This is a genomic window from Pantoea sp. X-Soil-YNGN-775 (assembly GCF_059730575.1).
The window spans coordinates 2287516-2345186 of the sequence record NZ_AP035945.1 but is presented as its reverse complement, the minus strand read 5'-3'; the positions used below and the strand labels follow the sequence as shown (position 1 = coordinate 2345186).

Sequence of the window (57671 nt, the reverse complement as noted above, 5' to 3'; positions counted from 1 at the left end):
TATCAGAATTTCCCTCTTGCTGACCCTACTGCGTCAGGACATCCTTGATTTGAACTCAAATTTCGAAATTCAGGAGAAGTGACGTGACCCAAGCGGTAAACAGCTCTGACACGTTCCCGACGCTGGAAGGCGGACGTTACGCCTTCTTTTTTGATGTCGATGGCACGCTGGCAGCGATACAGTCCCGTCCCGAAGCGGTGTTTATTCCTGAACAGGTTGTCGCGCAGTTGCTGCAACTCTCTGATGTTAGTCACGGTGCGCTGGCGCTGGTTTCTGGTCGGCCGATTGCGCAACTCGACGCCCTGGCTGCGCCGTGGCGCGGTCCTGCCGCTGGTGTCCACGGTGCAGAACGCCGTGATGCAGATGGGGAGATGCACCGCATTAGCCTGCCGGTCGAGGTTGAACAGGAACTCAGGACGGAACTGCAAAACGCGATGGCGTTATGGCCTGGCACCCAGCTGGAGATCAAAGGCATGGCCTTTGCGCTTCACTATCGTCAGGCAATACAGCATGAGCAGGATGTGATGCGACTGGCTGAACAGTCAGTGAAACGATTTCCGGGGCTGGCGCTTCAGCCGGGCAAATGTGTGGTGGAGATAAAACCCTTAGGTATTGATAAGGGCGCCGCCATTCGTGATTTTATGCAACAAGCGCCTTTTGCCGGATGCATTCCGGTATTTATTGGAGACGACCTGACAGACGAGAAAGGCTTTGCGGTGGTAAACGCCATGCAGGGCATTTCGATTAAGGTCGGCGAAGGTTCCAGTCAGGCACGCTTTCGGCTGAATAACGTCGAGGCGGTATATCACTGGCTGGAACGAACATTATTACGATTAAAGCAAGACAACGTCGGTAAGGAGTTTAGGTTATGAGTCGTTTAGTGGTTGTATCTAACCGTATCGCCATTCCAAATGGGGCTAAAACCAGCGCAGGCGGTCTCGCCGTCGGCATTCTGGACGCGTTGAAAAGCACAGGCGGATTGTGGTTTGGCTGGAACGGTGAAATCAGCGAGTTCTCCGGTGAAGAAGAAGATGATGTTTCGGTCCAGCAGCACGAGGGTATCGAATACGCCTCCTTCCCGTTAAGCCAGAACGAATACGATCTCTACTACTGCCAGTTCTCAAATACGGTTATCTGGCCCGCCTTCCATTATCGTCTTGATCTGGTTAAGTTCCAGCGTGAAGCCTGGGAAGGCTACTGCGAAGTTAACGACGCGGTAGCTCAGCGGTTAAAACCGCTGATTAAGACGGATGATATTCTGTGGATCCACGATTATCATTTCCTGCCTTTTGCGGCGGCACTGCGTCGCGCCGGCATTAATAACCGTATCGGTTTCTTCCTGCATATTCCGTTCCCGACGCCAGAAATCTTCAACGCCCTGCCGCCGCATCAGGAACTGCTGGAAATGCTGTGCGAGTATGACCTGCTTGGCTTCCAGACCGAGTCGGATCGGGTCGCCTTCCTCGACAGCGTTAGCCAGCTTACGCAGTTGCAGAATAAAGGTGACAAAAAGCATCGCGCTTTCGGCAATACCTTTATGACTGAGGTTTACCCTATCGGGATTGAACCTGACAGCATTAAAGAGATGGCGGAAGGGCCGTTGCCACCGAAGATGGCGGCGATGAAAAAAGAGTTGGGTGACGCGCGCAATATTATTGCCTGTGAGCGTCTCGACTATTCTAAAGGACTGCCGGAACGCTTCCTGGCCTACGAAGCGCTGCTGGAGAACTTCCCGCAGCACCGCGGTAAAATTCGCTATTCGCAGATTGCGCCGACTTCGCGCAGCGATGTGCAGGCCTATCAGGATATTCGTCACCAGCTGGAAACCGAAGCAGGGCGCATTAACGGTAAATACGGCACGCTGGGCTGGACGCCGCTCTACTACCTTAACCAGCATTTCGACCGCCGACTGCTGATGAAAATCTTTCGCCTGACCGATGTGGGTCTGGTGACGCCGCTGCGTGACGGCATGAACCTGGTGGCGAAAGAGTATGTGGCGGCGCAGGACCCGGACGATCCAGGTGTGCTGGTGCTGTCGCGCTTTGCCGGTGCGGCCAATGAGCTGACCTCAGCGCTGATCGTCAACCCGTATGACCGCGACGAAGTGGCGGCAGCGCTCGACAAAGCGATTACCATGCCGCGTACCGAAAGAATTTCACGCTACAACGACATGATGGCGGTACTGCGTAAAAACGATATTACCGCCTGGCGCGAGAACTTCCTGAAAGACCTGGAACGCATTGCGCCACGCAGTGCTGACCACGGCACGGTAAATAAAGTCGCGACCTTTCCAAAACTCGCCTGATTAGCCGCTGCCAGGCCACGACATCGTCGGATGTCGTGGCCTTTTTTACAGCCAGCGCGCGCTGTATCCTTCCGTTACATTCAGACACCTTCGCTGCCGTTACCTTTGCCTCGCGCGGTGTTCGCCTGATGCCTGAACCGCTGGCAGATCGGCCAAAAAAAATCAAATGCGCGAAAAAACGACTGATAAGAGGCTTAGCCTGCTTTCTTTACCTTCTTAACTCAAGTTTAGCTGCCGCCTGCCGATACTTGTCAGGCTGATTAAAACTCTCGCCGATTCATTCAACTTGCTTATGTAACCCATTGTTACATCTGATGTCGTATACTAAACAGACGACTGCAACTGTTAACGTCAGGCTGCCAGTGAGTGCCAATACTGCCGTAAAAACCTTAACGCTTTCATTACTCACCCTCTGCGATACTTACCTTAAGTAACTAATTTAAAAGCGATTGGTCACGGCATTCAGTAGCATAATATTCTGATATGACTGTTTTAAATGGTTCTAAATAGTGTGTTAAATCGATTAACACCGACATTAGATCGGTCGGCTATCAAACCGTGGAATAGAGCCTGTTTTACCCCCTATTAAACCTTTCTCAGGACCAATTCGACTTAAAATCGTCAATTTTTGCTTAAAAAATGAGCAACAGACAAATGATCGTAAAGGGTTGCTGAAGAAATTTGCCTTAAAAGTGTGATCTGCATCACACTTTATCTAAAATTTCACATTACTGTCGTTGTATGTGGAAATCAGACGATATAGATTTGCCTTGTTTTCGGATTAGTCTTAAAAAATGTAAGAAGACGTCACGGAAGATGGTTACAACTCGAAAATAAAATGGCCTGGATTTTTGACTTTCAGCGGGCCTGTAACCCGCACATAAGATGAAGGCAAAAAGCAGTGACATTTGCACGACACACTATTTTTTTTGCCATCTTTAGATTTACCAATCAGCAGCTCGATACGCAGATAATAATCTGTGGTGAAGTTACGTCGCGTCTCTCAGGATGGAAAAATGGGTACATCTGAATTACTAAAACATATTTACGATCTCAACTTGTCATATTTACTGCTTGCGCAGCGATTAATTAACCAGGAAAAAGCATCTGCAATGTTTCGCCTCGGTATTGATGAGAAGATGGCGGATGCATTATCTGAATTAACTCTGCCTGAAATGGTAAAAATGGCGGAAACCAATCAATTGGTTTGCCAGTTTCGTTTTACCGACAGCAGCACAATTAATCGCCTGACGCAGGAATCACGCGTGGATGATTTACAGCAAATCCACACCGGCATTTTATTATCCAGCCGTTTACTGCGTAACGCGTCTAAAGATGACGCGCCTGCTAAAAAGAGGGCGATGTGATGACTGAGAAAAGTATTGTTCAGGAAGCGCGTGATATTCAGCTCGCGATGGAGCTGATTACCCTGGGCGCGCGCTTACAGATGTTAGAAAGCGAAACCCAGCTGAGCCGTGGCCGTCTGATTAAGCTGTATAAAGAGTTGCGTGGCAGCCCGCCACCGAAAGGCATGCTGCCTTTTTCGACCGACTGGTTTATGACCTGGGAGCAGAACATTCATGCTTCCATGTTCTGTAACGCCTGGAAATTTTTACTGAAAACCGGACTGTGCAGCGGCGTTGATGCCGTGATTAAAGCCTACCGGTTATATCTCGAACAGTGTCCGCAATCGGACGAGGGCCCGCTGTTGGCGCTAACGCGTGCATGGACCCTGGTGCGATTCGTTGAAAGTGGCATGCTGGAACTGGCCGATTGCAAAAGCTGTAATGGCAGCTTTATTAATCATGCCCATCAGCCAGTCGGCAGCTTTGTCTGCAGCCTGTGCCAGCCGCCATCACGTGCCGTAAAAAGACGTAAACTTTCTGCAGATTCTGCCGATATGTTTCCACAACTGCTGGATGAACAGGTTAAACGCGCCGTTTAAGTTTGTTCGCACTGTGGAAGCCATCCAGCAGCGGTTAATACCGCTGCTTTTTTTTTGCTTCCGTTTTACGAATAACACCTGCGGCTCTCTGGCTTAACTTCCACCAACACGTTACGGACGTAAGGATTTCTTGTGCTAATAATTGTAGGTTATTTGATTGTTTTAGGCTCCGTGTTGGGCGGATATGCGCTGGTGGGCGGCCATCTCGGCGCGCTGTATCAGCCAGCCGAATTATTAATGATCGGCGGGGCCGGCGCTGGTGCATTTTTAGTGGGTAACAACGGCAAGTCGATTAAAAAAACGCTGAAAGCGTTGCCGCTGTTATTTCGCGGGTCAAAATATAACAAAGCCGTTTACATGGACCTGATGGCGCTGCTTTATCGCCTGATGGCTAAGTCGCGTCAGCAGGGGATGTTATCGCTGGAACGCGATATTGAAGATCCCAGCCAGAGCGAAATTTTTGCTAATTATCCGCGTATTCTTGCCGATAAGCAGTTAGTCGATTTTATTACCGATTATTTGCGCCTGATGGTCAGCGGCAACATGAACGCCTTCGAGATTGAAGCGTTGATGGATGAAGAGATTGAGACCTACGAACACGAGTGTGACGTACCGGCGCAAAGTATAGCAGCGGTGGGTGATGGCCTGCCGGCTTTCGGTATCGTGGCGGCGGTAATGGGGGTGGTGCACGCACTGGCCTCGGCCGATCGCCCGGCGGCGGAATTAGGTGCGCTGGTGGCCCATGCGATGGTCGGTACCTTCCTCGGTATTCTGCTGGCGTATGGCTTTATCTCACCGCTGGCGTCAGTCCTGCGGCAGAAGTGTGCTGAAACCACCAAGATGATGCAGTGCATCAAGGTAACGCTGCTCTCCAGCCTGAATGGCTATGCGCCGCAGATTGCCGTGGAATTTGGCCGTAAAACGCTCTACTCGGCAGAGCGTCCCTCTTTCAGCGAACTGGAAGAGCACGTACGTAACGCGAAAAACCCGGCTAAACAGACTTCGGACGAGACCTCATGAAGCACGGCAATCGCCCAATTGTGCTGATCAAAAAGCGCAAACATAAAGGACATGAAGGCAGCCACGGCTCGTGGAAAATCGCCTATGCCGACTTTATGACGGCGATGATGGCGTTTTTTATGGTGATGTGGCTGCTCTCTATCGCTAACCCGCAGCAGCTGGTGCAGATCGCTGACTACTTTAAAACGCCGCTTAAAGTGGCGATAACCGGTGGACAGCGCAGCAGCGACAGTGAAAGCCCGATCCCTGGCGGCGGTGACGATCCGACGCAAAAGATCGGCGAAGTGAAGAAAGTGGTCGATATGGATGAGCAGAAACGCAAGCTGGACGAGATCCGTCTCAACCGGCTGCGGGAAAAACTCGATCAGCTGATTGAAGCCGATCCGCGTCTGAAAGCGCTGCGCCCGCATCTGATCATCAACATGGTGGAAGAGGGGCTGCGTATCCAGATTATCGACAGCCAGAATCGCCCGATGTTTAAGACCGGCAGAGCCGAAGTCGAGCCTTATATGCGCGACATTCTGCGCGCCATTGCGCCGATCCTGAACGGCATTCCTAACCGCATCAGCCTGGCGGGTCATACCGATGATTTTCAGTATGCCAGCGGTGACAAAGGCTACAGCAACTGGGAGTTATCGGCCGATCGCGCCAACGCCTCGCGGCGTGAACTGGTGATTGGCGGCTTAGACAGCGGCAAAATTTTGCGGGTGTTAGGCATGGCCGACACCATGCGCCTGAAAAATCGCGGCGGGAATGATGCGGTTAACCGCCGTATCAGCCTGCTGGTGTTGAACCACGACACCGAAGCGGCAATAGAAAAAGAGAACGCAGAAAGTGATGCCGTCCAGATCAGCGATCCGGCGGCGATTGAACAGATTACCGCACCTGCACCACCAGGCAGCGCGGTGAATACAGCAGCCCCCTCACAGCCGAGGTGATCCCCGTGAGTATGGACATCAGCGATTTTTACCAGACGTTTTTTGATGAAGCCGATGAACTGTTAGCGGATATGGAACAACACCTGCTGGGTCTCGACCCGCAGGAACCAGACTCTGAACAGCTTAACGCCATCTTCCGCGCCGCCCACTCGATTAAGGGTGGCGCCGGAACCTTTGGTTTTACGGTATTACAGGAAACCACTCACATCCTGGAAAACATTCTGGATGGTGCTCGTCGCGGCGAGATGCAGCTCAGCACCGACATCATCAACCTGTTTTTGGAAACCAAAGATATTATGCAGGAACAGCTCGATGCTTATAAAACCGCGCAAGAGCCAAACGCGGAGAGCTTTAAATATATCTGTGAAGCGCTGCGTCAGCTGGCGTTAGAGGCTAAAGGCCTGCCGGTTGAAGCGTCCACCAGTGCCGCGCCCGCTGCCAGCGCGCCCGCTGCCAGCGCGCCCGCCGCCAGCAGCAGTGCGCTGCGGGTGCAGCTGATCGACCTGAAAGAGAAAGAAGTCGATCTGATGCTGGAAGAGATGGGCAATCTCGGCACGCTGACCAACGTGCAGAAGGGCAGCAACACGCTCGACGTCTGCATTGATGGCGTCGGTAAAGATGACATCGTTGCGGTGCTCTGCTTCGTGATTGATGAAGCCCAGATTCGCTTCCCGCAGGCTGAAGAAAACGCAGCGGCAGCGGCGGTTGTGCTGCCAGAAGCGCCAGTGGCAGCCGAAGTGCAGAGCGCCAGCGTCACTGAACTGCCGGTCGCCGCGGTGAAACGCGAAAGCAAGCGCGTGGCGGCCCCGGCCAAATCAAGCGAATCGACCAGCATTCGCGTGGCGGTGGAAAAGGTCGATCAGCTGATCAACCTGGTTGGCGAGCTGGTGATTACCCAGTCGATGCTGGCTCAGCGTTCCGGCGAACTCGATCCGGTGGCCCACGGCGACCTGCTGAACAGCATGGGACAGCTGGAGCGTAACGCCCGCGATCTGCAGGAGTCGGTGATGTCGATTCGAATGATGCCAATGGAATATGTCTTCAGCCGCTTCCCGCGTCTGGTGCGTGACCTGGCGAGCAAGCTCGGCAAAGAGGTGGAACTGACGCTGCTGGGCAGCTCAACCGAACTCGATAAGAGCCTGATTGAACGCATCATCGATCCGTTAACTCACCTGGTGCGTAACAGCCTCGACCACGGCATCGAATCACCCGACAAACGTCTGGCGGCCGGTAAAGTGGCGACCGGTAACCTGACGCTGTCAGCAGAACATCAGGGCGGCAACATCTGCATCGAAGTGTCCGATGACGGTGCCGGCCTGAACCGTGAGCGTATTCTGGCGAAAGCGCTCTCATCCGGCCTGCCGGTCAGCGAAAACATGAGCGACGAAGATGTCGGCATGCTGATTTTCGCGCCTGGCTTCTCAACCGCCGAGCAGGTGACCGATGTCTCCGGCCGTGGCGTTGGCATGGACGTGGTGAAACGAAATATCCAGGAGATGGGCGGTCACGTCGAAATCTCGTCGAAGCAGGGCAAAGGCACCACCATTCGCATCCTGCTGCCGCTGACGCTGGCGATCCTCGACGGCATGTCGGTTCGCGTGGCGGATGAAGTGTTTATCCTGCCGCTGAATGCGGTGATGGAGTCACTGCAACCGCGCGCCGAAGAGCTGAAACCGCTGGCCGGTGGCGAGTGCGTTCTCGAAGTGCGTGGAGAATATCTGCCGCTGGTCGAGCTGTGGAACGTCTTTGATGTGCAGGGGGCGAAAACCGAAGCCACGCAAGGCATCGTCGTCATTCTGCAAAGCGCGGGCAAGCGTTACGCGCTGCTGGTCGATCAGCTGATTGGTCAACATCAGGTGGTGGTGAAGAACCTGGAAAGTAACTATCGCAAAGTGCCGGGCATCTCCGCTGCCACCATTCTTGGCGATGGTAGCGTAGCGCTGATTGTTGATGTATCAGCACTGCAATCACTTAACCGTGAAAAACGTGTGGCCGGCGCTGCCGCCTGATTGATAACGAAAGGGTAAATAACATGAATGGAATGGCAACCGTGACAAAAATCGCTGGCGAAACTGTGGGTCAGGAGTTTCTGGTCTTCACGCTGGGCGACGAAGAGTACGGCATCGATATTCTCAAAGTTCAGGAAATTCGCGGTTACGATCAGGTAACGCGCATCGCCAATACGCCTGAATTTATTCGCGGCGTCACCAACCTGCGTGGCGTGATCGTGCCGATTATCGACCTGCGGGTGAAGTTTTCGCAGCCCGATGTTGAATACAACGACAACACCGTGGTGATCGTGCTGAATCTTGAAAACCGCGTGGTCGGTATCGTGGTGGATGGCGTCTCTGATGTGCTGTCGCTGACTCAGGATCAGATCCGTCCTTCACCGGAGTTCGCGGTCACTATGTCGACCGAGTATCTGACCGGGCTGGGCGCACTCGGCGAGCGGATGCTGATTCTGGTGGACATTGAGAAGCTGCTGAGCAGCGACGAAATGGCGCTGGTGGATAATCTGCGTAGCGCGTAATCCCAACGTCACAGGCCGGATATGCCCGGCCTGTGACCGTTTCATTGCTGAATAATTTCTTTATTTTTCAATCAATAAAAATTCTGTCTGGCCTAATTTCCCGCTATCGCCTGCCGATAATCACCTTGCTGCTTTACCACTTACATTTTTCAGGGTTAATCATGTTAACGAAAATCCGCGTTGTCACCAGTTTGCTGCTGGTGTTGCTGATGTTTGGGCTGTTACAGGCCTTTTCCGGCTCCGTTTTTTATTCCGCCCTTAGCCACGACAAGCAAAGTTTTGCCGTTTCGCAGCTGGCGATGCAGAACACCCAGGCGCTCAATGATGCCTATATGAGTCTTAACCAGAGTCGGGTGTTACTGACCCGCATTCAGCTGCGTTTCGCCACCAGTAAACTGGAAGGCAAACCGGCGGACGTAGCCGGACTGTTTGACGACAGCAAAGGCTTCCAGCAGGCGGCGGCCGGTTTTTACAAGGTGTTCAAAGAGACGCCCGATACGCCGGGACAAAATCTGCAGCTTAACCAGCAGCTGGATCAGCGCTACAGCGCCTATGCCGATGCGCTGACTGCGCTGCAGGTCGCGTTGCAGTCTGACGATCTGGTGGCGGCCGGTAACGCCCCGGTGGCACCCAGCCAGACTGCGTTTCTGAAGTTATATAACGACTGGCGTACCGATCAGAACCGCCTGACCACCATCGGCGTCGATGAGAACAGTTCTGCCTACAGCCGGATGCTGTGGATACTCGGTACCATCATGGCGGTGGTGGCAGCAGTAATCGTGCTGTGCTGGTTCGGTCTGCGTAAGGTATTAATTACCCCACTCAACACCAACATTACTCATATTCAGCACATCGCTCAGGGCGACCTGACCCAGCCGATCGCGGTTGAAGGCCGTAATGAGATGACCCAGCTGGCGGCCAGCCTGCACGATATGCAGCAGTCGCTGGTGCGCACCGTGAGCAACGTACGCGAAGGTTCGGACGCCATTTTCACCGGCGCCAGCGAAATTTCTGCCGGTAACAATGACCTCTCGGCCCGCACTGAACAGCAGGCGGCTTCGCTGGAGCAGACCGCTGCCAGCATGGAACAGCTGACCGCCACGGTGAAACAGAATGCCGAAAACGCGCGTCAGGCGTCGCAGCTGGCGTTAAGCGCGTCGGAAACGGCGCAGAAAGGCGGCAATGTGGTCGATGGAGTGGTGAAAACCATGCGTGACATCGCCGGCAGCTCGAAGAAAATTGCCGATATCACCAGCGTGATTGACGGCATCGCCTTCCAGACCAACATCCTGGCGCTCAACGCCGCGGTAGAAGCCGCACGCGCCGGTGAACAGGGTCGCGGTTTTGCCGTGGTGGCCGGTGAAGTGCGTAATCTGGCCCAGCGCAGCGCCCAGGCCGCCAAAGAGATTAAAGGGCTGATTGAAGATTCGGTTAATCGGGTGAACACCGGCTCCCAGCTGGTCGGCACCGCCGGTGAAACCATGAACGATATCGTCAATGCGGTGACCCGCGTGACCGATATCATGGGCGAGATTGCCTCGGCGTCGGATGAGCAGAGTCGCGGTATCGACCAGGTCGGCCAGGCGGTCACCGAAATGGATCGCGTGACTCAGCAGAACGCCTCGCTGGTGGAAGAGTCCGCTGCCGCGGCGGCCTCGCTGGAAGATCAGGCCAGTCGCCTCAGCCAGTCGGTGGCGGTGTTTAAGATCCAGCGCGCCGCTGCGGGCCAGGCGTTGACTAAACATCTGCCGATTGCCGCACCGGTGACGGCGCTGGCGCCGCGTAAAGCACTGACCGCACCGGTCAGCGATACCCACTGGGAAACGTTCTGATCACGCGCGCGCCCCGTCTGCATAGCCGGGGCGCGCACCCGCGCTTTTTCTCCCGCCAGCCTGACTAAAGCCAAACCCACCGTCCTGTCGCAATATCATTAATTACAAAAGCCGATTGTAGCTGAAAAGCGGCGAAAAGCGTTAACACATCGCCACTGACCGCCGATATAGCCGCTGCACCTTAATCAACCTGCAGGGGAACAAGATGTTAAAAAGAATAAAAGTGGTGACCAGTCTGATCGCGGTACTGGTGATCTTTGGCGCGCTCCAGCTGCTGTCCGGCAGCCTGTTCTGGTCGGCGCTGAACACCGACAAAGCGGCGTTTGCCCTGTCGCAAGTCGCCAATCGTAACGTCACGGCGATGACCGACGCCTATATTTCACTCAACAACAGCCGGACCACGCTGAACCGCGCCATGCTGCGACTGCAAACCAGCATGGCTTCGCAGATGAATGGCGGCCAGCTCGACGATCTGATGAACAAAGCCAACGCGCAGTTAGCCGAAGCCGATCGTCACTTCCAGGTTTATTACAATCTGCCGGGCACCGCAGGCATGGAGGTATCGCTGCGCGACCGGCTGGAAGCCGATTACGCCCGCTACGACAGCGGCCTGAAAGAGATGGTCAAAAGTCTGCAGGCGCGCGATCTGGAAGGGATGTTTAAACAGAATATTGAACAGAAACAGGTGGCGATGCAGGGCAGCTACGGTGAGTGGCGCGCCCGTCAGACCGCGCTGGCTGAGCAGGGCATTGCCCAGAACCAGCAGGCCTTTACTCAAATGATGTGGCTGCTGGGCGTGATTGCCGTGTCGGTACTGGTGGTGATCGTCGCCTGCTGGTTCGGTCTGCGTCAGGTATTGATTCAGCCGCTGCAACAGCTGCTGGCTCATATCCGGGCGATCGCTTCCGGTGATTTGACGCAGCCTATCCTGGTGGAAGGACGCAATGAAATGAGTCAGCTGGCGGCCGGCATTCAGGAAATGCAGCAGTCGCTGGTGATGACCGTCAGCAACGTGCGTGACGGATCTGACGCCATCTTTACCGGTGCCAGTGAGATCGCCGCCGGCAATAACGATCTCTCCGCCCGTACCGAAGAGCAGGCCGCTTCACTGGAGCAGACCGCCGCCAGCATGGAGCAGCTGACCGCGACGGTGAAACAGAACGCCGACAATGCGCGTCAGGCATCACAGCTGGCGCTGACCGCGTCAGAAACCGCCCAGCAGGGCGGCAAAGTGGTTGATGGCGTGGTCAGCACCATGAAAGAGATCGCCGGCAGCTCGAAGAAGATTGCCGACATCATCAGCGTGATTGATGGCATCGCCTTCCAGACCAACATCCTGGCCCTCAACGCTGCGGTGGAAGCCGCCCGGGCCGGTGAGCAGGGTCGCGGATTTGCGGTGGTGGCCGGTGAAGTGCGTAACCTGGCGCAGCGCAGTGCTCAGGCAGCCAAAGAGATCAAAGGGTTGATCGAAGATTCGGTGGCGCGCGTTAACAGCGGCTCACTGCAGGTCGAAAGCGCCGGCAGCACCATGAACGATATCGTCGGGGCGGTGACCCGCGTGACCGACATCATGGGCGAGATCGCCTCTGCGTCTGATGAGCAGAGCCGTGGCATCGAGCAGGTCGGCCAGGCGGTCACCGAGATGGATCGCGTCACCCAGCAGAACGCCTCGCTGGTTGAGCAATCCGCCGCTGCTGCTGCCGCACTGGAGCAGCAGGCCAGCGTGCTGACCCAGGCCGTCTCGGTTTTTAAAGTCTCCCGCGCGTAATTTCTCTCCTCTCCTCACGGCGGCCGCGGTAAAGCCGCCGCCGTGCATAAAGTTCCCCCCGGATGCGCCGATAAACAGTAGCGAATCGCCAACCAATGAGGTGTGTATGTTTAGTCGTGTACGTGTTGTGACCGGTCTGCTGTGCGTGCTGGCGCTGTTTGCGCTGCTGCAGCTGTTTTCCGGCGGAATGTTTTTCAAAACCGTTAGTTCAGATAAAGAAAATTTTGCTTATAACCAGCGTTTAAACACGCTGCAGCAGGCGATGGGCACCTCATGGGTTTCGCTGGTTCAGGCGCGTAACACCCTTAACCGCGCCGGTATTCGCTTTCTGCAGGATGCGCAGATGTCGGGATCGGGCGCCACGGTGAAAGAGCTGGTGGCGCTGGCAGGCGAGGAGCTGAAACAGGCCGAGATCGGCTATCAGCAGTTCAACGCCAACCTGTCAGAGAAAGGTAAAAATGCCGATAACGTCAAAGCGCTGCAGGCCAATTATCAGGCCTATCACGACGCCCTGGCGGAGCTGATGGTGTTTTTTAACAGCGGCAACTTCAAAGGCTTTGTCGATCAGCCGACCCAGAGTTATCAGGACAAGTTCCAGAAAGATTACAACGCCTGGCTGGAATACAACCTGGTGCTGGCGAAGCGGGGCGTTCAGGCTAATGAACAGGCCTACACCCGCTCCATCACCATCGTGATCGCCACGCTGGCCGTCACCCTGCTGATGATTATCCTGGTGTGGAACGTGATGCGCAGCGTACTGATTCGCCCGTTGCGTCAGAGCATTGAGCATATCCAGCATATTGCGCGCGGCGATTTAACCCAGCCGATTGACCTTTCAGTGCGTAACGAAATCGGCGAGTTGCTGACCTCATTACAGCACATGCAGCAGGAGCTGGTGCGCACCGTGCGTACCGTGCGCGACGGGTCTGACGCCATTTATACCGGTGCCAGCGAAATCGCCATCGGCAATAACGATCTCTCTTCGCGAACCGAACAGCAGGCCGCCTCGCTGGAGCAGACCGCCGCCAGCATGGAGCAGCTGACCGCCACGGTGAAGCAGAATGCCGAAAACGCCCGTCAGGCATCGCAGCTGGCGCTCAACGCCTCAGAAACCGCGCAGCAGGGCGGCAAAGTGGTGGATGGCGTGGTCACCACCATGAAAGAGATTGCCGGCAGCTCGAAGAAAATTGCTGATATCACCAGCGTGATCGACGGCATCGCTTTCCAGACCAATATCCTGGCGCTGAACGCCGCGGTGGAAGCGGCCCGTGCCGGTGAACAAGGCCGTGGTTTTGCGGTAGTGGCGGGTGAAGTGCGCAGCCTGGCACAGCGCAGCGCGCAGGCCGCGAAAGAGATCAAGGGCCTGATTGAGGACTCGGTCAGCCGCGTCAATACCGGCTCGGTGCTGGTAGAGAGCGCCGGCGACACCATGAGCAACATCGTCAGCGCGGTGACGCGCGTGACCGACATCATGGGCGAAATCGCCTCGGCGTCGGATGAGCAGAGCCGCGGTATCGATCAGGTCGGTCTGGCCGTGACCGAGATGGATCGGGTTACGCAACAGAACGCCTCGCTGGTTGAAGAGTCGGCGGCGGCGGCGGCGGCACTGGAAGATCAGGCCAGCCACTTAAAACAAGCGGTCTCAGTGTTCAATATTGGTAAAGAATTTGTCGCCCAGGCCGTTAACAAGACAACGGCGACAAAAAGCCTTCAGCTGGATGCGCCGTTAACCGTTGCCCGTCAGTCTGCCTCGCGCGGTGACGACAACTGGGAAACCTTTTAATCGCCTGGAAAGCCCGACCACCCTGTGGCAGTCGGGCATCGCAGCAGAAAATTAATGTGTTTTAGTTCAGGCCAGGTGCAGAAATGAAAAAATCGACATTCGAGCAAAATGAGACGACAACGCTGCTGTCGCAAATGGTGCAGCGCTTACCGCTCTCGGATACGCATTTCCGTCGCATCAGTCAGCTGATCTATCAGCGTGCCGGTATCGTGCTGGCCGATCACAAGCGCGAGATGGTTTACAACCGTCTGGTTCGTCGTCTGCGTACGCTGAATATTGATGATTTCGGTCGTTACCTCGCGCTGCTGGAACACGATCCTAACAGTGCGGAGTGGCAGGCGTTTATCAATGCCCTGACCACCAACCTGACGGCGTTTTTCCGCGAGGCACACCACTTTCCAATTCTCGCGGAGCATGCCCGCAAGCGCCAGGGGAATTTCAGCGTCTGGAGTACCGCTGCGTCAACCGGTGAAGAACCTTACTCGATCGCCATGACGCTGGCCGAAACGCTGGGTACCGGACCGGGTAAGTTCCAGGTTCATGCCAGCGATATCGACACCCAGGTGCTGGAGAAAGCGGTGGCCGGTGTTTATCGCCAGGAGGAGTTGCGCACGCTGTCACCGGCGCAGCTGCAACGCTTCTTCCTGCGCGGCACCGGTCCTCACGCCGGGATGGTGCGGGTGCGTTCCGAACTGGCCAGCATGGTCAGCTTTGCCCAGCTCAATCTGCTGGCCAATGACTGGGCGCTGCCGGGCCAGTTCGACGCCATTTTCTGCCGCAATGTAATGATCTATTTCGATAAAGAGACGCAGGAGAAAATTCTGCGTCGGTTTGTTCCTCTGCTTAAGCCCGGCGGCATTCTGTTTGCCGGTCACTCCGAGAACTTCAGTCAGATCAGTAAAGAGTTCTGGCTGCGTGGACAAACCGTCTATGGACTGACGAAGGAAAGATGATGAGCAAAATCACCGTGATGTGCGTAGATGACTCTGCGCTGATGCGGCAACTGATGACGGAAATCATCAATAGCCATCCGGATATGGAGATGGTCGCTACGGCGCCCGATCCGTTAGTCGCCCGCGATCTGATTAAGCAGTTTAATCCGCAGGTGCTGACGCTGGATGTTGAAATGCCGCGCATGGATGGCCTCGATTTCCTCGAAAAACTGATGCGTTTACGGCCGATGCCGGTGGTGATGGTCTCCTCGCTGACCGGCAAAGGTTCGGAAATTACCCTGCGGGCGCTGGAGCTGGGCGCGGTGGACTTCGTCACCAAACCCCAGCTCGGCATCCGTGAAGGGATGCTGGCGTACAGCCAGATGATTGGCGACAAGATCCGTGCGGCGGCGCGCGCCCGACTGCACAACCGGGCGGCGATGCCGGTGCCGGTCACGCTGAAGGCAGGTCCGCTGCTGAGTAGTGAGAAGCTGATCGCGATTGGTTCCTCTACCGGCGGCACCGAGGCGATTCGCCATGTGCTGCAGCCGCTGCCTGCGACCAGTCCGGCGCTGCTGATTACCCAGCATATGCCGCCAGGTTTTACCCGCTCCTTTGCCGAGCGTCTGAACAAACTGTGTCAGATCACGGTGAAAGAAGCGGAAGACGGTGAACGTATTCTGCCGGGACACGCTTACATCGCGCCAGGTGCGATGCACATGGAACTGGGACGTAGCGGCGCCAACTATGTGGTGAAACTGAATGAAGGCCCGCCGGTCAACCGGCACAAGCCTTCGGTGGATGTGCTGTTCAAATCGGTGGCGATCAACGCCGGACGAAATGCGGTCGGCGTGATCCTCACCGGCATGGGCAACGACGGCGCGGCCGGGATGCTGGAAATGCATCGGGCCGGCGCCTGGACGATTGCCCAGAACGAAGCCAGCTGTGTGGTATTTGGCATGCCGCGTGAGGCGATTGCCACCGGCGGCGTGAGCGAAGTGGTGGATTTAAGCAACATCAGCCAGCACATGCTGGCGAAAATTAGCGCCGGACAGGCATTGCGTATTTAACAGGCCCGTCCTGCCGGGCGAGACAACACAGGAGTAGATATGGCTGATAAAAACATGCGCTTTTTGGTAGTAGACGACTTCAATACGATGCGTCGTATTGTACGTAACTTACTGAAAGAGCTGGGCTTCAATAACGTAGAAGAAGCAGAAGATGGTGTGGATGCGCTGTCAAAGCTGAAAGCAGGGGGTTTTGACTTCGTCATTTCCGACTGGAATATGCCGAACATGGATGGCCTGCAGCTGCTGCAAACCATTCGTGCCGATGCTGCGATGAGCAGCCTGCCGGTATTGATGGTGACCGCGGAAGCGAAGAAAGAGAACATTATTGCTGCCGCCCAGGCCGGCGCCAGTGGCTACGTAGTGAAACCATTTACTGCTGCGACGCTGGAAGAAAAGCTGGGCAAAATTTTCGAAAAACTGGGCATGTAAGGAGATGTGATGAGCGACCTTCCGAAACCAACTGAGGATGCCTCGGCACACGACATCATTACCCGCATCGGCTCTCTGACGCGTATGCTGCGCGACAGCCTGCGTGAGCTGGGGCTGGATAAAGCCATTGCCGATGCGGCTGAAGCCATTCCTGATGCCCGTGATCGTCTGGATTATGTGGTGCAGATGACGGCGCAGGCCGCCGACCGTGCGTTGAACTGCGTTGAAGCGGCACAACCGCATCAGGATAAGATGGAAGCCGGGGCAACCCAGCTGAAAGGGCGTTGGGACCAATGGTTTGAAAACCCAATTGAACTGGCCGATGCGCGTGAGTTGGTGACGGATACTCGCGAATACCTTGCTGCCGTGCCGGATCACACGTCCTTTACCAACAAGCAGCTGCTTGAAATTATGATGGCGCAGGATTTCCAGGACCTGACCGGTCAGGTGATCAAACGCATGATGGATGTTATCCAGGAAATTGAGCGCCAGCTGTTGATGGTGCTGCTGGAAAACATGCCGGAAGTCAGTGCCGAGAAGCGTCAGGAAGGTACCAGCCTGCTGAACGGTCCGCAGATCCACACCGATGCACCGGGCGTGGTGGCGAACCAGGATCAGGTTGATGACCTGCTGGACAGCTTAGGATTTTAATCGCCCCCGTCAGCCTGCGGGCTGGCGGGATGCGTTGCCGTCCCTTTCTCTCACGGGGCCACCAGACGGTGGGCCCGCTCTGCTTTATCAAACTCATCCGCCAAAGAACGCCTGTTTTTCCCGTTTTATCTGCGCTTTAACCCCAGCCAGTTTTGGCATTCTATGCTCAGAATTCCTGCCAACCGAGGTTTGTCGTGGCTGAAGAAAGCGACGAGGACAAAACAGAATCGCCCACCGCGCACCGACTTGAAAAGGCGCGAGAAGATGGGCAGATCCCGCGTTCGCGCGAACTGACCTCATTACTGATGCTGCTGGCCGGCATCATGATCCTGTGGATGGGCGGCACCATGATGGCGCACCGTCTGGCGGGCATGGTGGCGACCGGTCTGCGTTTTGATCACGGCATGGTGACCGACGACAAAATCATCATCAGCCATATCGGCAGCCTGATTGGCCAGGCGTTAATGGCGCTGCTGCCGCTGATGGGCGGACTGGTGCTGGTGGCGATTGCGGCGCCGATGCTGCTGGGCGGTATTGTGATCAGCGGCAAGTCGATCAAGGTCGATTTCACCAAGCTCAGCCCGCTGGCCGGTTTCAAGCGGATGTTTGCTGGCCAGGCCTGGACGGAGCTGTTCAAAGGCATCCTCAAAACCGTGCTGGTGGGCTGTGTTGCCTGCTGGTACATCTGGGCTCACTGGCCGGAGATGCTGCGGCTGATCAGTGAATCCCCGATCAACGCGCTGGTGCACGGCATGGATATGATTGCCATCTGCTGCACGCTGGTGATGCTGGGTCTGGTGCCGATGGTCGGATACGACGTTTTCTGGCAGCTCTACAGCTATTACAAAAAGCTGCGCATGTCGCGTCAGGAAATCCGCGACGAACACAAGCAGCAGGAGGGCGACCCGCACGTCAAAGGGCGTATCCGCCAGCAGATGCGCGCCGCCGCCCGCCGCCGGATGATGGCCGACGTGCCGAAAGCCGACGTGATCGTCACTAACCCGACGCACTATTCGGTGGCGCTGCAGTACAACGAGAAGAAGATGAGCGCGCCGAAGGTGATTGCCAAGGGCGCGGGCGAGATTGCTCTGCGAATTCGTGAACTGGGTGCCGAACACCGCATTCCGGTTCTGGAAGCACCGCCGCTGGCGCGTGCGCTATACCGACACACTGAAATTGGACAGCACATTCCGGGCGCGCTCTATGCGGCCGTGGCGGAAGTGCTGGCCTGGGTCTGGCAGTCACGCCGCTGGAAGCGCGAAGGCGGCCTGATCCCGGCCAAACCGAAAAACCTGCCGGTCCCGGCAGAGATGGACTTTGCAGGAGAGAGCAAAAACGATGGCTAATAACCTGGCCGCAAAACTACGTTTACCGGGCAACTTTAAAGATATGCAGTGGCAGGTGCTGGCGGGTCCGGTGCTGATCCTGATGATCCTGTCGATGATGGTGCTGCCGTTACCGCCGTTCATCCTTGATCTACTGTTCACCTTTAACATTGCGCTGTCGATCATGGTGCTGCTGGTGGCGATGTTCACCCAGCGAACCCTGGAGTTTGCGGCATTCCCGACCATTCTGCTGTTCTCCACCTTGCTGCGTCTGGCGCTGAACGTCGCCTCGACTCGTATCATCCTGATGGAAGGACATACCGGTGCGGCCGCAGCAGGTCAGGTGGTTGAGGCTTTTGGCCACTTCCTGGTCGGCGGCAACTTTGCTATCGGTATCGTGGTATTCATCATCCTGGTCATCATCAACTTTATGGTTATTACCAAGGGTGCTGGCCGTATCGCCGAAGTGGGCGCGCGCTTTGTGCTTGACGGGATGCCCGGTAAGCAGATGGCGATCGATGCCGACCTCAACGCCGGTTTAATCGGCGAAGATGAAGCTAAACGTCGCCGTTCAGAAGTGACTCAGGAAGCGGACTTCTACGGCTCGATGGACGGTGCCAGTAAGTTCGTCCGCGGTGACGCCATCGCCGGTATCATGATCATGGTGATCAACGTCATCGGCGGCCTGCTGGTCGGCGTGGTGCAACACGGTATGGACGTGGGGCACGCGGCGGAAACCTACACCCTGCTGACCATCGGTGATGGTCTGGTGGCGCAGATCCCGGCGCTGGTGATCTCCACCGCCGCGGGCGTTATCGTCACGCGCGTAGCAACCGATCAGGACGTTGGCGAGCAGATGGTGACCCAGCTGTTCAAAGATCCGCGCGTGCTGATGCTGAGCGCCGGCGTCATCGGCCTGCTCGGGCTGGTGCCGGGCATGCCAAACTTCGTCTTCCTGCTGTTTACCGCCGCCTTACTCGGTCTGGCCTGGTGGCTGCGCGGCCGGGAAATGCAGCCGAACAACAAGAAGTCGGAAGTGTCTCTGGGCAGCATGAGCAAAACCCCGGAAACGCCGGCTACTGCCGAAGCCTCGTGGACCGATGTGCAACTGGAAGATACGCTGGGGATGGAAGTGGGTTACCGCCTGATTCCGATGGTCGATCATCTGCAAAATGGTGAGCTGCTGGGACGTATCCGCAGTATCCGTAAAAAGGTGGCGCAGGATGTCGGCTTCCTGCCGCCGGTGGTGCATATCCGTGACAACATGGAACTGCCGCCGGCGCGCTACCGCATTCTGATGAAAGGGGTCGAAATTGGCAGCGGCGATGCCTATCCGGGCCGCTGGATGGCGATCAACCCGGGCACCGCAGCGGGCAGTTTGCCGGGTGAGGCAACCGTCGATCCGGCATTCGGTCTGGCGGCCGTCTGGATCGACAGCGCCCTCAAAGAGCAGGCGCAAATTCAGGGCTTTACCGTGGTTGAAGCCAGTACCGTGGTGGCAACTCACCTGAATCACCTGATTGGACAATACGCCAGTGAGCTGTTTGGCCGTCAGGAAGCACAGCAGTTGCTGGATCGCGTGACTCAGGAGATGCCGAAGCTGACCGAAGATCTGGTGCCGGGGGTGATCAGCCTGACCACGCTGCACAAGGTGCTGCAAAATCTGCTGGTGGAGCGGGTGTCGATTCGCGATATGCGCACCATTATCGAAACTCTGGCCGAGCATGCGCCGGTACAAAGCGATCCGCAGGAGCTGACCAGCGTGGTGCGCGTGGCGCTGGGTCGTGCCATTACCCAGCAGTGGTTCCCGGGCAATGATGAAGTGCAGGTAATAGGACTGGATGCCACGCTGGAACGCTTGCTGCTGCAGGCATTGCAGGGCGGTGGCGGACTGGAGCCAGGCCTGGCCGATCGGCTGTTAAGCCAGGCGCAGGCGGCGTTGCAGCGTCAGGAAATGCTTGGCGCACCGCCGGTGTTGCTGGTCAATCATCCGCTACGCGCCTTACTGGCTCGCTTCCTGCGCCGCAATTTGCCGCAGCTGGTGGTGCTGTCTAACCTCGAACTGAGTGACAACCGTCAGATTCGCATGACCGCCACCATCGGAGGCAAATAATGCGCTGGATGATGACGTTTGGATTAATGCTGCCGCTGCTGGTTCAGGCAGCTGGTGGCGCGTGGCAGGCCAGCGCCAGTGGTCCACTGCTGGCTAACCGCGGCAGCTGGCAGCGCAGCCAGCCGCTGACGGCACCGGCTAACCTCAGCGGCGAGATCAGCGTGGTTAACTGGCGCTATCAGCTGAGCAAACCGGCCCCGTCCGGACTGGAAGTGCGGTTGTGCGGCGCGCAACGCTGCACTACGCTGGAAGGCGCCAGCGGCACCACCCGTGGCCTGGCGCATCTCAGCGCCGATGAAACGCTGCATATGGTGTTTGGTTTTGCCGGCAGCGGGGCGCTGCCGCCGGGCCTGCGGGTGGTCAGCAGCGAAGTCATGGTGAATTACCAGTAGCGGCGGGCGTATCAGGCATTGACGCCTTTCATCCCTTCGGCTGAATACCTGCCGCCTTTAATCTCTACCTGCTGATGAATCTGGTTCAGTAACGCGACATCAGCCGCCTCCAGTACCACGTCACCGGCCTGCGCATTTTCGGTCAGATAAGCCAGCCGTTTGGTACCCGGAATCGGCACAATCCTTTGATACTGCGCCAGCAGCCACGCCAGCGCAATCTGGCCCACGCTACATTGATACTTCTGGCTTAGCGGCCGCACCACCTCCAGCAACTGCGCGTTATGATCGAGGCTGGCCTGCTGGAAGCGGTCATTATTTTTACGGAAGTCGTCTGCGGCAAAGTCGCTGTTGTTAAGGTATTTGCCGGTCAGAAAACCGCGGCCGAGCGGAGAGTAGGGCACCAGTCCGATATCGAGTTTTTTCACCATTGGCAAAATCTCCGCTTCAATATCCCGGGTCCATAAAGAATATTCTGTCTGCAGCACGGCGACCGGATGAACCGCATGCGCTCGCTGCAGAGTGGCTGCTGACACTTCACACAAACCGATATGTCGAATCTTCCCTTGCTTAACCAGCTGGCTCAGACAGTCCATGCTCTGCTCGATGGGCGTCGACTCGCTGACGCGATGCAGGTAGAACAGATCGATCTGCTCGACGCCCAGCCTTTTCAGCGAGGCGTTGCAGCACTGAATGAGGTAATCGGGCTGATTATTGATGACGCGGGCATAGGCCTGATCGGCAGCCCGCTCAATACCGCATTTGGTGGCGACCTTAATCTGCTGCCGTCTGCGCGTATCCAGCCGGGCAAGGAACTCACCGATTAGCTGCTCATTGTGGCCGCGGCCATACAGGTCTGCGGTGTCGATAAAATTGATATCCAGATCGATGAGAGAATTAAGCAGTTGCAGCGCGCTGCTGTCGTCGGTCTTGCCATAAAATTCACTCAGTCCCATTGCACCATAGCCAATTGCACTGACGTTCAAATCCTGCGTGAGGTTTCGGGTTTTCATCATGTCTCCTGTTAAGTTGACCCGATTATTCCACCGCCTTTTTAGTTAATGAATTCGCATTTTGGTTATCCAGTAAAGGTATCAGCGAGATCGCCACAGCGAGCAGAGCAGGTGAGTTTTATCGAAAAGCAGGAGAGGTTGCGCAAGGGATTCAGGCTGAAGGGGAATCGTCATCAATGCAGGCAAACGCTGCCGGCAGGGTTCACATCCGCAGGATCAGCAGTTGCCATGATGCTTTATCGCAGCCAGGGCTTATTGCGGTGGAAGCGGGTGACAGAGTAAGGCCTGAGCGTCGCGGACCGCCTGACGCTTTTCATCGGCGCGGATCACCGCATACAGATCGATATTTAACTGCTGCGCGGCAGTATCGGTCAGTTCCCGATAACAGAGTCCTTGCTGATTGAAGGTGCATTTAGACTGGGGCAGTAGTGCGAAGCCCTTGCCCCGGGCGATGTGTGACAGCATCACCAGCGAATCGTCAGGCTCTTTGATCCGTTTAAGCGTCACCGGCAACTGTGAAAAGTAGCGTTCGCACTTATCGTAGAACAGCGGGTTAGCACTGCGCGGGAACCAGAAAAGCGGTAAATCGGCGATGTCTGCCAGCGCAACCTGTGATTGCCGGCTGGCCGGATGCAGGGTCGGCAGCGCTACCCGCAGCGGTTCGCGACAGATCCATGCATAGCTTGCCGTCTGGTCTGCATCCGGCCCTTGTTCGCCGGTAATAAGCAGATCGAGGCTGTTTTTTGCCAGGCACTGCAGCAGCTGCGCCGAGCTCAGATCGGGCGTTTCGATCTCATCTTCCCCCTTCAACTGGCGGAGCCGGGCACTGACCGCCTCGATAAAGTCGAAATTCAGCGTCCGCGTCAGGCCGATGCGTAAACGGCCTGGCGTCATGGTGGCGTCAGTTTTCAGTTCGCTGAGTTGTCTGAGGATAGCTTCAGCCTTTAGCATAAGGTCACGTCCGGCGTCGGTCAGGCTGACATCGTGAGTGGTACGGTGAAATAATTGCTGTTCCAGCACCGCTTCAAGGCACTGAATCTGCCGGGTTAACGGCGGCTGGGTCATCCGCAGGCGTTCCGCCGCCCGGCGAAAGTTGAGTTCATGGGCTACCGCAAGGAAACATTGCAGTTGCTTAACGCTGGGAAGATGGGTGCTGATAAGGTGCGCGGGCATACTCATTGCGTCATCCTGCCGATCAAAGGCGGCTGTTTAAGCCTGAATAGCCGATAAAGGACGCAGCCGGATTGGAACTCGGCGCGGAGGCGGACGAGAGCCGTCGCCTCCGCGCCGCCGGGGATTTACATGCGCTCGACGGTATCAATACCGAGCGTATCCAGACCCTGTTTCAGCGTCTTCGCGGTCAGCGCCGCCAGCTGCAAGCGGCTCAGGCGCGTTGCGTCCGATTCGGCGGTCAGGATCGGGCAGTGCTCGTAGAAACCGGAGAACAGACCGGCCAGATCGTACAGATAGGCGCACATCACGTGCGGTGTGCCGTCACGCGCAACCTGGGTGATCACCTCTTCGAACTGCAACAGACGGGTTGCCAGCTGCGCTTCACGTTCTTCGCTGATCACAATCTCTGCATCCAGCGCTGCGGCATCAATGCCCGCTTTACGGAATACCGACAGGACGCGGGTATAGGCGTACTGCATGTAAGGGGCGGTATTACCTTCAAACGCCAGCATGTTATCCCAGTCAAAGATGTAGTCGGTGGTGCGGCTTTTTGACAGATCGGCATACTTCACGGCACTGATGCCCACCACTTCCGCCAGCGTTTTCACTTCCGCTTCGCTCATCTCCGGATTCTTTTCACGCACCAGGCTATAGGCGCGCTGATAGGCTTCATCAAGCAGATCGGCCAGCTTGATGGTGCCGCCGCTGCGGGTTTTGAAAGGACGACCATCTTTGCCCAGCATCATGCCGAACGCGTGGTGCTCCAGCGGGACCGACTCTGGGACATAACCCGCTTTGCGCACAATGGTCCAGGCCTGCATCAGGTGCTGATGCTGACGCGAGTCGATGTAGTAGAGCACCCGATCGGCTTTCAGGGTTTCATAGCGGTATTTAGCACAGGCGATATCAGTGGTGGTATAGAGATAGCCGCCATCCTTTTTCTGGATGATCACGCCCATCGGTTCACCTTCTTTGTTCTGGAACTCATCCAGGAACACCACGGTAGCGCCTTCACTTTCTACCGCTAACCCTTTTTGCTTCAGGTCTGCGACAATGCCTGGCAGCATGTCGTTGTAGAGGCTTTCACCCATCACATCCTTGCGCGTCAGGGTGACATTCATGCGGTCATAAATTTTCTGGTTCTGACTCATGGTAATGTCGACCAGCTTTTTCCACATCTGACGGCAATATTCGTCGCCGCCCTGCAGTTTGACCACGTAGCTGCGTGCGCGCTCGGCAAACGCCGGGTCTTCGTCGTAGGTCCGTTTGGCTTCGCGGTAGAAGGCTTCGAGATCGGCCAGCGCCATTTCGGCGTGATGCTCGTTCTGCTGTTTCTCAAGGAAAGCGATCAGCATACCGAACTGCGTACCCCAGTCGCCGACGTGGTTAGCGCGAATCACCCGATGGCCGAGAAACTCCAGCGTACGGACTGCGGCATCACCGATAATCGTGGAGCGAACATGGCCGACATGCATCTCTTTGGCGACGTTCGGGGCAGAGTAGTCAACCACGATGGTCTGCGGTTCAACCTGCTGTACGCCGAGGCGCGGCAGACTCAGCGCTTCACGGGCGTGGGCCGCCAGCCACTGGTGGTCGAGGAAAATATTGATGAAGCCCGGTCCGGCAATTTCAACTTTACTGGCGATGCCGGTCAGGTCGAGATGCTGAATCACTGCTTCCGCTAATTGTCGCGGTGCTTGCCCCAGCTTTTTCGCCACGGCCATAATACCGTTGGCCTGATAATCACCAAACTGGACCCTGGCGGACTGACGAACCTGCGGTTCGCAATCGGCGGGAGCGCCGGCTAAAACCATTGCCTGACTGACTTTTGCGGAAAGAAGAGACTGAATATTCACCGGGTTACCTTCATGTGCTGAACAACGCCCGAACCTGTTGATCCGAGCCGTCATCATCTTGTCTGGCAGCCTTGCACAACGGCGCAATAGCAATGGATCGCACAGACAAAATGGAAAAAAATGAGGGGAAAAGTATACGTGAAATGTCGGTGGGCGTCAGCAGTTGGATGAAGCGGGGAAACAGAGCCGAAGATGTTTCCCGGTGGCTTTAACGACGTCGCAGATGACGGCGAGGGTTCTTGACGCTTTTATCTTCACGCACCTTCCAATGGCGGGAGATTGCAAATCCCATCAGTGCGATCAGGACAGCGACAACGATGAGCATAGACATAGAGCCATTCCTTTTGGTTGTGTTAGGTCAAATTTATAAGAAACCCGGGATGGCTGCAATTGTTTGGCTGCCAAATAAGAGTTATCTTATTGTATTAAAGAAGGCTAATATTTTCAGTCGTTTAAGGTACTTTCATCAATTAACTCATGGACCTAAAGAGGGGATTAATCCGAATTGAAAGCTGTTCTTATAGGCTTTTGCGCCAATTTTTTGGCTAAATAGGATGAATCTTATGATTTTGTGGCGCGCAAGGCAGAGCAGCCAATAGGTTTTAAAGTTAAAAGTTATTAAACAAATTAAGAGGAATACCCGTTGTGAACAGACCTTTTCCCACAGAATTGGACGATTTAAAGACGGATTTACGACGGTTTGAAGAATCGTTGCAAAATTTTGCTGACAGGCTGGGTTTATCCCTTAACCATCTTGAAGTCGACCACATCGCGCTGCGTTGTCATCAGGACGCGACTGCCGCGCGCTGGCAGCAAGGACTACAGCAGATCGGCCATCTGTTTTCTCAGGCGATGATTAACGGTCGGCCAATATGCCTGTTTAAGCTGCATCAGTCGTTACAGGTGGCGGGTTTAGCGCTGGATGTGGTTGAACTGCCGTGGCCCGGCGAAAAGCGTTACCGTCATGAGGGATGGGAGCACATTGAGGTGGTGTTGCGCGGCGATCATCAGACGCTGGGCGTGCGTGCCATGGCGTTATTATCGGATAACGCGCTGACGCAGCCGGGCATTTCGTTCAAGACCAGCTCGCCGAAGGGCGAGAATGAGCGTCTGCCCAATCCGACCCTGGCGGTAACGGATGGGCAGACGACGATTAAATTTCATCCATGGCGACTGGAGGAGATTGTCGCCAGCGAGCAGGACTAAGGGCGGGCGGCAACGGCGCGCTGTAGTCGGGCGACCGCTTCATCGAGCAGGGCGCGGGTACAGCCAAAGTTGAGGCGAACACACTGGTCGTCGCCAAACTCGCGCCCGGCAGAGAGTCCCAGTCCGTGTTTTTCAAAGTAGAGCGCCGGACTGGCCACGCCGAGGCCGCGCGCATCGATCCAGGCGAGATAGCTCGCCTCCGGTGCCGCCACGGATAAGCCGGGCAGCTTGTTGACCTGCGACACCAGCCAGTCACGGTTGCTGCGCAGGTAAGCATTCTGCGCGCTGAGCCAGGCACTGCCGTCGCGCCAGGCGGCTTCCGCCGCCGCTAAGGCCAGAATATCGACCTCGGGTACGATGCCTCGTCTCATCTTATTAAAGCGGGCGCGCAGTTCAGCGTTGGGAATGACCGCCATCGAGGCGCCCAGACCGGCGATATTAAAGCTTTTGGACGGTGACATCAGCGTAACAGAGCGCTGGGCCGCATCCTCACTCAGGCTGGCGAACGGAATATGCTGCACGCCGGGCTCCAGCAGCAAATCACTGTGGATCTCATCGGAACAGACAATCAGGTCATGCTGCCGGGCAAATTCCAGCTGCGCCTGCAGTTCGTCATGGCGATAGACCGTTCCACCCGGATTTTGCGGATTGCACAGCATCAGCAGCCGCTCTTTACCGGTCATCTGACCGTCGGCCGCCGCCAGATCCAGCAGCCAGCGTCCCTGTTGCAGGCTCAGCGGCAGATTCAGTTGCCCGCGCTCCGCCAGTTTTGCCGCGCTACGGAAGGGCGGATAGATTGGCGTGGGGGCGATGGTCAGTTGATCCGGCGCGGTGAATGCCCGTACTGCCAGATTTAACCCGCTCACCACGCCCGGCAGTACCACGATCCACTCGGGATTAACGTGCCAGTTATAGCGCGAGGCCAGCCATTCAACGGCGCTGTTGATAAAACCAGTGGGCTTATCGCCATAACCAAAAATGCCATGTTCGGCACGGGCTTTTATCGCTTCGATTACGCAATCAGGCGATCGAAAATCGGTATCTGCCACCCACAACGGCAGAATGTCCTGGTCCGCATATTTGTTCCATTTAAGGCTATCGCTGTGACGACGGTCTATCCGTTGGTCGAAATTGAATGCCATAGTTAACTTTCCCGGTAAACTCATTCCAGCAGTCAGACTAACTGATGAATCTGCCTTGAACCAGAGTCATGTAAAGGAGAAAAGAATGACCACACTGGAAATTTGCTGCTATGGCGTGGATTGCGCAGTGACCGCGCAGCAGGCCGGCGCCGATCGGGTTGAACTCTGTGCCGCGCCACGTGAAGGGGGCTTAACCCCGTCTGCCGGCATGCTGAATGCTGCCCGGCGTGAAGTGTCAATTCCGGTTCATCCCATTGTCCGGCCGCGCGGCGGCGACTTTTGCTATACCACACGCGAGTTTGAGGCGATGAAATCTGACGTAGCCCTGATTCGCGAACTTGGCTTCCCGGGCCTGGTGATCGGCATGCTGGACGAAGATGCGCATATCCATCGTGGGCAGATGCGGCAAATCATGGCGCTGTGCGACGGCCTGGCGGTGACCTTTCACCGTGCCTTCGACCTTTGCCATAGTCCGAAACGCACGCTGGAGGAGTTGACCGATCTCGGCGTGGCCCGCATTCTGACTTCCGGTCAGCAGCAGAGTGCGGAGAATGGAATTGCACTGCTGAAGGAACTTAATGAAGTGAGCACGGGTCCTATCATTATGGCAGGTGCCGGTGTTCGTCTGAGTAACCTGCAAAAGTTCCTCGACATGGGAATACGTGAAGTCCACAGCTCGGCAAGCCGGTTAGTCGCTTCGCCGATGCGCTACCGCAAAGCGGGTGTTTCCATGTGTTCTGAAGCCGAAACCGATGAGTTCAGCCGCTATTGCGTTGATGGCGATGTGGTAGAGGCGATGAAAAGCGTGATGCAGATGAGCACCGTCCGGGTGGCCTGAATCACTTCCGATTTTGCCGCGCAGCACGCCGATCATTGACGTGATGTTTGCAAGTACCAAACCCCAGTATGCTTGCTGGGGTTCTTTTTATCTAAAACAAAGGGTTATTCCCGAAAGTGCCAGTGGCATCATCTGAATCTGAATCTGAATCTGAATCTGAATCTGAATCTGAATCTGAATCTGAACAGAGAACGATGCGCTTATCATTGATACCTTCATATAAACAGACTGATGCAAAAGCATCCTGACGAACACGCTTTGCAGGTAGACTAACTCAAAGACATCGGAAAGTGGACGCCGGGCAGAAAGCTGAAGCCATCGCAGGAGATGATCCAGATAAACTTTCAGATGGCCGAAGAGTTTATTGATGGCTGCATGGCAAGGCTGGATGTACGCTTAGAAATGGATAACCGGAACTGAGAAAGGCCCTATGCTGGGCCCTTTAATATTAAGGTAATAGCAAGCCGAAAATAACAAACATGAAAAATCTGGCCTGGTTTCAGCTATTGTGTATCCGCATTGAGGTTCATGACAAAGTGGGTGGCAGGTGAAAGAACATCCCTGAAGAGTTCTTGTGCCTGATAATCAAGCCTGGCAGGGCGTTCTACTACACAATATTGCTCACGTAATCATCATTTAAAATTTCTTCCGGCCGGTGCGCTGGTGGTTTCTATTGATGACCGTTCAGCTAAAGCGGTGGCGATTTCAGACTTTGTCGTAGTTATTCGACACCACGCCACTAGCGGAATCCTGGCGGCTAAGAAAGATTAAGACACCGATGCCAACTGGCAAATTTTAAGGCGTAGTGCTGATGGCTGCCATCATAAAAATACAGCAGCCGATATAAAGCGTTAAGCGGCTCTATTTTTCGGATAGCCAGAATTCATCAGAGCTTCAACCAGTGGCATATATGTAGATGATTTATCTTCATCATCAAATTGCTGATAACCCGCTTTCGCACCTTCAATATAATGAGCGCCGGACATAAACGGATCACTACCTGTTTTCATGGCATCCTGAGCCGCGATAAATATTGCGAAGGCTGTTTTCTGTTGCTTTGGTGAAAAATGAGTCTCAATGAACAGAGCAACGATATCAAAATCTGTATGTGGTTCATTCAGAATCTGACGACTCGCATAATCGAGTGTTCCAACCATGTAGCCAACGACCCACGGAGTAACTACTTCGCGATTTGCAATTAAGCCGCGTTCGGTAACAGATGTACAGAGCAAAAGCTGGGATAGTACGACTTCATGAGCGATCTTAATAACCTTCACCTCTCCTTCAGTAAAGCGGCGATTTTTGCTTACTGCTGAGGGTTGCCTGAAGAGTTTATTGGAAATCCATTTGAACATAATTAAGCCTATTCATTAAAACTACCTACGTTGAAAAGCTAATGTTAACAATTTAGCTAATGATAACTCAATATCGATCTGTTAATGGTTGGTGGCGAAAGGTTTGTTTTGTAGTGGAAGGAGCAAAAGATTTTGTCGTTTGAACGCAAAATCTCGCGCACTCTAACGCACAGAAAATATTTCCTTTTGCAGAAAGTAAACATGTTTACAGCCCAGAAACGAAAATTCGCGCGGTCGCTTATTTCCGGTATTTCGAAAAAGGAGCGGCGATAAAGGGTGGGCGCTCGGCCCACACCGTACCCTTCAAGGGGGCGCAACCTGCTAATCACCTGGCGCCATCGCTTTTATTAGTTTCAACAAGGAAAAATTAAGTTGACGACCATGACGACGCTCGGAAAAAAGTTAATACCTGGCGGTAAAAATGAATCCGAATCAGTCCCTAAAAATTTGCTAAAAGAAGGACGCTAAACCAGATGCAGCAAACCCGGTTGCCAGCAAATTTTCAAAATGGCGCTACGCAGCGTTGGTTGTGAGTAACGGCATATAAAATGTCTTACTGGCCTGCCGGATACACTGAAAGGCCAAAAGGCAGGTTGACGCCCCAGTTTTTGGCGTCCGACTGCCTGGCGAACGTCTTCTTTTTTTACCTGCGCTTATTTTTAACACCAACTGTGCAACGATATCTAATCTCTCCTGTGCAGGTCTTCTGTTTCTCTATGCTATAGAAAGCCATTCCTGGTTACTCGCTGTGGGTTGTCAGGGGGTCCTGCAGGGGGACCTGACCATGCAAAAGAACGCAGTTCCGAGAATGCCCGATCGCGCGAAAATTCAGCGTGGTGCAGATGCTCCAGCGCCAGCCGTCCATCTATCACCAGCAGCGGTGGCAACAGCCCGCGCTTGTCATCCAGCAACGGGACGCCCATGGTACCGGCCAGAGTAACCACCGCGGACAGTTCGAACAGCGTATATTGTGAAGCGACGCGACGACCCAGCAGGCGTAATGCGATAATAATCAGCACAAAGCAGATCACTGCACGCCCAATAACCTCCAGCAGAAACGTCGGTGGATTCTGACCAAAAACCAGACGTGCAATGTCGGATAACACGATTTCATCCTGCTTCATGACTCACCGTACCCCTATTGACGACTTTCAGAGTGAAAAAGTATATCGCGTGGAAATCATTCTGCCGCACGGTCAACCGGCCTGCAGCCCTTGTGCCGTCTGGCTTAAGTCCTGAAAGCCCGCCATTACCGGTATCAGTATCGGCAGCAGCGGCTGCTGCCAGCGCAAGAGGCGGTGCGGGCTGCCAGCTGAAATTTTTGCCGCACGCCGCCATTCGCCGCCGCAGCGTTTACACTTAACTCAATGTTGTCTGGAACTTACCTTATGAAATGCGAACCGAGTGTTGCCGTAAGCCTGTTACTGGCTGGTTTGATTACTCCGTGGGTGGCGGCCAGCCAGTGCGGCCCGCACAGTGGTGCTATTGCCAGCAGTAATAATTGGATCCTGCTGGGCGGCAGCGCTAAAGGCGCGGTTAAGCAGGTGATTGCCGGAGAGTTTGGCAAAGACGTTAATTCGCAAAAGCGGGTGCTGGGTCAGTTCGATGCCTGCGGCGATCTGCTGGTGGCCGATGTCACTTACGACAAGAATGAGCGCAACGTGATCCTCAGTATGGAGCAGCACATTGCCCGGGTGCAGGGCGGCTGGGTGGCGGAATATGCCTGGCTGGTGAAGGTGCTGAAAGAGGGAAAAGAGGTGGTGGTCGATAACCGGCAGGGGACAATCAACTGGCAGAAGGGCAAGAACGGCAACATCACCAGCGCCTCGGATAAATTTACCAGCATGGGCACCCGCGGCTTTACGGACACCACCTATCGTTACGATCCGCAGTTCCGGCTGCAAAAGAGCGTAGCGCGCGGCAGCGATCAGCTGACCAACGGCGAGTCTCACTACCGCTGGAATCCGCAGGGACTGGTGACCCGTACCACCTCAACCCGCAGCACCGATAGCTACACCTACGACAATCAGTGGCGGGAACTGCGCCTGAACGGCACCGCGACCACGCCGCTGAGTACCATACGCACCGTCGATGAATGCCAGTCGTGGGATCAGGTTGGCAACTGTACCCTGAGCTACCTGCACGAAACCGAAGTGTTTACCCGCGGCACCATTGAGCGTCATCTCAGCTCAGCCTATAAATATGAGTACTGGGACCAGCCGGTAGCAGAAGAGTAGCGGGCGATCGCGCTATCAATCGCCCGCCGGACGTTATTCGACCGTCTTACTAAACGCATCCAGCGCCAGCAGGGCGTTGGCAATATCTTCCGGCGACAGGTTCGGGTTCAGGTTCTTCAGCGTATCCCCCTCGCTGTTAGCCAGCGCGCCTATTTTGACCAGGTTTTCCCAGCTCTCATTCTCCAGATGCAGCTCCTTCAGGGTGGTCGGCATGTTGATGGCGCGATAGAAACGAATGTAGCGCGCAATTTCGTCGTCCGGACGGCGCTCCAGCACCATCTGGGTCAGCGTACCGTAAGCGACTTTTTCACCGTGCGTCAGGTGATGGATATCGCCATCAATCGCGGTAAAGCCATTGTGGATGGCATGAGCCGCCGCCAGCCCGCCATTTTCGAAGCCCAGACCGGAGAGCAGGGTGTTGGCCTCTACCACCGCCTCGACCGCTGGCGTGACCCGTTTTTTGCTTACCGCCACGAAGGCGCTGTAGCCCCAGGTCAGCAGCGTCTCTTCACAGGCGCGGGCAATCGCCAGACCGGCGAGGGTAGGATCACCGTTTACCATCGATTTAGCGTGTGAACGGGCCACCGCCTGCGCTTCGACCCAGGTTGCCAGGCCATCGGCGATACCGGACGCAAACAGCCGCGCCGGCGCGCTGGCACACACCGCGGTATCCACCAGCACCAGGTCCGGATTTTTACTGTAAAAACGGTAGCTCTCAAACACGCCGCTGTCGGTATAGATCACCGATAGCGCGCTGCAGGGCGCATCCGTTGAGGCAATAGTTGGCACGATCGCCACCGGCTGTTTCAGCTCATCCGCCACTGCCTTTACCGTATCCAGCGTTTTACCGCCGCCCAGCCCGACCACCACATTACAGCCCTGATTTTTCGCCAGCTGGCTCAGTCGGCTAATTTCATTGCTGGAGGCTTCGCCATTAAACTGCTGCCAGTTAAACTTTACGTCCGCCGTTTGCAGTGCCTGCTGCGTGCGCTCGCCAATCAGGTTCCAGACAATTTCATCCGCCACCAGAAAAGCGTTGTCGCCCAGTTCGGCGATGTAAGGCCCCAGCTCATCCAGTACGCCAGCGCCCTGCACATATTTACGGGGTGAAGAGAAGATAAATTTACTCATAATCACAACTCCTTAATATGAAGATAAACCGCTGTTAGCCTGGCACAAAGTCGGCAGATGGGCGGCGTATTGTCGAATGAGATGCCGCTGCAAGCCTGTTAAGCTAAGGCCAGCCCGCCATCTTCCAGGAGATCCTGATGAGCACCACGCTGTTTTCTTTTCTGTTTGCGATTACTGTTCTGACCCTGACGCCGGGCTTTGATACCGCGCTGGTGTTGCGCTCGGCGGTGGCCCAGGGCGCGAAGCGCGCCAGCGTAACGGCGCTGGGCGTGACGCTCGGGTGCCTGGTGTGGGGCGTCGCGGTGGGATTCGGGTTAGGCGCGCTGCTGCTGGCGTCTGAAATGGCCTACAACCTGCTGAAGTGGCTGGGCGCAGCGTGGTTACTTTATCTGGGACTGAAACTGCTGCTGAAACCGCGTCAGCAGCCGATGATTCAGAGCGGGCAACCGCTGCTGCAACAGGGCTATCTTGCCTGCTTCAGCCGCGGTTTGCTGGGCAACCTGCTGAATCCAAAAGTGGGGATCTTTTATGTCAGCTTTCTGCCGCAGTTTATTCCGGCCGGGGCGTCGGTGGCGCTGTGGTGTAGCCTGATGGCGCTGACGCACATGCTGCTGGGACTGGTGTGGAATGCGGTGCTGATTGGCGGCAGCCACTATTTCGCCCGCCATCTGCGCCAGCCACGGGTGCTGAAAGTGATGGATCGCCTGACCGGCTGTGTGTTCATTGGCTTTGCGGCGAAACTGGCTTTGTCCCGCCGCTAAGCTTGAGGGAAGGGGCTTAAGGTTTGGTGGCAACCAGCACCGCGCGCAGCGGGGCGGGATAACCTTCGACCGTTTTGCTGGCGTCGTCAGGATCGAGGAACTCGGCCAGCGATTCACTGGTCATCCAGTCGGTACGACGCTGCTCTTCGGTAGTGGTGCGGGCGAAATCGACGATGCGGACATCGACAAAACCGCTCTTCTCCAGCCAGCTTTTCAGCGCCTCGGCCGACGGAATAAAGAACACGTTGCGCATCTGCGCATAGCGTTCACCGGGCACCAGCACCTGATTCACATCACCTTCGATCACCAGCGTTTCCAGCACCAGTTCGCCGCCGCTCACCAGCTGATTTTTTAGCTGCAGCAGATGGTCGAGCGGGGAACGACGATGGTAGAGCACGCCCATTGAAAACACGGTGTCGAACGCCTGCAGCGCCGGCAGCTGCTCGATGCCGAGCGGCAACAGATGGGCGCGGCGATCGTCATTCAGCAGCTTGCGCACCGCCTCAAACTGGCAGAGAAACAGCTGCATCGGATCGATACCGACTACCAGATGCGCACCGGCGCCGATCATCCGCCACATGTGGTAACCGCTGCCGCAGCCGACATCCAGCACCGTCCGACCCGCCAGCGAGGAGATATGCGGCAACACGCGATCCCATTTCCAGTCGGAGCGCCATTCAGTATTGATTTCGGTGCCGTAGAGTGAATAAGGCCCTTTGCGCCACGGCATCAGATTGCGCAGCAGTTTCTCAATGCCCTGACGGTGGCGATCGCTGATGTCATCGCGGTCAGCACTGACGCTGTGTAACAGGTCAAGCCGCTGCGGTTCGAGCAGCGGCAGATATTCCAGCGACTTATACCAGTCGCGGAAGTGTCCATGCAGGTTTTCCCGTTGCCATTCGCTGATTTGCGCCGGCAACACTTCCAGCCACTTCGCCAGCGGACCGACGGCAATTTGCTGATAAAAACGGCCAAAGTCGATCATTTCAATGCCACCAGAGAACCAAAGTTAAAGCACTGGAACCAGAGTTCGGCGTGCGAGAAACCGGCCTGTTTCAGGCGGGCTTTGTGTGCTTCTACGCTGTCGGTCAGCATCACATTTTCCAGCATGCTGCGCTTCTGGCTGATCTCCAGTTCGCTGTAGCCATTGGCGCGCTTGAAGTCATGGTGCATGTTAAACAACAGTTCACCGACCTCGGCATCTTCAAAGCTGAATTTCTCCGACAGCACCAGCGCACCGCCAGGCTTCAGCCCGTGCCAGATCTTCTCCAGCAGCGCTAGCCGCGCCGGCGGCTCAAGAAATTGCAGCGTGAAGTTGAGCACCACCAGCGAGGCGTTTTCAATCGCAATATCGCGGATATCCGCTTCCAGCACCGTTACCGGCGTGTCAGCGCGAAAGGCATCAATGTGACGACGGCAGCGCTCAACCATGGCCGGGGAGTTATCCACCGCAATGATCTGGCAGCCGGGCACCTGAATATTGCGGCGCACCGAGAGGGTGGCCGCGCCGAGTGAGCAGCCGAGGTCATAAACCTGACTGTCGGGCGTCACAAAACGTTCTGCCAGCATGCCAATCATCGAGATGATGTTGGAATAGCCCGGCACCGAGCGCTGAATCATGTCGGGAAAGACTTCAGCTACGCGCTCGTCAAAAGTCCAGTCGCCCAGTTTTGCAATGGGCGCTGAGAAGAGTTGATCGCGGTCAGACATATCGAAAATCCGAAGAGACGACGGAAAGGGCGCTATTCTGGCAGAAAGTGGGGCGGGCTGCACCCCTTAACCCGGCAACACTCAGTGTAGCGTCACCACCAGTTCCCATGGCAGATAGATCAGGTTAAAAATCACCATGCCGCACAACGAAAACAGCGTCAGCAGCATGCCATATTTGCGGCCCGGCATGGCGCTGTGCCGCAGACCCCAGGCGTGCAGCAGGCGGCTGATAAAGAACAGCAGGGCGGTGAGGTGCACCATCCAGATATCGGCACCGTTCATCTCCATCATCACCAGCAACAGCAAGGCCAGCGGGATGGTTTCGATGGCGTTGCCGTGAATGCGTATCGCCATTTTCAGATCATGATAACCGCCATCGCCGTACGCCACCCGATAGAAACGGCGGTAACGCACCACATCCAGCGTAAACTTCATGACCAGCAACGCACCCCACACCACGTATAACGCGCTAACCATTGTGACTCCATCAGCATCAGTAAGGCGGCTATTCTAACCAGCGCGCAGGGCGCTGTCCTGTCCACTGATTAAAACAGTGATTCCTGCTGCGGCCAGTCAGGACCGCTGCCAATCCGCGCATCAATCTGTTGCAGCTGCGGCCATAGCGCCTGCACCAGTGGAAATACCTGGCCCATATCCGGGGTGTGCAGAAACAGCATTGCGTCGCCCTGTTGCAGCCATTCAGTTAACTTTGCCCGCCAGATCTGAAACAGCGGCACGCTCTCCTCAACGCTGTCGCTGCCGATAAACCGCACCATCGGCTGCGAGCCGGTACGCACAGCATGCGGCGGCACCCGGGGCTTCTGCGCGCGTGCCGCCAGCGCCGCCGGGTTTTGCGAGGTTGAGGCGTGGACCGGGCGGCTGTCCAGCACCACCCGGTTAACGCCGCGCGCCAGCAGGCCGCGATTCAGCGCCCGCTCGGCTTCACCTTTAGCAAAAAACGCCGCGTGACGCACTTCGACCCCATATTCGAAACGCGCCGGCAGGCTGTCCAGAAAGCGCCAGAGATCGTTAAGCTGCGCCGGCGAAAAGGTGGCAGGCAGCTGCAGCCAGTACTGACCAATACGATCGGCCAGCGGCTCCATCAGTCGCAGAAAGTCGGTCAGCAGATCGTCGCTGTGCTGCAGCGCCGCCTGATGACTGATGGTATTGGGAAACTTAAAGCAGAAGCGAAAGTCGTCGTGGGTCATCTCCCGCCAGCGCAGCACGGTGTCGGGCGACGGCAGCGCGTACAGTGTGGTATTGCCTTCGACGCAGTGAAAATAGCGGGCATAATCCGCCAGGCTCTCAATGCCCCAGCGCTTCCAGTGCGAATGCTGCCACTGGGGCAGGCCGATACGAAGTGTCACACCCTCTCTCCTGGCTCTGAGTTACGATTTGCGATTATCCTCTAAGGTCACGCCCCGGTGCAAACAGGGCCGCTGCCGATGAAATCGCCGCTTTGGCGCGGCTCTACTTATCCTGTTTGCCTTTTTCCATTATAATGACCGCCATTTTTGCGACAGCATCGCATCAGGTTACGCGGCCGGATGCTGTCAGCTGCAGCGGCGAAGTTAAAAGGATAGTGTTATGCGTACAGAATATTGCGGACAGCTCAATCTGTCTCATGTGGGTCAGCAAGTCACTCTTTGCGGCTGGGTAAACCGCCGTCGCGATCTGGGAAGCCTGATTTTTATCGATATGCGCGACCGTGAAGGCATCGTGCAGGTATTTTTTGATCCCGATCGTCAGGACGCGTTTAAGCTGGCTTCTGAACTGCGTAACGAATTCTGTATCCAGATCACCGGTACCGTGCGTGCCCGTGACGATAAGAATAAAAACAGCGAGATGGCGACCGGCGAAGTCGAAGTATTTGCCCATGCGCTGAACATCATCAACCGTTCTGAACCGCTGCCGCTGGATGCTAACCAGAACAACAGCGAAGAAGCGCGCCTGAAATATCGCTATCTGGACCTGCGTCGTCCGGAGATGGTGACCCGCCTGAAAACCCGCGCGAAAATCACCAGCTTCGTGCGCCGTTTTATGGACGATGAAGGGTTCCTCGATATCGAAACCCCGATGCTGACCAAAGCCACGCCAGAAGGCGCGCGCGACTATCTGGTGCCAAGCCGGGTTCATAAAGGCAAGTTCTATGCGCTGCCTCAGTCGCCACAGCTGTTCAAACAGCTGCTGATGATGTCGGGCTTCGATCGCTACTACCAGATTGTTAAATGCTTCCGTGACGAAGATTTGCGTGCTGACCGTCAGCCCGAATTTACCCAGATCGACGTTGAAACCTCCTTCATGACCGCGCCGCAGGTGCGTGAGGTGATGGAGCGATTAATCCGTAATCTGTGGCAGGAGGTGCAGGGTATCGATCTCGGTGAGTTCCCGCAGATGACCTTTGCCGAAGCGATGCACCGTTACGGCTCCGATAAGCCCGACCTGCGTAACCCGATGGAGCTGGTGGACGTTGGCGATCTGCTGAAAAATGTCGAATTCCAGGTCTTCGCGGGTCCGGCGAACGATGCCAAAGGCCGCGTGGCGGCACTGCGCGTGCCGGGCGGCGCGCAGCTGAGCCGTAAGCAGATTGATGAATACGGCAAGTTCGTTGAGATTTATGGCGCTAAAGGTCTGGCGTGGATGAAAGTCAACCAGCGTGCTGATGGGCTTGAGGGTGTACAGAGTCCGGTCGCGAAGTTCCTGAATGCAGAAATCGTGGAAGGCATTCTGAGCCGTACCGGTGCGCAGGATGGCGACATCATCTTCTTTGGTGCCGATCGCGCTAAAGTGGTGGCCGATGCGCTGGGTGCGCTGCGTCTCAAAGTGGGCCGCGATCTGAGCATCACCGACGAGAAAGCCTGGGCCCCGCTGTGGGTAATCGACTTCCCGATGTTCGAAGAGGACGAAGAGGGCGGCCTGGCGGCGATGCACCATCCGTTCACCGCACCGAAAGAGATGAGCGCCGATGAGCTGGCGGCCGATCCGACCCGTGCAGTGGCTAACGCCTATGACATGGTGATCAACGGCTATGAGGTCGGCGGCGGCTCGGTGCGTATCCACAACGGCAAAATGCAGCAGACGGTGTTCAGCATTCTGGGTATTGAAGAGCATGAGCAGCGCGAGAAGTTTGGCTTCCTGCTGGATGCGCTGAAGTTCGGAACGCCGCCACACGCGGGCCTGGCGTTTGGTCTGGATCGTCTGACCATGCTGCTGACCGGTACTGATAACATTCGTGACGTGATTGCGTTCCCGAAAACTACCGCTGCGGCCTGCCTGATGACCGAAGCCCCAAGCGAAGCGAATCCCGCCTCGCTGCTGGAGTTGGGCATTCAGGTGGTAAAAAAAGAAAAGCCTGAGACTAAATAATGGGCTATAAACATCCGGTTTCAGTGCTGGTGGTCATTGTGGCGCGCGACACTGGCCGGGTGTTAATGCTGCAGCGACAGGACGATCCGGCCTTCTGGCAGTCGGTGACCGGCAGCCTGGAGGCGGATGAGACGCCGCTGGCCGCTGCCCGGCGTGAAGTGGGCGAGGAGTTGGGCATCGACGTGCTGGCGGAACGGCTGGAGGTGGAAGATTGTCAGCGTCAGATCGACTTTGAAATCTTTCCGCACTATCGCCATCGCTACGCACCCGGTGTCACCCATAATCACGAACACTGGTTCCGGCTGTGGTTGCCGGCAGAGCGGGCAATTGCGCTGACCGAGCATCTGGCGTTTCGCTGGCTGGTACCGGCAGAGGCGGCTGCGCTCACCAAGTCCTGGAGTAACCGCCAGGCGATTGAAGAATTTACCTGAATCGCTGCTGCCGCGCATTTTTCCGGCGGCGAATCGATTAAATTTATGAATCTGGTGAGTTTTAACAGGACTACACCAACGTATTGAACAGTCAGGCGTAATCGGCGCCGTGAGGTTGTTCACCGCCAGCGCGACGTAGCCCGCGTACTGTGGTACGTGAGTTGCGAGCACGACCAGCGGAACAAGCCCGGCGGCAGGATAGCCTGCACCATGCTAAGTTCGGAGAAAAAGTAACATGGCAGGACATAGTAAGTGGGCAAATACCAAGCACCGTAAAGCGGCACAGGACGCGAAGCGGGGCAAAATTTTCACCAAGATCATCCGTGAACTGGTGACGGCAGCCAAACTGGGCGGCGGCGATCCGGGTTCCAACCCACGCCTGCGTGCCGCAATGGACAAAGCGCTGTCTAACAACATGACGCGTGAAACCATGGATCGCGCCATCGCGCGCGGCGTCGGCGGTGATGACAACGCCAACATGGAAACCATCATCTATGAAGGCTACGGTCCGGGCGGCTCTGCCATCATGATCGAATGCCTTAGCGACAACCGCAACCGTACCGTAGGCGAAGTGCGTCACGCCTTCACCAAAACCGGCGGTAACCTCGGTACCGACGGCTCTGTTGCCTACCTGTTCAGCAAAAAAGGGGTGATCTCTTATGCGCCGGGTCAGGATGAAGATGCAGTGATGGAAGCGGCGCTGGAAGCCGGAGCTGAAGATGTGGTCAGCTACGACGATGGCGCGATTGACGTTTTCACCGCCTGGGAAGAGATGGGCGCGGTGCGTGATGCGCTGGAAGCGGTCGGCCTGAAAGCGGATACCGCTGAAGTGTCGATGATCCCGTCTACCAAAGCGGAGATGGATGCGGAAACGGCACCGAAACTGCTGCGTCTGATCGACATGCTGGAAGATTGTGACGATGTGCAGGAGGTTTATCACAACGGTGAGATCTCCGACGAGGTGGCGGAAACGCTGTAATGGCGCTGACCCGCAACCCCTTAACCGGAGAGGCTTAATGTCGATCATTCTGGGTATCGATCCCGGTTCGCGCATCACCGGTTATGGTGTCATTCGTCAGACCGGCCGCCAGCTCACCTATCTGGGCAGCGGCTGTATCCGCACTAACACCACTGAGCTGCCCGCCCGTCTGAAGTTAATTTATGCGGGCGTCTGCGAGATCATCACCCAGTTTTCGCCCGATTACTTCGCCATCGAACAGGTGTTCATGGCGAAGAACGCGGATTCCGCGCTGAAACTGGGCCAGGCGCGTGGCGCGGCCATTGTCGCCGCGGTTAATCACGATTTGCCGGTGTTTGAGTACGCCGCGCGTCAGGTTAAACAGACGGTAGTCGGGATTGGCAGCGCCGAAAAAAGTCAGGTGCAGCACATGGTGCGCACCCTGCTGAAGCTGCCGGCCAACCCGCAGGCCGATGCTGCCGATGCGCTGGCAATCGCCATTACCCATTGCCACGTGTCGCAGAATGCCGCACGGATGAGCGACAGCAAGCTGGTGCTGACCCGTGGACGTTTACGTTCAGGTTAGCCGCGCTGTCGCTGGCACACGCACAGGCTGGATATTCATCCAGCCTTTTTTATGTTATAAAATCCGCCACATTGGTTGGTTAAGGAAGCATTCAGGTGATAGGTCGTTTACGGGGCAATATTCTGGAAAAGCAGCCGCCGCTGGTGCTGCTTGAGGCACACGGCGTAGGGTATGAAGTCCATATGCCAATGACCTGTTTTTATGAGCTGCCGGAACTGAATCACGAAGCGGTGATTTTTACCCACTTCGTGGTGCGCGAAGATGCGCAGCTGCTGTTCGGCTTCAACAGCAAGCAGGAACGTGCGCTGTTTCGTGAGTTGATTAAGGTGAATGGCGTCGGCCCGAAACTGGCGTTAGCGATTCTTTCCGGCATGTCGGCGCAGCAGTTCGTTACCGCGGTCGAGAAAGAGGAGATCGCCTCGCTGGTGAAACTGCCGGGCGTGGGCAAGAAGACCGCCGAGCGTCTGGTGGTCGAGATGAAGGACCGCTTCAAAGGGATGCATGGCGATCTGTTTGGCGGCGATTCGGCCTTTACGCTTACCACGCCGAATGCCGAACCGGAAACCAACGATGCCGAAGCCGAAGCGGTTGCAGCGCTGGTGTCGCTGGGTTATAAACCGCAGGAAGCCAGTCGGATGATCAGTAAAGTCGGTCGACCGGATGCGGATTGCGAAACGCTGATCCGCGAAGCGCTACGCGCCGCCATTTGAGGTAAGTCATGATAGAAGCCGACCGCCTGGTCTCTGCTGTAAGCGTTAACGAAGAAGAGAGTCTCGATCGCGCCATTCGCCCGAAAATGCTGACCGAGTATGTCGGCCAGCCGCAGGTGCGTGAGCAGATGGAGATTTTCATCAAGGCAGCGCAGCTGCGCGGCGATGCGCTCGATCATCTGCTGATTTTTGGTCCGCCGGGACTCGGCAAAACCACCCTGGCGAACATCGTCGCCAATGAAATGGGGGTTAACCTGCGCACCACCTCTGGTCCGGTGCTGGAAAAAGCCGGTGACCTGGCGGCGATGCTGACCAACCTTGAACCGCATGACGTGCTGTTTATTGATGAAATTCACCGTCTGTCGCCGGTGGTAGAGGAAGTGCTTTATCCGGCAATGGAAGATTATCAGCTGGATATCATGATTGGTGAAGGTCCGGCCGCCCGTTCGATTAAGCTCGATCTGCCGCCGTTTACCCTGATTGGTGCCACCACCCGCGCCGGTTCACTCACTTCGCCGTTACGCGATCGCTTCGGCATTGTGCAGCGGCTGGAATTCTATCAGGTGAAAGATCTGCAGCACATTGTCGGCCGCAGTGCCGCCTGTCTGGGGCTGGCGCTGAGCGAAGAGGGTGCGTTAGAAATTGCCCGTCGCGCACGCGGTACGCCGCGTATCGCCAACCGCCTGCTGCGTCGGGTGCGGGATTTTGCCGAAGTGCGGGCTAACGGTGAGCTGAGCGGCGAGGTCTCTTCCAGCGCACTCGATATGCTGAACGTCGACAGTGAAGGGTTCGATTATATGGACCGCAAGCTGCTGCTGGCGATTATCGATAAGTTTATGGGCGGACCGGTCGGACTGGATAACCTGGCCGCTGCGATTGGCGAAGAGCGTGAAACCATTGAAGATGTGATCGAACCATTTTTGATCCAGCAAGGGTTCATTCAGCGCACACCGCGCGGCCGGATGGCCACGCAGCATGCTTATCGTCATTTTGGCATCACCCGCGAGGTCTGATCAGACCGCCGGTTTGCGCACCATGCTGATAATAAACAGGATGGCGGCGCACAGTACCACCGACGGACCGGCGGGCGTGTCGTAGAAGGCGGAGAAGGTCAGGCCGCCGGTGACGGCCAGCACGCCAATAACCACCGCCACGCCAGCCATCCCCTCGGGTGAACGGACAAAACGTCGTGCGGTGGCGGCCGGGATAATCAGCAGCGAGGTAATGATCAGCGCGCCGACAAATTTCATCGCCACCCCGATAGTCAGCGCGGTGACCAGCATCAGAATCAGGCGGGTTCGCTGAATATTGACGCCATCCACCTGCGCCAGCTCCGGGCTAATGGTCATCGACAGCAGCGAACGCCACTGCCATGCCATCACCAGTAACACCACCACCACGCCGCCGCCCATCATCCACAGATCGTCCGGCGTCACCGCCAGCAAATCACCAAACAGATAGGCCATCAGGTCGACGCGCACGTTCTTCATCAGGCTGACCACCACCAGGCCCAGCGACAGCGCGCTGTGCGCCATGATGCCGAGCAGGGTATCGATCGCCAGATGCGGGCGACGTTCCAGCCACACCAGCCCGAGTGCCAGGCAGACCGTCACCAGGATCACTGCGTAATAGGGATTAACGTTGAACAGCAGGCCAAACGCGACGCCGAGCAGCGAGGCATGGGCCAGCGTATCGCCGAAGTAGGACATTTTGCGCCAGACGACAAACGACCCCAGCGGGCCCGCAGCCAGCGCTAACATCACGCCACCTATCCAGCCCGGTAATAACAACTCAATCATGATGAACCCTGTCCTTTGCGTAAAACGATTCGTCCCTGCAGGTCGTGACGGTGATTATGATGATGACGATAAATGGCCAGTTGCTGCGCGCCGCGCGGACCGAACATCGCGATAAATTCGGGATGCTGCGACACCGCTTCCGGGGTTCCGGAGCAGCAAATATGGTGATTAAGGCACAGCACCTCGTCGGTTTTGGCCATCACCAGGTGCAGATCGTGGGAAACCATCAGCACGCCACAGTTCAGTTCATGACGCAGCTGGTCGATCAGATCGTACAGCGCCACCTGGCCATTGACGTCAACCCCCTGAGTCGGCTCGTCGAGCACCAGTAACTGGGGCTGATTGAGCAGGGCGCGCGCCAGTAACACCCGCTGGGTTTCCCCACCGGAGAGTTTTTGCAGCGGTGCATTGAGCAGGTGCCCGGCCTGAACACGCTTCAGGGCGGGCAGGATCTCCGCGCTTTTACTGCCACGCGACAGGCGCATAAAGCGTTCAACCGTGACCGGCAGCGTCGGGTCGATGTGCAGTTTCTGCGGTACATAGCCGATACGCAGTGACGGATCACGTCTGAGCGTGCCGCTGGTCGGCGCGAGCAGGCCCAGCACCACCCGCACCAGGGTCGACTTACCCGCACCGTTTGGCCCCAGCAACGTCAGAATACGGCCCGGCTGCAGCGACAGACTGACGCCAGACAGCACGTTGCGCTGGTCAAATTTAATCGAAACGTTTTCGAGTGTAACAAGTGAGGTCATAGTATTTACAGGTTGCACAGAATTTCGAATGTTATAATATCACATCCCACACCCAGGTCACGATGGAATGACGCATAATGTTACATATTAAAAAGGGCGCACTTTTCGCCTTAACTGCTTTCTCCGCTATAGCTTCTTTAACCTTTCCTGCACAGGCAAATGTGGTCGCTTCACTCAAACCGGTCGGTTTTATCGCGGCCGCGATTGCGGATGGGGTAACGCCGGTAGATGTGCTGTTGCCAGACGGTGCCTCTGAGCATGATTACGCCCTGCGTCCATCCGATGCAAAACGCTTAAAAAACGCGGACTTAGTGGTGTGGGTCGGGCCTGAAATGGAAGCCTTTATGGCGAAGTCGGCAGCTGAACTGCCAGCGAAAAAAAATCTGGCAATTGCCGATATTAATGGGGTGAAACCGTTATTGATTAGCGGCGGTGAAGATGAAGATGAACATACAGCGGAAAAATCCGAACAGCCGGATGCCGATGCCCATCATCATCATCACGGCGAATTTAATATGCACCTGTGGTTGTCGCCAGAGATCGCACGCAAAACCGCGGTTGCAATCCATGAAAAATTATTGGAACTTATGCCGCAAGATAAAGCCAAACTTGACGCCAACCTCCAGCAGTTTGAGGTAACTTTGGCGGACACGGACAAACGCGTTAACGCACAACTCGCACCGGTCAGAAACAAAGGATATTTCGTTTTTCACGACGCTTACACGTACTTTGAAAAACACTACGGTCTCTCGCCTGCCGGGCATTTTACCGTTAATCCTGAGATTCAGCCGGGCGCCCAGCGTTTACACCAGATACGAACACAGTTGGTTGAGCAGAAGGCGGTATGCGTCTTTGCTGAACCACAATTCAGGCCAGCAGTCATCGATGCTGTCGCCCGCGGAACGCAGGTGCGTAAAGGTACGCTCGATCCGCTGGGAACAGACATCAGCTTAGCTAAAGATAGCTATGTGAAATTCCTCTCACAGCTGTCGAGCCAGTATGCAAGCTGCCTGAATGGAGCATGAGGAATAGGTAAAAGTGCAGCAGATAGCCCGCTCTGTCGCCCTCGCATTTAATAATTTGCCGCGCCCCCACCGCGTTATGCTGGGTTCTTTAACCGTTGTAACTCTGGCCGTCGCCGTCTGGCGGCCTTACGTCTACCATCCTACCGATGATGTGACGCCTATCGTCAAAACCATCGAGCTGGATAAAAATGAACTCCGCACTTTGCTGCCGGAAGCCAGTGAGCCGATTGATCAGAGCACACCGGAACCGGACGAAGAGCTGCCGGCAGATGATGTCGATACTGGCGTGCCTGATACGCCGGGCGTCCACGAATATACCGTCTCCTCAGGCGACACGCTGAGCAGTGCGCTGAATCAGTATGGCATCGACATCGGCGACATCAATTCGCTGGTGGTCAGCGATCGTGATTTACGTAACCTGCAGGTCGGGCAGCAGCTGAGCTGGACCCTGGCCGATGATGGCAGCCTGAAAACCCTGAGCTGGGAGATCTCCCGCCGCGAAACCCGCACCTATGAGCGTACCGATAAAGGTGGCTTTAAAATGGAAGCGGAGATGCAGAAGGGCGAGTGGCGCAACAGCGTCCTGCAGGGTGAAGTGCGCGGCAGTTTTGCCGCCAGCGCCCAGCGGGCCGGGTTAACCAGTGCAGAAGCCAGCAGCGTGATTAAAGCGCTGCAGTGGCAGATGGATTTCCGCAAGCTGCGGGCCGGCGATCGGTTCAGCGTCTTAATGTCGCGTGAAATGCTCGACGGTAAAAGCGCGCAAAGCCAGCTGCTCGGCGTACGCCTGCGCAGCGGCGGCAAAGACTATTATGCCTTCCGCGCCGAAGACGGGAAATTCTACGATCGCAACGGCTCCGGTCTGGCGCGCGGCTTTATGCGCTTCCCGACGGTGAAACAGTATCGCGTCTCCTCTAACTTCAATCCGCGCCGTCTGAACCCGGTGACCGGGCGCATTGCGCCGCATAAAGGCGTCGACTTTGCGCTGCCGATCGGCACCCCGGTGCTGGCGGTGGGCGACGGTGAAATCGTGGTGGCGAAGAACGGCGGAGCGGCGGGTAACTACGTGGCGATCCGTCACGGACGTCAGTACATGACGCGCTATATGCACATGAAGAAGGTGTTGGTGAAGCCGGGCCAGAAAGTGAAGCGTGGCGACCGCATCGGGCTGTCTGGCAACACCGGACGTTCAACCGGGCCACATCTGCACTTTGAAATCTGGATCAACAATCAGGCGGTTAACCCGTTAACGGCTAAGCTGCCGCGGATGGAAGGACTGACCGGCAAAGAACGCAGCGAATATATGGCGCAGGTGAAATCCTGGCTGCCTCAGCTGGGTCTGAAATAAGCGAATTTCGTCACATCGCGCAAAAACCGACGGCAATCCCGTCGGTTTTTTTATATCTGGCGCACGATGATTGCAAATTTGCCTGTCGTCACTATCATTAGCCGGTCATTGCTTGAGGCGAGTGCATGGAAACCCGAAAAAAAAATAACGCTGAATTTATTCCCGTTTTTGAACGTTCATTTCTCAAACCTAAATACTGGGGAAGCTGGCTGGCGATTGGTGGACTGGCCGCGATGGCGATGTTACCGCCGAAAGTGCGCGATCCGCTGCTGGGTCGGTTAGGCCGCTTTGCCGGCAAACTGGCAAAAGGCGCCCGTCGACGCGCCCTGATTAACCTCTACTATTGCCTGCCGGAACTGAGTGAAACCCAGCGTGCCACGCTGGTTGATGAGATGTTTGCCACGGCACCGCAGGCGATGGCAATGATGACCGAATTAGTGCTGCGCGATCCGTCGCGAATTCGCGAGCGCGTAGAGTGGCACGGCCGTGAAATTATCGACCAGATGCAGGCAGAGCAGCACAACGTCATTTTTCTGGTGCCCCACGGCTGGGCGGTGGATATTCCCGCCATGCTGCTGGCGTCAGAAGGACAGAAGATGGCAGCGATGTTCCACAACCAAAGCGATCCGCTGATGGACTATGCCTGGAACACCGCGCGTCGCCGCTATGGCGGCCGGCTGCATGCCCGTAATGACGGCATTAAACCGTTTATCAGTTCGATTCGTCAGGGCTACTGGGGCTACTATCTGCCCGATCAGGATCACGGTGCTGAACACAGCGAGTTCGTCGACTTTTTCGCTACCTATAAAGCGACACTGCCCGCGGTTGGCCGACTGATGAAAGTGTGCCGCGCCCGCGTTGTGCCGCTGTTTCCGGTCTATAACAGCGACACGCATAAGCTGGAAATCTATGTGCGGCCACCAATGGACGATCTGCTGGACGCGGATGACCATCAGCTGGCGCGCCGGATGAATGAAGAGGTAGAGATATTTGTGCGCCCGCATCCTGAACAGTACACCTGGATCCTGAAGCTGCTGAAAACGCGCAAAGAAGGGGACATCGAGCCCTATTCACGGAAAGAGCTCTACCCACGCAAATAGTAAAAAGGCCGCGAAAGCGGCCTTTTTTGATCCTGAAGTTCGCGCCACTCAGCTGTGAAACGGAGAATGCTCAGGCAGCAGGCTCAGATCGCACACAGCAGGCTCAGGGAGTATACGCCCCGCAAAGACGCAAAACCCGCCAGCCACGGCAGGCTCAGCGCGGGCAATGACGCACCTCATCCCCTGGGTGCGCCCGCACCGGGCCAACGCTTTGCGTTGTTCAAAAATGCTTCCGACGTTTTTGTCCATCGCCCGCTATGCTTTCCCGGCGTATGCCTCATTGCTTAACGTTTCTCAGCTGGCTGCGCAAGGCAAACCCCTGGTTGCGGCCTTGTTATAACGCTTCCAGCCTGCTACGCCGTTTGCGTTCCCGCATAAACAGGATCACCAGACCAAACCACAGTACGCCGCTGATAAAGTTAATCAGACAGAACCACAGCGTACCGCCGCTGAAGTAGCCGCTTTTCGCCAGTTCAATGCCGATTGCCAGCGTCAGAATGCTGATCATCCCCAGCATCGCCGCTACGCTGCCTTTGCCTTCATTGCTGGCGTAGAGCGTCAGGCGGTAGAGTCCGGCGTTTACCATGCCCGCACCAAAGGCGTACAGGCTGAGACCGGCGGTAATCAGCAGATAGCCGTGGCTGTTGAGCAGACTGGCCAGCAGCGCCAGGCTCAGTCCGATCAGAATCGGCCAGGCAGCAAACTTTACCGGCTGCTCAATCGGCACCCGTCCCGCCAGCTTGCTCAGCGTCAGGTTACCGGCAATCATCGCCAGGAACACCGGCAGCTGCAGCAGCGCGTACTGCATGCGCGACAGCCCTTCGTCGTGCATCAGGATCACCGGCGACAGCGCAACCCAGGTGAGGATCGGGATAAACACCAGCCCGATGGCGAACGATCCAGTCATTACCAGCCGATCTTTCATCAGTCGTCCGTAGTTACGGGCCAGATTCGGCAGGGCGATGGAATGACTGCGGTCGCCGGCAGTTTCCGGCATCACTCGCCACAGCACCACAAAGGCCAGCAGGCTACAGCCGGCGAACAGCCAGAACATGCTGCGCCAGCTGCCCACGGTCAGCCACGCCGCGCCCGCCAGCGGACCGGCCAGCGGGGCCAGCAGCGCAACGTTAGCCATCAGCGCCATCATCCTCACCGCCAGTGCTTCATCAAACGCCTCCTGAATCGCGGCATAGCCGACCGCGCCGATAAAGCACAGGCTGATCCCCTGCACAAAGCGCAGGCTGACAAACTCCTCAATCGAGCTGACCCAGTGGGTGAGAATGCAGGCGGCGGCAAAAAACAGAATGCCGGCAAGCATCACCGGCCGGCGACCAAACTTATCGGAGAGCGGACCGAGCAGCCACTGCAGCACCACGCCGCCAATCAGGTAGGCGGTCAGCGAGGTCGATACCCATTCCGGGCCGACATCAAATTCCGCCGTGACGATCAGCATGCCGGGCTGGATCATGTCGTGGGCAATGTAGGTTGCGAATTCGAACAGGACTAACGCCAGAGGAAACAACAAAATTCGGCCGGTAAGCTGGCTGATGGGGTGGAAACGGGCCATCTGGCCTCCTTGTCAGAAAAGAAAAACGCGACTGGCAGGCAGTCGCGTCTTCTATTCTACACCGGCAATGTTAACCCGGGGGGCAATTAATCCACGCGCAGCACGCGCGTGGTATTGGTGGTGCCGGTGGCGCCCATTACGTCGCCCTGAGTGACGATAACCAGGTCACCTGATACCAGGAAGCCCTTATCGCGCAGCAGGTTGACTGCATCGTGCGCGGCGGCCACGCCGTCATTGTTGCTGTCAAAGAACACCGGCGTCACGCCACGATACAGCGCAGTCAGGTTGAGAGTGCGCTCATGACGCGACATGGCAAAAATCGGCAGGCCCGAGGTGATACGTGAAGTCATCAGCGGGGTGCGGCCAGATTCGGTCATGGTGATGATGGCGGTTACACCCTGCAGGTGGTTAGCGGCATACATCGACGACATCGCAATCGCTTCTTCTACGTTGTCGAACTGCACGTCGAGACGGTGTTTAGAGACGTTAACACTCGGGATCTTCTCCGCGCCGAGGCAAACTTTGGCCATCGCCGAGACGGTTTCTGCCGGATACTGACCGGCAGCGGTTTCTGCTGACAGCATCACCGCATCGGTCCCGTCCAGCACCGCGTTCGCCACGTCCATCACTTCCGCGCGGGTCGGCATCGGGTTGGTAATCATCGACTCCATCATCTGGGTGGCGGTGATGATGGTGCGGTTGAGCTGGCGGGCGCGACGAATTAACGCTTTCTGAATACCGACCAGTTCCGGATCGCCAATCTCAACGCCGAGGTCGCCACGCGCGACCATCACCACATCCGAGGCGAGAATAATGTCATCCATCGCTTCCTGACTGGCGACCGCTTCGGCACGTTCAACTTTCGCCACCAGCTTCGCATCACAACCCGCTTCACGGGCCAGACGGCGGGCATAGTTCATGTCTTCGCCGCAGCGTGGGAAGGAGACCGCCAGATAGTCGACCTTAATTTTCGCCGCGGTGATAATGTCCGCTTTGTCTTTTTCGGTCAGCGCTTCCGCCGACAGGCCGCCGCCCAGCTTGTTAATCCCTTTATTGTTCGACAGCGGGCCACCGACGGTGACTTCGGTGAACACTTTCATCTCCTGAACTTCCAGCACTTTCAGCTGCACGCGACCATCATCCAGCAGCAGGATGTCGCCCGGCACCACATCTGCCGGCAGGCCTTTGTAGTCGATACCGACGCGCTCTTTGTCGCCTTCGCCTTTACCGAGGCTGGCATCCAGCAGGAAGCGATCGCCGATGTTGAGGAAAACTTTGCCTTCTTTGAAGGTCGATACGCGAATTTTTGGACCCTGCAGGTCACCGAGGATCGCCACGTGGCGACCCAGTTTTGCCGCAATCTCACGCACTTTATCTGCACGAATCTGGTGATCTTCTGGCGTGCCGTGGGAGAAGTTGAGTCGCACAACGTTTGCGCCGGCCGCGATGATTTTTTCAAGGTTATTATCACGATCGGTAGCCGGGCCGAGGGTTGTTACGATCTTGGTTCTTCTGAGACGTCTTGACATGAAGGACTCCGTTAACAAATAAGCCGGTCCTGGTCGGCGGACACGGCATGGTTAGCTATTCTATATGATCGATGGGCTGTGATACGACTCACATTGTAAATGTGATGTTAATTATTTTGTTGTGTATCGGCTTCCCGAAGGGCGTGCTTTTCGTAACGCGACGCTTTTAACGCCTGTTTTACGCGTTTGAGGTTTTCCCGAAAAGGCGTCCCGCGTTCCAGGGTAAAACCGGTCGCCAGCACATCGATCACGGTTAACTGCGCCAGGCGCGACACCATCGGTAGATAGACATCAGTGTCTTCCGGCACATCAAGCACTAAAGCCAGCGCGGCTTCATCGGCAAGGGGCGAATCGGGAGAGGTGATGGCAATAACGGTGGAACCGTTTACACGGGCCAGGCGAGCCAGTTCTACCATATTTTTTGTGCGGCCAGTATGTGAAATGAGAACAAAAACGTCACCGGCTCGACTATTTATACAACTCATGCGCTGGATCACAATATCGTCCGACCAGATGACCGGTAAATCAAAGCGCAGAAATTTAGTGAAGGCGTCATGCGCCACCACCGCCGAGGCGCCAAGGCCAAAAAACGCCAGTTTACTGGCGCCGGTCAGCAGCGTCACCGCCTGCTGCAGGCGTTCGGTATCCAGCTGGTCGCGCACCTGCTGCAAACCCGCCAGCGCCGAATCGAAGATTTTGTGGCTGTAGTTCTCCACGTTGTCGTGCTGCTCCACGCCACGACTGACCCAGTTGCTGCCTTTTACCAGACTCTGCGCCAGTTGCAGTTTGAAGTCGGGAAAGCCGCGTGCGCCCAGCCGGTGACAGAAGCGGTTGACCGTGGGTTCGCTCACGCCCGCTGCCCGCGCGAGGGTGGCGATGCTGGAGTGCATTGCGGCCTGCGGTGCAGCCAGAATCTGCCCGGCGACTTTCTGTTCCGCTTTACTCAGCGCAGCCTGCTGCGCCTCAATCTTTTCCAGCATATTCATAAGTGGATGACCATTATCACTTTTATCAATTTCAATTATTGCTGTCGTCGGCAGCCATTAACAGAGACTATATCGCGTTAGCGCCGGTCGGGCGCAAGGCCGGATAAGTCGGGTACGGCTTTTTTTGGCATACTTTGACGGCGGCCGGATTTTCGCTGACAACATCAGACACAGAAAAAAAGCTGAAATGCGCACGTGTCATCACACGCGCTGAGGCTATCCGGTACAGAGTTAATGCGGTTGACCCGGCGCGTCGGTTTACCTGGCGCGGGGAAAAAAGTACATTGTGCTGAAAGAAAATAACAACCTGGACCCGGTGGCAGAGGATGCATCACCATCGGATTATCCTGCAACGAGGAGAGGAAAATGGCGGTTACACAAACAGCCCAGGCATGCGATCTGGTGATTTTCGGTGCCAAAGGCGATCTTGCACGCCGTAAACTGTTGCCTTCACTGTATCAGTTAGAAAAAGCGGGTCAGATTCACGAAGAGACCCGCATCATTGGCGTAGGCCGTGCCGAGTGGGACAAAGCGGAATACACCAAAGTGGTACGTGAAGCGCTGGAAACCTTCATGAAGGAGAAGATTGACGAAGCGCTGTGGGATAAGCTCAGCGGCCGTCTCGACTTCTGCAACCTCGATGTCAACGACACCACGCACTTCCCGAAACTGGGCAAGATGCTGGATCAGAAAAAACGCACCACCATCAACTATTTTGCTATGCCACCCAGCACCTTCGGCGCCATTTGTCAGGGTTTGGGTACTGCGAAGCTGAATGCCAAACCGGCGCGCGTGGTAATGGAGAAGCCGCTCGGCACCTCACTGGAAACCTCACAGGAAATTAACGACAGCGTCGGCGAATATTTCGATGAGAGCCAGGTGTTCCGTATTGACCACTATCTGGGCAAAGAGACGGTACTGAATCTGTTAGCCCTGCGCTTTGCCAACTCGATTTTCGTCAATAACTGGGATAACCGCACCATCGACCACGTACAGATCACCGTAGCGGAAGAGGTGGGGATTGAAGGTCGCTGGGGCTACTTCGATAAAGCGGGCCAGATGCGTGACATGATCCAGAACCACCTGCTGCAGATTCTGACCATGATCGCCATGTCGCCGCCTTCCGATCTCAGCGCTGACAGCATCCGTGATGAAAAAGTGAAGGTTTTGCGTTCACTGCGCCGTATCGATCAGACCAACGTGCGTGAGAAAACCGTACGTGGCCAGTACACCGCCGGCTTCGTGCAGGGCAAAAAAGTGCCGGGCTACCTGGAAGAAGAGGGCGCGAATAAATCGAGCGCCACTGAAACTTTCGTCGCCATCCGCGTGGATATCGACAACTGGCGCTGGGCAGGCGTGCCGTTCTATCTGCGTACCGGTAAGCGCTTACCGACCAAATGTTCAGAAGTGGTGGTCTACTTCAAAAACCCTGAGATGAACCTGTTCAAAGATTCCTACTCAGAACTGCCACAGAACAAGCTGACCATTCGTCTGCAGCCGGACGAAGGGGTGGATATCGAAATCCTGAACAAAGTGCCAGGCCTCGACCACAAGCATAAGCTGCAGACCACCAAACTCGATCTGAGCTACTCCGAAACCTTCAACCAGTCACATCTGGCCGATGCGTATGAACGCCTGCTGCTGGAAAGCATGCGCGGTATTCAGGCGCTGTTTGTCCGTCGTGATGAAGTCGAAGCGGCCTGGACCTATGTCGATTCGATCATTGAAGCGTGGGCGGCGGATGGCGATTCCTCCAAACCGTATCAGGCCGGCACCTGGGGCCCGGTTGCCTCGGTGGCGATGATCACCCGCGATGGTCGTTCGTGGAACGAGTTTGAATAACTGAACGTTTAAGGCCCGCACCGTGCGGGCCTTTTTTTTGTCCGGCGCGATTCTGGAAAAGTGAACTGGCGTTTCAAAAATCGTTTGAGGCGATAGACGCTCAGGAACCGGATCCTGTATGGTAGTGGCGCAATTACAGGGCAGGAGCCGATGCTCCATGACCGGGCCGCTAATCCCGGTGTTATCAAGCAAGGGGAAGTGATGAAAAACTGGAAAACGAGTGCCGAACAGATTCTGACCACCGGACCGGTCGTGCCGGTGATCGTGGTAAACAAGCTGGAACACGCGGTTCCGATGGCGAAAGCGCTGGTCGCGGGCGGCGTCAGGGTGCTGGAAGTGACGCTGCGCACCCCGGTAGCGATGGATGCACTGCGGGCGATGATCAAACAGGTGCCGGAGGCGATTGTCGGTGCCGGTACGGTGATCAATCCCCAGCAGTTGCAGGAAGTAACCGATGCGGGCGCGCAGTTTATCATCAGCCCTGGCGTCACCGAATCATTACTGAAAGCCGCCGTCGAAGGGCCGGTGCCGTTAATTCCTGGCATCAGCACCGTTTCTGAACTGATGACCGGCATGGATTACGGCCTGCGTGAATTCAAATTCTTCCCGGCAGAAGCCAACGGTGGCGTGAAAGCGCTGCAGGCGATTGGCGGACCTTTCCCGCAGGTGCGTTTCTGCCCGACCGGTGGCATTTCTCCGGCCAACTACCGTGACTATCTGGCGCTGAAAAGCGTGCTGTGTATTGGCGGGTCTTGGCTGGTGCCAAACGATGCGCTGGAAACCGGCGACTGGGATCGGATTACCCGACTGGCGCGTGAGGCAGTGGAAGGGGCGAAGTAAGAGCAGGCGGTGAGCACCGGCTCACCGCCGTGGAGTTATCCCTCGACCGTCACCGCAGCTGCGCTGGCAACGGCGCGCGCAATCGCCTGATCGGTGGTCTCACCGCTGGCCAGCGCCACGCCTAACCGACGCTGACCGCTGATCTCCGGTTTGCCGAACAGGCGCAGTTGCAGACCAGCCCCCAGCGCCGCATCGACATTCACGAATTGCACATTCTGGCTGGTAAGCTGCGGCAGGATCACTGCCGATGCAGCAGGGCCATACTGGCGGATGCCGCCAATCGGTAAGCCAAGGAAAGCGCGCACGTGCAGCGCAAACTCCGACAGATCCTGCGAAATCAGGGTGACCATACCGGTATCATGCGGACGCGGCGACACTTCGCTGAACACCACCTCATCGCCGCAGATGAACAGCTCAACGCCAAACAGACCGTAGCCGCCCAGCGCCTTCACCACCTGAGCCGCAATGGCCTGCGCCCGCTGCAGCGCCAGATCGCTCATCTGCTGCGGCTGCCAGGATTCACGGTAATCGCCGTCTTCCTGACGATGACCAATCGGCGCGCAGAAATGAATGCCATCGACTGCACTGATGGTCAGCAGGGTAATTTCAAAATCAAACGCCACCACCCCTTCGACGATGACCCGACCGGCACCGGCACGACCGCCTTGCTGCGCATATTCCCATGCACGGTCCAGCTGACTGGCATCGCGGATAAAGCTCTGGCCTTTGCCGGATGAACTCATCACCGGTTTTACGATGCAGGGAAAACCGATCTCTGCGGCAGCCTGATCGAAACGCGCTTTACTGTCGGCGAAGCGGTAACGGGAGGTCGGCAGCGACAGCTCTTCGGCTGCCAGACGGCGAATGCCTTCGCGGTTCATGGTCAGCTGCGCGGCGCGGGCGGTTGGCACCACACGCTGGCCTTGCTGTTCCAGCTCAACCAGTTTATCGGTGGCGATGGCTTCGATTTCCGGCACCACAAAGTCAGGCTTCTCCTGCGCGATCAGCGCGGCCAGCGCGTCGCCATCCAGCATGTTGATCACATGGCTGCGATGCGCCACATGCATTGCCGGGGCGTCGGCATAGCGATCGACAGCAATCACTTCCACACCCAGACGCTGACACTCCAGCGCCACTTCTTTACCCAGTTCGCCTGAACCTAATAGCATCACGCGCGTGGCCGCAGGGCGCAGCGCTGTTCCGAGAGTTGTCATAAATTCACCTAAGCAGTCAAAATGCGCGCGCAGTATAAACGAAAACGTTTGCGTTCTCATCTTTCCTCCCGGTCATCGGCTGTTTTGCCGTACTTTTCCCGCTCTGACGTTTCCTGACATCTTTTTTGTCAGGATGGCGGACTACCATCTAAAACAGGAGTGGAAGATGAATAACTGGTTGCAACAGATTCAGTCGGTACTGGCAAAGAAGGGCGGTAACAGTCAGTCCGGCGGGGGCTTAAGCGATATGCTGGCACCGGGCGCGTTAGGCGGTCTGGCGGGTATGCTGATTTCCAGTAAATCCTCACGCAAACTGTTAACTCAGTATGGCGGCAAAGCGCTGATTATCGGCGGCGGTGCCGCCGCTGGCGCGCTGCTGTGGAATAAATACAAACAGCGGGTGCGTGAAACACATCAGGACGAGCCTGACTTTGGCGTGGCGCAGACCCCGGTCGACCTGCGGGCGGAGCGGCTGGTCACCGCGCTGGTGTTTGCTGCCAAGAGCGACGGCCACATCGACGATCAGGAACGCGCGGCGATTGAGCAGAACATTCAGCAGTCCGGCTACGGCAAAGATGCCGAACAGCTGATCCAGCAAGCGATGAGCCGACCGCTCGATCCGCAGTGGCTGGCGGCTGGCGTAAAGAACGAAGAAGAGGCACTGGAACTCTATTTCCTGAGCTGCGCTGCGATTGACGTCGACCACTTCATGGAACGCAGCTATCTGTCAGCGCTCGGCGACGCGCTTAAAATTCCGCAGGATGTCCGTGATGGGATCCAACAGGATATCGTGGCGGAGAAGGCCCGCCTGCCTGCCAGTTAACCCCCCACTGGCCACTACCGGTGGCCAGCTTGCTGTTTCCGTACCAGCTGATGCTTGGCTTCCTGCGCCTTTGGTGCCACGCTTACAGATCATTACTTTCACGGAGACGGATGTCATGAAAGCACCCATCGCAAAGAAAATACCGCATGAGATGACGCTGCATGGTGAAACGCGCGTCGATAACTACTACTGGCTACGCGACGACAAACGTGAAGATAGCGAAGTACTTGATTACCTGCGGGCTGAAAATAACTATGGCCGCAAAATCATGTCGACTCAGCAACCGCTGCAGGAGCGGGTGCTAAAGGAGATCATTGACCGTCTGCCGCCAGAAGACCATTCGGTGCCCTATGTGAAGAACGGGTATCGTTATCAGAGTCGCTATCAGAGCGGCAATGAATATCCGGCTTATTATCGCCAGCCCGCCGCCAGCGGGGCGTCGGATGAGTGGACGCTGCTGCTGGATGCCAATCAGCGCGCCTCCCACAGTGAGTTCTACACTATGGGCGCACTGCACATCAGCCCGGATAATCAGGTAATGGCGCTGGCCGAAGATTTCCTGTCGCGGCGGCAATATGGCATTCGCTTCCGCAATCTGCTGAGCGGCAGCTGGTATCCCGAAGTGCTGAGCAACGCCTCATCCAGCTTCGCCTGGGGCAACGACTCCCGTACCGTCTACTATGTGCAGAAACATCCGCAGACGCTGCTCTCTTATCAGGTGTGGCGGCATGAACTGGGTACGCCGCAGTCCGACGACCAGCTGGTGTATGAAGAGCAGGATGATACTTATCACCTCAGCGTGCACAAAACTACCTCTAAGCAGTTCATCCTGATCGCGCTATACAGCACCACCACCAGCGAAATTCAGCTGATTGACGCTAACTTTCCGGATGCGCAGCCGCACGTATTCCTGCCGCGCCACCGCGATCATGAGTACAGCCTCGATCACTACGATCATCAGTTTTTTATCCGGTCCAACCGTGACGGCAAGAACTTCGGGCTTTATCGCACCCGTTATCTGGCGGAATCCCGCTGGGAGACGCTGATCCCGGCGCGCGATCATGTGGTAATGGAAGATTTCCAGCTGTTCCGCGACTGGCTGGTGGTGGAGGAGCGGCAGCGCGGGCTGACCAGCCTGCGGCAGATCAACTGGGCCAGCGGCGAAAACAGCGGCATCGCCTTTGACGATCCGACCTATGTCACCTGGCTGGCCTACAACCCGACGCCACGCACCAGTAAACTGCGCTACGGCTACTCCTCAATGACCACGCCGACCACGCTGTTTGAGCTGGATATGGATACCGGCGAGCGCCGCATCCTGAAGCAGAGCGCGGTCAAAGGTTTCA

53 protein-coding genes (1 of these 53 running past the window's edge) are annotated in these 57671 nt (G+C 56.3%); 35 read left to right on the top strand and 18 right to left on the bottom strand.

The features are described from left to right. Window positions 1-83 precede the first annotated feature (83 nt). From otsB to flhE, 18 genes are all read left to right on the top strand, one after another. Window positions 84-872 (top strand): trehalose-phosphatase, encoded by a 789-nt coding sequence (otsB, locus tag AC6I8I_RS11075; protein WP_497827838.1) that lies wholly within the window; start codon window positions 84-86, stop codon window positions 870-872. Next, complete coding sequence (gene otsA, locus AC6I8I_RS11070; protein ID WP_497827837.1) at window positions 869-2305, top strand: alpha,alpha-trehalose-phosphate synthase; 1437 nt, start codon at window positions 869-871, stop codon at window positions 2303-2305. The genes otsB and otsA overlap by 4 nt, the downstream gene beginning before the upstream one ends. 1016 nt (window positions 2306-3321) lie before the next feature. After that, the gene (gene flhD / locus AC6I8I_RS11065) at window positions 3322-3672 is read left to right on the top strand and encodes a flagellar transcriptional regulator FlhD (RefSeq protein ID WP_031376432.1); all 351 of its coding nucleotides are present in this window, start codon (window positions 3322-3324) and stop codon (window positions 3670-3672) included. Continuing rightward, a complete protein-coding gene (gene flhC / locus AC6I8I_RS11060) occupies window positions 3672-4250 on the top strand; it encodes a flagellar transcriptional regulator FlhC (protein ID WP_312057497.1) in 579 nt (192 codons plus the stop codon). Before flhD ends, flhC begins: the two co-directional genes overlap by 1 nt. Window positions 4251-4382: 132 nt before the next feature. Beyond that, on the top strand, window positions 4383-5270 hold the full coding sequence (gene motA, locus AC6I8I_RS11055; protein ID WP_031376434.1) for a flagellar motor stator protein MotA: 888 nt from the start codon (window positions 4383-4385) through the stop codon (window positions 5268-5270). Then, on the top strand, window positions 5267-6208 hold the full coding sequence (motB, locus tag AC6I8I_RS11050; protein ID WP_312057499.1) for a flagellar motor protein MotB: 942 nt from the start codon (window positions 5267-5269) through the stop codon (window positions 6206-6208). The genes motA and motB overlap by 4 nt, the downstream gene beginning before the upstream one ends. A gap of 11 nt (window positions 6209-6219) precedes the next feature. Then, window positions 6220-8217: a chemotaxis protein CheA gene (gene cheA, locus AC6I8I_RS11045; RefSeq protein WP_497828654.1), complete on the top strand. Its 1998-nt coding sequence runs from the start codon at window positions 6220-6222 to the stop codon at window positions 8215-8217. 23 nt (window positions 8218-8240) lie between these two features. After that, on the top strand, window positions 8241-8738 hold the full coding sequence (gene cheW, locus AC6I8I_RS11040) for a chemotaxis protein CheW (RefSeq protein ID WP_031376437.1): 498 nt from the start codon (window positions 8241-8243) through the stop codon (window positions 8736-8738). A 161-nt stretch (window positions 8739-8899) separates the two neighbouring features. Then, a complete protein-coding gene (locus AC6I8I_RS11035; protein WP_497827836.1) occupies window positions 8900-10570 on the top strand; it encodes a methyl-accepting chemotaxis protein in 1671 nt (556 codons plus the stop codon). Between the two features lie 205 nt (window positions 10571-10775). Beyond that, a complete protein-coding gene (locus AC6I8I_RS11030; RefSeq protein ID WP_312057501.1) occupies window positions 10776-12338 on the top strand; it encodes a methyl-accepting chemotaxis protein in 1563 nt (520 codons plus the stop codon). Between the two features lie 106 nt (window positions 12339-12444). Beyond that, window positions 12445-14121, top strand: a complete 1677-nt coding sequence (locus AC6I8I_RS11025; RefSeq protein ID WP_312757284.1) for a methyl-accepting chemotaxis protein — start codon at window positions 12445-12447, stop codon at window positions 14119-14121. Between the two features lie 83 nt (window positions 14122-14204). After that, entirely contained in the window at window positions 14205-15074 is an 870-nt protein-coding gene (gene cheR, locus AC6I8I_RS11020) for a protein-glutamate O-methyltransferase CheR (RefSeq protein ID WP_031376439.1), read from the top strand. Then, on the top strand, window positions 15074-16123 hold the full coding sequence (locus AC6I8I_RS11015; protein WP_312057447.1) for a protein-glutamate methylesterase/protein-glutamine glutaminase: 1050 nt from the start codon (window positions 15074-15076) through the stop codon (window positions 16121-16123). The genes cheR and AC6I8I_RS11015 overlap by 1 nt, the downstream gene beginning before the upstream one ends. Before the next feature lie 39 nt (window positions 16124-16162). After that, window positions 16163-16552 carry a chemotaxis response regulator CheY gene (gene cheY / locus AC6I8I_RS11010; RefSeq protein WP_046288263.1) on the top strand — a complete coding sequence of 130 codons (390 nt, stop codon included), beginning with the start codon at window positions 16163-16165 and terminating at the stop codon, window positions 16550-16552. A gap of 9 nt (window positions 16553-16561) precedes the next feature. Then, a complete protein-coding gene (cheZ, locus tag AC6I8I_RS11005; RefSeq protein ID WP_031376442.1) occupies window positions 16562-17203 on the top strand; it encodes a protein phosphatase CheZ in 642 nt (213 codons plus the stop codon). A 194-nt stretch (window positions 17204-17397) separates the two neighbouring features. Continuing rightward, window positions 17398-18549 (top strand): flagellar biosynthesis protein FlhB, encoded by a 1152-nt coding sequence (gene flhB / locus AC6I8I_RS11000; protein ID WP_312057445.1) that lies wholly within the window; start codon window positions 17398-17400, stop codon window positions 18547-18549. Then, a complete protein-coding gene (flhA, locus tag AC6I8I_RS10995) occupies window positions 18542-20641 on the top strand; it encodes a flagellar biosynthesis protein FlhA (protein WP_312757279.1) in 2100 nt (699 codons plus the stop codon). The genes flhB and flhA overlap by 8 nt, the downstream gene beginning before the upstream one ends. After that, a complete protein-coding gene (flhE, locus tag AC6I8I_RS10990; protein WP_312057442.1) occupies window positions 20641-21033 on the top strand; it encodes a flagellar protein FlhE in 393 nt (130 codons plus the stop codon). The genes flhA and flhE overlap by 1 nt, the downstream gene beginning before the upstream one ends. 11 nt (window positions 21034-21044) lie before the next feature. Here the strand turns inward: flhE and AC6I8I_RS10985 are convergent, their stop codons facing one another. From AC6I8I_RS10985 to AC6I8I_RS10970, 4 genes are all read right to left on the bottom strand, one after another. Then, on the bottom strand, window positions 21045-22043 hold the full coding sequence (locus AC6I8I_RS10985; RefSeq protein WP_497828653.1) for an aldo/keto reductase: 999 nt from the start codon (window positions 22041-22043) through the stop codon (window positions 21045-21047). 252 nt (window positions 22044-22295) lie between these two features. Next, window positions 22296-23222 carry a LysR family transcriptional regulator gene (locus tag AC6I8I_RS10980; RefSeq protein WP_312057440.1) on the bottom strand — a complete coding sequence of 309 codons (927 nt, stop codon included), beginning with the start codon at window positions 23220-23222 and terminating at the stop codon, window positions 22296-22298. A 119-nt stretch (window positions 23223-23341) separates the two neighbouring features. After that, window positions 23342-25072, bottom strand: coding sequence for an arginine--tRNA ligase (gene argS, locus AC6I8I_RS10975; RefSeq protein WP_497827835.1), 1731 nt, complete (start codon window positions 25070-25072; stop codon window positions 23342-23344). Between the two features lie 208 nt (window positions 25073-25280). Continuing rightward, window positions 25281-25403, bottom strand: coding sequence for a hypothetical protein (locus AC6I8I_RS10970; RefSeq protein ID WP_009089698.1), 123 nt, complete (start codon window positions 25401-25403; stop codon window positions 25281-25283). A 314-nt stretch (window positions 25404-25717) separates the two neighbouring features. Here AC6I8I_RS10970 and AC6I8I_RS10965 point away from each other — a divergent pair, with 314 nt between their 5' ends. Beyond that, window positions 25718-26278: a VOC family protein gene (locus AC6I8I_RS10965; RefSeq protein ID WP_497827834.1), complete on the top strand. Its 561-nt coding sequence runs from the start codon at window positions 25718-25720 to the stop codon at window positions 26276-26278. Here AC6I8I_RS10965 and AC6I8I_RS10960 read toward each other — a convergent pair. After that, a complete protein-coding gene (locus AC6I8I_RS10960) occupies window positions 26275-27420 on the bottom strand; it encodes a MalY/PatB family protein (RefSeq protein ID WP_497827833.1) in 1146 nt (381 codons plus the stop codon). The genes AC6I8I_RS10965 and AC6I8I_RS10960 overlap by 4 nt on opposite strands. 85 nt (window positions 27421-27505) lie before the next feature. On the opposite strand from AC6I8I_RS10960, the gene cutC reads away from it, so the two are divergent. Beyond that, window positions 27506-28258, top strand: coding sequence for a copper homeostasis protein CutC (gene cutC / locus AC6I8I_RS10955; RefSeq protein WP_312757270.1), 753 nt, complete (start codon window positions 27506-27508; stop codon window positions 28256-28258). An 851-nt stretch (window positions 28259-29109) separates the two neighbouring features. Here cutC and AC6I8I_RS10950 read toward each other — a convergent pair. Both AC6I8I_RS10950 and AC6I8I_RS10945 read right to left on the bottom strand, forming a co-directional pair. Beyond that, on the bottom strand, window positions 29110-29613 hold the full coding sequence (locus AC6I8I_RS10950; protein WP_312055720.1) for a hypothetical protein: 504 nt from the start codon (window positions 29611-29613) through the stop codon (window positions 29110-29112). Between the two features lie 719 nt (window positions 29614-30332). Next, on the bottom strand, window positions 30333-30737 hold the full coding sequence (locus tag AC6I8I_RS10945; RefSeq protein WP_312055721.1) for a DUF421 domain-containing protein: 405 nt from the start codon (window positions 30735-30737) through the stop codon (window positions 30333-30335). Window positions 30738-31001: 264 nt separating this feature from the next. On the opposite strand from AC6I8I_RS10945, the gene AC6I8I_RS10940 reads away from it, so the two are divergent. Next, window positions 31002-31850, top strand: coding sequence for a hypothetical protein (locus AC6I8I_RS10940; RefSeq protein WP_312055722.1), 849 nt, complete (start codon window positions 31002-31004; stop codon window positions 31848-31850). Between the two features lie 33 nt (window positions 31851-31883). Here AC6I8I_RS10940 and AC6I8I_RS10935 read toward each other — a convergent pair whose 3' ends face one another. Next, window positions 31884-32981, bottom strand: a complete 1098-nt coding sequence (locus tag AC6I8I_RS10935) for a glycerol dehydrogenase (protein WP_497827832.1) — start codon at window positions 32979-32981, stop codon at window positions 31884-31886. Between the two features lie 137 nt (window positions 32982-33118). Between AC6I8I_RS10935 and AC6I8I_RS10930 the strand changes: the two genes are divergently transcribed. Beyond that, entirely contained in the window at window positions 33119-33742 is a 624-nt protein-coding gene (locus tag AC6I8I_RS10930; RefSeq protein ID WP_312055724.1) for a LysE family translocator, read from the top strand. Window positions 33743-33758: 16 nt separating this feature from the next. Here the strand turns inward: AC6I8I_RS10930 and cmoB are convergent, their stop codons facing one another. From cmoB to AC6I8I_RS10910, 4 genes are all read right to left on the bottom strand, one after another. Further along, the gene (gene cmoB / locus AC6I8I_RS10925; RefSeq protein ID WP_031376659.1) at window positions 33759-34727 is read right to left on the bottom strand and encodes a tRNA 5-methoxyuridine(34)/uridine 5-oxyacetic acid(34) synthase CmoB; all 969 of its coding nucleotides are present in this window, start codon (window positions 34725-34727) and stop codon (window positions 33759-33761) included. Next, the gene (gene cmoA, locus AC6I8I_RS10920; RefSeq protein WP_031376660.1) at window positions 34724-35452 is read right to left on the bottom strand and encodes a carboxy-S-adenosyl-L-methionine synthase CmoA; all 729 of its coding nucleotides are present in this window, start codon (window positions 35450-35452) and stop codon (window positions 34724-34726) included. The genes cmoB and cmoA overlap by 4 nt, the downstream gene beginning before the upstream one ends. Before the next feature lie 81 nt (window positions 35453-35533). Further along, window positions 35534-35929, bottom strand: a complete 396-nt coding sequence (locus AC6I8I_RS10915; protein WP_031376661.1) for an MAPEG family protein — start codon at window positions 35927-35929, stop codon at window positions 35534-35536. A 68-nt stretch (window positions 35930-35997) separates the two neighbouring features. Continuing rightward, window positions 35998-36819: a DUF72 domain-containing protein gene (locus AC6I8I_RS10910; RefSeq protein ID WP_312055725.1), complete on the bottom strand. Its 822-nt coding sequence runs from the start codon at window positions 36817-36819 to the stop codon at window positions 35998-36000. 220 nt (window positions 36820-37039) lie between these two features. Between AC6I8I_RS10910 and aspS the strand changes: the two genes are divergently transcribed. The 6 genes from aspS to ruvB all read left to right on the top strand — a co-directional run bounded on the left by aspS (window position 37040) and on the right by ruvB (window position 42516). Beyond that, window positions 37040-38818 carry an aspartate--tRNA ligase gene (aspS, locus tag AC6I8I_RS10905; protein ID WP_497827831.1) on the top strand — a complete coding sequence of 593 codons (1779 nt, stop codon included), beginning with the start codon at window positions 37040-37042 and terminating at the stop codon, window positions 38816-38818. Continuing rightward, a complete protein-coding gene (gene nudB, locus AC6I8I_RS10900) occupies window positions 38818-39249 on the top strand; it encodes a dihydroneopterin triphosphate diphosphatase (RefSeq protein WP_497827830.1) in 432 nt (143 codons plus the stop codon). Before aspS ends, nudB begins: the two co-directional genes overlap by 1 nt. A 235-nt stretch (window positions 39250-39484) precedes the next feature. After that, on the top strand, window positions 39485-40228 hold the full coding sequence (locus AC6I8I_RS10895; RefSeq protein ID WP_031377447.1) for a YebC/PmpR family DNA-binding transcriptional regulator: 744 nt from the start codon (window positions 39485-39487) through the stop codon (window positions 40226-40228). Window positions 40229-40265: 37 nt separating this feature from the next. After that, window positions 40266-40793, top strand: a complete 528-nt coding sequence (gene ruvC, locus AC6I8I_RS10890; RefSeq protein WP_031377446.1) for a crossover junction endodeoxyribonuclease RuvC — start codon at window positions 40266-40268, stop codon at window positions 40791-40793. A gap of 95 nt (window positions 40794-40888) precedes the next feature. Then, complete coding sequence (gene ruvA, locus AC6I8I_RS10885; RefSeq protein WP_031377445.1) at window positions 40889-41503, top strand: Holliday junction branch migration protein RuvA; 615 nt, start codon at window positions 40889-40891, stop codon at window positions 41501-41503. Between the two features lie 8 nt (window positions 41504-41511). Next, window positions 41512-42516, top strand: coding sequence for a Holliday junction branch migration DNA helicase RuvB (gene ruvB, locus AC6I8I_RS10880; RefSeq protein WP_233987937.1), 1005 nt, complete (start codon window positions 41512-41514; stop codon window positions 42514-42516). On the opposite strand, the gene znuB is transcribed toward ruvB, so the two are convergent. Together znuB and znuC are read right to left on the bottom strand one after the other, a co-directional pair. After that, window positions 42517-43302, bottom strand: a complete 786-nt coding sequence (gene znuB, locus AC6I8I_RS10875; RefSeq protein ID WP_312055728.1) for a zinc ABC transporter permease subunit ZnuB — start codon at window positions 43300-43302, stop codon at window positions 42517-42519. After that, the gene (znuC, locus tag AC6I8I_RS10870) at window positions 43299-44054 is read right to left on the bottom strand and encodes a zinc ABC transporter ATP-binding protein ZnuC (protein ID WP_312055729.1); all 756 of its coding nucleotides are present in this window, start codon (window positions 44052-44054) and stop codon (window positions 43299-43301) included. The genes znuB and znuC overlap by 4 nt, the downstream gene beginning before the upstream one ends. A gap of 77 nt (window positions 44055-44131) precedes the next feature. Here znuC and znuA point away from each other — a divergent pair, with 77 nt between their 5' ends. From znuA to lpxM, 3 genes are all read left to right on the top strand, one after another. Beyond that, on the top strand, window positions 44132-45079 hold the full coding sequence (znuA, locus tag AC6I8I_RS10865) for a zinc ABC transporter substrate-binding protein ZnuA (protein WP_497827829.1): 948 nt from the start codon (window positions 44132-44134) through the stop codon (window positions 45077-45079). A gap of 13 nt (window positions 45080-45092) precedes the next feature. Further along, complete coding sequence (gene mepM / locus AC6I8I_RS10860) at window positions 45093-46424, top strand: murein DD-endopeptidase MepM (RefSeq protein WP_312055731.1); 1332 nt, start codon at window positions 45093-45095, stop codon at window positions 46422-46424. A 125-nt stretch (window positions 46425-46549) separates the two neighbouring features. Next, window positions 46550-47524 (top strand): lauroyl-Kdo(2)-lipid IV(A) myristoyltransferase, encoded by a 975-nt coding sequence (gene lpxM, locus AC6I8I_RS10855; RefSeq protein ID WP_312055732.1) that lies wholly within the window; start codon window positions 46550-46552, stop codon window positions 47522-47524. Window positions 47525-47858: 334 nt separating this feature from the next. Here the strand turns inward: lpxM and AC6I8I_RS10850 are convergent, their stop codons facing one another. The 3 genes from AC6I8I_RS10850 to AC6I8I_RS10840 form a co-directional block, all read right to left on the bottom strand. Then, window positions 47859-49091: an MFS transporter gene (locus tag AC6I8I_RS10850; protein ID WP_497820231.1), complete on the bottom strand. Its 1233-nt coding sequence runs from the start codon at window positions 49089-49091 to the stop codon at window positions 47859-47861. Between the two features lie 86 nt (window positions 49092-49177). Then, window positions 49178-50620, bottom strand: a complete 1443-nt coding sequence (gene pyk / locus AC6I8I_RS10845; RefSeq protein WP_031377493.1) for a pyruvate kinase — start codon at window positions 50618-50620, stop codon at window positions 49178-49180. A 107-nt stretch (window positions 50621-50727) separates the two neighbouring features. After that, on the bottom strand, window positions 50728-51606 hold the full coding sequence (locus tag AC6I8I_RS10840; protein WP_312757244.1) for a MurR/RpiR family transcriptional regulator: 879 nt from the start codon (window positions 51604-51606) through the stop codon (window positions 50728-50730). A gap of 366 nt (window positions 51607-51972) precedes the next feature. Between AC6I8I_RS10840 and zwf the strand changes: the two genes are divergently transcribed. Both zwf and AC6I8I_RS10830 read left to right on the top strand, forming a co-directional pair. After that, entirely contained in the window at window positions 51973-53448 is a 1476-nt protein-coding gene (gene zwf, locus AC6I8I_RS10835) for a glucose-6-phosphate dehydrogenase (protein ID WP_031377491.1), read from the top strand. 201 nt (window positions 53449-53649) lie between these two features. Beyond that, window positions 53650-54288, top strand: a complete 639-nt coding sequence (locus AC6I8I_RS10830) for a bifunctional 4-hydroxy-2-oxoglutarate aldolase/2-dehydro-3-deoxy-phosphogluconate aldolase (protein WP_312757242.1) — start codon at window positions 53650-53652, stop codon at window positions 54286-54288. A 35-nt stretch (window positions 54289-54323) separates the two neighbouring features. Here the strand turns inward: AC6I8I_RS10830 and purT are convergent, their stop codons facing one another. Continuing rightward, window positions 54324-55502 (bottom strand): formate-dependent phosphoribosylglycinamide formyltransferase, encoded by a 1179-nt coding sequence (gene purT, locus AC6I8I_RS10825; protein WP_031377489.1) that lies wholly within the window; start codon window positions 55500-55502, stop codon window positions 54324-54326. Window positions 55503-55668: 166 nt separating this feature from the next. Between purT and AC6I8I_RS10820 the strand changes: the two genes are divergently transcribed. Both AC6I8I_RS10820 and AC6I8I_RS10815 read left to right on the top strand, forming a co-directional pair. After that, on the top strand, window positions 55669-56325 hold the full coding sequence (locus AC6I8I_RS10820; protein WP_312055735.1) for a tellurite resistance TerB family protein: 657 nt from the start codon (window positions 55669-55671) through the stop codon (window positions 56323-56325). Window positions 56326-56440: 115 nt separating this feature from the next. Then, window positions 56441-57671: the 5' portion of a prolyl oligopeptidase family serine peptidase gene (locus AC6I8I_RS10815; RefSeq protein WP_497827828.1), read on the top strand. It continues 833 nt past the right edge of the window; the window shows 1231 of its 2064 coding nt (coding positions 1-1231); it begins with the start codon at window positions 56441-56443; its stop codon lies beyond the right edge, outside the window.

Bases quoted from the DNA above. Each gene is read 5' to 3' on its own strand.
- cheY (WP_046288263.1), top strand. From the start codon at position 16,163: ATGGCTGATAAAAACATGCGCTTTTTGGTAGTAGACGACTTCAATACG.
- cmoA (WP_031376660.1), bottom strand. From the start codon at position 35,452: ATGTCTGACCGCGATCAACTCTTCTCAGCGCCCATTGCAAAACTGGGC.
- AC6I8I_RS10850 (WP_497820231.1), bottom strand. From the start codon at position 49,091: ATGGCCCGTTTCCACCCCATCAGCCAGCTTACCGGCCGAATTTTGTTG.
- AC6I8I_RS10940 (WP_312055722.1), top strand. From the start codon at position 31,002: ATGAAATGCGAACCGAGTGTTGCCGTAAGCCTGTTACTGGCTGGTTTG.
- cheW (WP_031376437.1), top strand. From the start codon at position 8,241: ATGAATGGAATGGCAACCGTGACAAAAATCGCTGGCGAAACTGTGGGT.
- flhA (WP_312757279.1), top strand. From the start codon at position 18,542: ATGGCTAATAACCTGGCCGCAAAACTACGTTTACCGGGCAACTTTAAA.
- AC6I8I_RS10950 (WP_312055720.1), bottom strand. From the start codon at position 29,613: ATGTTCAAATGGATTTCCAATAAACTCTTCAGGCAACCCTCAGCAGTA.
- zwf (WP_031377491.1), top strand. From the start codon at position 51,973: ATGGCGGTTACACAAACAGCCCAGGCATGCGATCTGGTGATTTTCGGT.
- cheA (WP_497828654.1), top strand. From the start codon at position 6,220: ATGGACATCAGCGATTTTTACCAGACGTTTTTTGATGAAGCCGATGAA.
- motB (WP_312057499.1), top strand. From the start codon at position 5,267: ATGAAGCACGGCAATCGCCCAATTGTGCTGATCAAAAAGCGCAAACAT.
- znuA (WP_497827829.1), top strand. From the start codon at position 44,132: ATGTTACATATTAAAAAGGGCGCACTTTTCGCCTTAACTGCTTTCTCC.
- znuB (WP_312055728.1), bottom strand. From the start codon at position 43,302: ATGATTGAGTTGTTATTACCGGGCTGGATAGGTGGCGTGATGTTAGCG.
- purT (WP_031377489.1), bottom strand. From the start codon at position 55,502: ATGACAACTCTCGGAACAGCGCTGCGCCCTGCGGCCACGCGCGTGATG.
- AC6I8I_RS10935 (WP_497827832.1), bottom strand. From the start codon at position 32,981: ATGAGTAAATTTATCTTCTCTTCACCCCGTAAATATGTGCAGGGCGCT.
- znuC (WP_312055729.1), bottom strand. From the start codon at position 44,054: ATGACCTCACTTGTTACACTCGAAAACGTTTCGATTAAATTTGACCAG.
- lpxM (WP_312055732.1), top strand. From the start codon at position 46,550: ATGGAAACCCGAAAAAAAAATAACGCTGAATTTATTCCCGTTTTTGAA.
- AC6I8I_RS10915 (WP_031376661.1), bottom strand. From the start codon at position 35,929: ATGGTTAGCGCGTTATACGTGGTGTGGGGTGCGTTGCTGGTCATGAAG.
- AC6I8I_RS10930 (WP_312055724.1), top strand. From the start codon at position 33,119: ATGAGCACCACGCTGTTTTCTTTTCTGTTTGCGATTACTGTTCTGACC.
- ruvB (WP_233987937.1), top strand. From the start codon at position 41,512: ATGATAGAAGCCGACCGCCTGGTCTCTGCTGTAAGCGTTAACGAAGAA.
- cutC (WP_312757270.1), top strand. From the start codon at position 27,506: ATGACCACACTGGAAATTTGCTGCTATGGCGTGGATTGCGCAGTGACC.
- AC6I8I_RS10830 (WP_312757242.1), top strand. From the start codon at position 53,650: ATGAAAAACTGGAAAACGAGTGCCGAACAGATTCTGACCACCGGACCG.
- AC6I8I_RS10985 (WP_497828653.1), bottom strand. From the start codon at position 22,043: ATGAAAACCCGAAACCTCACGCAGGATTTGAACGTCAGTGCAATTGGC.
- AC6I8I_RS10960 (WP_497827833.1), bottom strand. From the start codon at position 27,420: ATGGCATTCAATTTCGACCAACGGATAGACCGTCGTCACAGCGATAGC.
- otsA (WP_497827837.1), top strand. From the start codon at position 869: ATGAGTCGTTTAGTGGTTGTATCTAACCGTATCGCCATTCCAAATGGG.
- AC6I8I_RS10970 (WP_009089698.1), bottom strand. From the start codon at position 25,403: ATGTCTATGCTCATCGTTGTCGCTGTCCTGATCGCACTGATGGGATTT.
- AC6I8I_RS10820 (WP_312055735.1), top strand. From the start codon at position 55,669: ATGAATAACTGGTTGCAACAGATTCAGTCGGTACTGGCAAAGAAGGGC.
- flhD (WP_031376432.1), top strand. From the start codon at position 3,322: ATGGGTACATCTGAATTACTAAAACATATTTACGATCTCAACTTGTCA.
- AC6I8I_RS10895 (WP_031377447.1), top strand. From the start codon at position 39,485: ATGGCAGGACATAGTAAGTGGGCAAATACCAAGCACCGTAAAGCGGCA.
- aspS (WP_497827831.1), top strand. From the start codon at position 37,040: ATGCGTACAGAATATTGCGGACAGCTCAATCTGTCTCATGTGGGTCAG.
- ruvC (WP_031377446.1), top strand. From the start codon at position 40,266: ATGTCGATCATTCTGGGTATCGATCCCGGTTCGCGCATCACCGGTTAT.
- AC6I8I_RS11025 (WP_312757284.1), top strand. From the start codon at position 12,445: ATGTTTAGTCGTGTACGTGTTGTGACCGGTCTGCTGTGCGTGCTGGCG.
- AC6I8I_RS10945 (WP_312055721.1), bottom strand. From the start codon at position 30,737: ATGAAGCAGGATGAAATCGTGTTATCCGACATTGCACGTCTGGTTTTT.
- flhC (WP_312057497.1), top strand. From the start codon at position 3,672: ATGACTGAGAAAAGTATTGTTCAGGAAGCGCGTGATATTCAGCTCGCG.
- AC6I8I_RS11015 (WP_312057447.1), top strand. From the start codon at position 15,074: ATGAGCAAAATCACCGTGATGTGCGTAGATGACTCTGCGCTGATGCGG.
- nudB (WP_497827830.1), top strand. From the start codon at position 38,818: ATGGGCTATAAACATCCGGTTTCAGTGCTGGTGGTCATTGTGGCGCGC.
- AC6I8I_RS11035 (WP_497827836.1), top strand. From the start codon at position 8,900: ATGTTAACGAAAATCCGCGTTGTCACCAGTTTGCTGCTGGTGTTGCTG.
- AC6I8I_RS11030 (WP_312057501.1), top strand. From the start codon at position 10,776: ATGTTAAAAAGAATAAAAGTGGTGACCAGTCTGATCGCGGTACTGGTG.
- AC6I8I_RS10840 (WP_312757244.1), bottom strand. From the start codon at position 51,606: ATGAATATGCTGGAAAAGATTGAGGCGCAGCAGGCTGCGCTGAGTAAA.
- pyk (WP_031377493.1), bottom strand. From the start codon at position 50,620: ATGTCAAGACGTCTCAGAAGAACCAAGATCGTAACAACCCTCGGCCCG.
- AC6I8I_RS10980 (WP_312057440.1), bottom strand. From the start codon at position 23,222: ATGAGTATGCCCGCGCACCTTATCAGCACCCATCTTCCCAGCGTTAAG.
- cheR (WP_031376439.1), top strand. From the start codon at position 14,205: ATGAAAAAATCGACATTCGAGCAAAATGAGACGACAACGCTGCTGTCG.
- cheZ (WP_031376442.1), top strand. From the start codon at position 16,562: ATGAGCGACCTTCCGAAACCAACTGAGGATGCCTCGGCACACGACATC.
- flhE (WP_312057442.1), top strand. From the start codon at position 20,641: ATGCGCTGGATGATGACGTTTGGATTAATGCTGCCGCTGCTGGTTCAG.
- cmoB (WP_031376659.1), bottom strand. From the start codon at position 34,727: ATGATCGACTTTGGCCGTTTTTATCAGCAAATTGCCGTCGGTCCGCTG.